Origin of the sequence: Flavobacterium sp. Root901, assembly GCF_001429765.1 — a bacterium.
Taxonomy (GTDB): domain Bacteria; phylum Bacteroidota; class Bacteroidia; order Flavobacteriales; family Flavobacteriaceae; genus Flavobacterium.
This window is the reverse complement of the sequence record NZ_LMJB01000006.1, coordinates 807399-865069: the sequence shown is the minus strand read 5'-3', so window position 1 is coordinate 865069 and position 57671 is coordinate 807399. Positions and strand designations below refer to the sequence as shown.

At 32.8% G+C, this 57671-nt stretch carries 54 protein-coding genes (2 of these 54 cut by a window edge); 21 read left to right on the top strand and 33 right to left on the bottom strand.

Annotation, left to right across the window (positions count from 1 at the left end):
• On the top strand, positions 1–456 hold the 3' portion of the coding sequence (locus ASE21_RS13275; protein ID WP_057123132.1) for a TetR/AcrR family transcriptional regulator. It extends 72 nt beyond the left edge of the window; the window shows 456 of its 528 coding nt (coding positions 73–528); its start codon lies beyond the left edge, outside the window; the stop codon is at positions 454–456.
• Entirely contained in the window at positions 456–869 is a 414-nt protein-coding gene (locus tag ASE21_RS13270; protein ID WP_057123131.1) for a nuclear transport factor 2 family protein, read from the top strand. Before ASE21_RS13275 ends, ASE21_RS13270 begins: the two co-directional genes overlap by 1 nt.
• Position 870: 1 nt before the next feature.
• Here the strand turns inward: ASE21_RS13270 and ASE21_RS13265 are convergent, their stop codons facing one another.
• The 12 genes from ASE21_RS13265 to ASE21_RS13210 all read right to left on the bottom strand — a co-directional run bounded on the left by ASE21_RS13265 (position 871) and on the right by ASE21_RS13210 (position 15257).
• Positions 871–1500, bottom strand: a complete 630-nt coding sequence (locus tag ASE21_RS13265) for an MCP four helix bundle domain-containing protein (RefSeq protein ID WP_057123130.1) — start codon at positions 1498–1500, stop codon at positions 871–873.
• Between the two features lie 140 nt (positions 1501–1640).
• Positions 1641–3365, bottom strand: coding sequence for a sodium:solute symporter (locus ASE21_RS13260; RefSeq protein WP_057123129.1), 1725 nt, complete (start codon positions 3363–3365; stop codon positions 1641–1643).
• 122 nt (positions 3366–3487) lie between these two features.
• Positions 3488–6019, bottom strand: coding sequence for a PIG-L family deacetylase (locus tag ASE21_RS13255; protein WP_057123128.1), 2532 nt, complete (start codon positions 6017–6019; stop codon positions 3488–3490).
• Positions 6020–6204: 185 nt separating this feature from the next.
• The gene (locus tag ASE21_RS13250; protein ID WP_057123127.1) at positions 6205–7830 is read right to left on the bottom strand and encodes a hypothetical protein; all 1626 of its coding nucleotides are present in this window, start codon (positions 7828–7830) and stop codon (positions 6205–6207) included.
• A gap of 205 nt (positions 7831–8035) precedes the next feature.
• Positions 8036–8554, bottom strand: coding sequence for a hypothetical protein (locus ASE21_RS13245; protein WP_057123126.1), 519 nt, complete (start codon positions 8552–8554; stop codon positions 8036–8038).
• A gap of 191 nt (positions 8555–8745) precedes the next feature.
• The gene (locus ASE21_RS13240) at positions 8746–10578 is read right to left on the bottom strand and encodes a hypothetical protein (protein WP_057123125.1); all 1833 of its coding nucleotides are present in this window, start codon (positions 10576–10578) and stop codon (positions 8746–8748) included.
• Between the two features lie 72 nt (positions 10579–10650).
• Positions 10651–11748, bottom strand: a complete 1098-nt coding sequence (locus ASE21_RS13235; protein WP_057123124.1) for an AI-2E family transporter — start codon at positions 11746–11748, stop codon at positions 10651–10653.
• Between the two features lie 111 nt (positions 11749–11859).
• Positions 11860–12390, bottom strand: a complete 531-nt coding sequence (locus ASE21_RS13230; RefSeq protein WP_057123123.1) for a mechanosensitive ion channel domain-containing protein — start codon at positions 12388–12390, stop codon at positions 11860–11862.
• Positions 12391–12400: 10 nt separating this feature from the next.
• Positions 12401–12985, bottom strand: coding sequence for a Maf-like protein (locus tag ASE21_RS13225; RefSeq protein ID WP_057123122.1), 585 nt, complete (start codon positions 12983–12985; stop codon positions 12401–12403).
• Positions 12978–13913, bottom strand: coding sequence for a geranylgeranylglycerol-phosphate geranylgeranyltransferase (locus ASE21_RS13220; protein ID WP_082603474.1), 936 nt, complete (start codon positions 13911–13913; stop codon positions 12978–12980). The genes ASE21_RS13225 and ASE21_RS13220 overlap by 8 nt, the downstream gene beginning before the upstream one ends.
• 71 nt (positions 13914–13984) lie before the next feature.
• Positions 13985–14512 (bottom strand): KdsC family phosphatase, encoded by a 528-nt coding sequence (locus tag ASE21_RS13215; RefSeq protein ID WP_057123121.1) that lies wholly within the window; start codon positions 14510–14512, stop codon positions 13985–13987.
• Complete coding sequence (locus tag ASE21_RS13210; protein ID WP_057123120.1) at positions 14496–15257, bottom strand: Rossmann-like and DUF2520 domain-containing protein; 762 nt, start codon at positions 15255–15257, stop codon at positions 14496–14498. Before ASE21_RS13210 ends, ASE21_RS13215 begins: the two co-directional genes overlap by 17 nt.
• Positions 15258–15536: 279 nt before the next feature.
• Here ASE21_RS13210 and ccsA point away from each other — a divergent pair, with 279 nt between their 5' ends.
• On the top strand, positions 15537–18737 hold the full coding sequence (ccsA, locus tag ASE21_RS13200; protein WP_057123118.1) for a cytochrome c biogenesis protein CcsA: 3201 nt from the start codon (positions 15537–15539) through the stop codon (positions 18735–18737).
• A 257-nt stretch (positions 18738–18994) separates the two neighbouring features.
• Here ccsA and ASE21_RS13195 read toward each other — a convergent pair whose 3' ends face one another.
• The gene (locus ASE21_RS13195) at positions 18995–19855 is read right to left on the bottom strand and encodes an alpha/beta fold hydrolase (protein WP_057123117.1); all 861 of its coding nucleotides are present in this window, start codon (positions 19853–19855) and stop codon (positions 18995–18997) included.
• A 280-nt stretch (positions 19856–20135) separates the two neighbouring features.
• On the opposite strand from ASE21_RS13195, the gene ASE21_RS13190 reads away from it, so the two are divergent.
• Positions 20136–21134, top strand: a complete 999-nt coding sequence (locus tag ASE21_RS13190) for a hypothetical protein (protein WP_057123116.1) — start codon at positions 20136–20138, stop codon at positions 21132–21134.
• A gap of 7 nt (positions 21135–21141) precedes the next feature.
• Here ASE21_RS13190 and ASE21_RS13185 read toward each other — a convergent pair whose 3' ends face one another.
• The 4 genes from ASE21_RS13185 to ASE21_RS13170 form a co-directional block, all read right to left on the bottom strand.
• On the bottom strand, positions 21142–21873 hold the full coding sequence (locus ASE21_RS13185) for a DUF3667 domain-containing protein (RefSeq protein ID WP_057123115.1): 732 nt from the start codon (positions 21871–21873) through the stop codon (positions 21142–21144).
• Between the two features lie 6 nt (positions 21874–21879).
• Positions 21880–22263, bottom strand: coding sequence for a DoxX family protein (locus tag ASE21_RS13180; RefSeq protein WP_057123114.1), 384 nt, complete (start codon positions 22261–22263; stop codon positions 21880–21882).
• Between the two features lie 87 nt (positions 22264–22350).
• Complete coding sequence (locus ASE21_RS13175) at positions 22351–23139, bottom strand: anti-sigma factor domain-containing protein (RefSeq protein WP_057123113.1); 789 nt, start codon at positions 23137–23139, stop codon at positions 22351–22353.
• Entirely contained in the window at positions 23139–23669 is a 531-nt protein-coding gene (locus tag ASE21_RS13170; protein WP_057123112.1) for an RNA polymerase sigma factor, read from the bottom strand. The genes ASE21_RS13175 and ASE21_RS13170 overlap by 1 nt, the downstream gene beginning before the upstream one ends.
• A 760-nt stretch (positions 23670–24429) precedes the next feature.
• On the opposite strand from ASE21_RS13170, the gene ASE21_RS13165 reads away from it, so the two are divergent.
• Complete coding sequence (locus tag ASE21_RS13165; protein WP_057123111.1) at positions 24430–25017, top strand: glutathione peroxidase; 588 nt, start codon at positions 24430–24432, stop codon at positions 25015–25017.
• Between the two features lie 177 nt (positions 25018–25194).
• Here the strand turns inward: ASE21_RS13165 and ASE21_RS13160 are convergent, their stop codons facing one another.
• Both ASE21_RS13160 and ASE21_RS13155 read right to left on the bottom strand, forming a co-directional pair.
• Positions 25195–25692 carry a GNAT family N-acetyltransferase gene (locus ASE21_RS13160; protein WP_057123110.1) on the bottom strand — a complete coding sequence of 166 codons (498 nt, stop codon included), beginning with the start codon at positions 25690–25692 and terminating at the stop codon, positions 25195–25197.
• 69 nt (positions 25693–25761) lie between these two features.
• Positions 25762–26937 carry a thioredoxin family protein gene (locus ASE21_RS13155; protein ID WP_057123109.1) on the bottom strand — a complete coding sequence of 392 codons (1176 nt, stop codon included), beginning with the start codon at positions 26935–26937 and terminating at the stop codon, positions 25762–25764.
• Between the two features lie 176 nt (positions 26938–27113).
• Here ASE21_RS13155 and menD point away from each other — a divergent pair, with 176 nt between their 5' ends.
• From menD to ASE21_RS13115, 8 genes are all read left to right on the top strand, one after another.
• Positions 27114–28778 carry a 2-succinyl-5-enolpyruvyl-6-hydroxy-3-cyclohexene-1-carboxylic-acid synthase gene (gene menD / locus ASE21_RS13150; protein WP_057123108.1) on the top strand — a complete coding sequence of 555 codons (1665 nt, stop codon included), beginning with the start codon at positions 27114–27116 and terminating at the stop codon, positions 28776–28778.
• Between the two features lie 96 nt (positions 28779–28874).
• The gene (locus ASE21_RS13145; RefSeq protein ID WP_057123107.1) at positions 28875–29216 is read left to right on the top strand and encodes a DUF2853 family protein; all 342 of its coding nucleotides are present in this window, start codon (positions 28875–28877) and stop codon (positions 29214–29216) included.
• 134 nt (positions 29217–29350) lie between these two features.
• Positions 29351–30214, top strand: a complete 864-nt coding sequence (locus ASE21_RS13140; protein WP_057123106.1) for a S1 RNA-binding domain-containing protein — start codon at positions 29351–29353, stop codon at positions 30212–30214.
• Between the two features lie 768 nt (positions 30215–30982).
• Entirely contained in the window at positions 30983–31816 is an 834-nt protein-coding gene (locus ASE21_RS13135) for a 1,4-dihydroxy-2-naphthoyl-CoA synthase (RefSeq protein WP_057123105.1), read from the top strand.
• 93 nt (positions 31817–31909) lie between these two features.
• The gene (gene menA, locus ASE21_RS13130; protein WP_057123104.1) at positions 31910–32872 is read left to right on the top strand and encodes a 1,4-dihydroxy-2-naphthoate octaprenyltransferase; all 963 of its coding nucleotides are present in this window, start codon (positions 31910–31912) and stop codon (positions 32870–32872) included.
• A 27-nt stretch (positions 32873–32899) separates the two neighbouring features.
• Positions 32900–33577 (top strand): metal-dependent hydrolase, encoded by a 678-nt coding sequence (locus ASE21_RS13125; protein ID WP_057123103.1) that lies wholly within the window; start codon positions 32900–32902, stop codon positions 33575–33577.
• A gap of 165 nt (positions 33578–33742) precedes the next feature.
• Entirely contained in the window at positions 33743–34945 is a 1203-nt protein-coding gene (locus ASE21_RS13120) for a tetratricopeptide repeat protein (protein ID WP_057123102.1), read from the top strand.
• A gap of 72 nt (positions 34946–35017) precedes the next feature.
• The gene (locus ASE21_RS13115) at positions 35018–36049 is read left to right on the top strand and encodes an o-succinylbenzoate synthase (protein ID WP_057123101.1); all 1032 of its coding nucleotides are present in this window, start codon (positions 35018–35020) and stop codon (positions 36047–36049) included.
• Positions 36050–36103: 54 nt separating this feature from the next.
• Here ASE21_RS13115 and ASE21_RS13110 read toward each other — a convergent pair whose 3' ends face one another.
• Entirely contained in the window at positions 36104–36655 is a 552-nt protein-coding gene (locus tag ASE21_RS13110) for a hypothetical protein (protein ID WP_057123100.1), read from the bottom strand.
• 255 nt (positions 36656–36910) lie between these two features.
• Here ASE21_RS13110 and ASE21_RS13105 point away from each other — a divergent pair, with 255 nt between their 5' ends.
• Both ASE21_RS13105 and ASE21_RS13100 read left to right on the top strand, forming a co-directional pair.
• Positions 36911–37384 (top strand): CYTH domain-containing protein, encoded by a 474-nt coding sequence (locus tag ASE21_RS13105; protein WP_057123099.1) that lies wholly within the window; start codon positions 36911–36913, stop codon positions 37382–37384.
• A gap of 6 nt (positions 37385–37390) precedes the next feature.
• Positions 37391–38359, top strand: coding sequence for a YpdA family putative bacillithiol disulfide reductase (locus ASE21_RS13100; RefSeq protein ID WP_057123098.1), 969 nt, complete (start codon positions 37391–37393; stop codon positions 38357–38359).
• A 71-nt stretch (positions 38360–38430) separates the two neighbouring features.
• On the opposite strand, the gene ASE21_RS13095 is transcribed toward ASE21_RS13100, so the two are convergent.
• Positions 38431–39999, bottom strand: a complete 1569-nt coding sequence (locus tag ASE21_RS13095) for a protein adenylyltransferase SelO (protein WP_057123097.1) — start codon at positions 39997–39999, stop codon at positions 38431–38433.
• A 113-nt stretch (positions 40000–40112) separates the two neighbouring features.
• A complete protein-coding gene (gene msrA, locus ASE21_RS13090; protein ID WP_057123096.1) occupies positions 40113–40646 on the bottom strand; it encodes a peptide-methionine (S)-S-oxide reductase MsrA in 534 nt (177 codons plus the stop codon).
• 181 nt (positions 40647–40827) lie between these two features.
• Between msrA and ASE21_RS13085 the strand changes: the two genes are divergently transcribed.
• Positions 40828–42315: an aminotransferase class V-fold PLP-dependent enzyme gene (locus ASE21_RS13085; RefSeq protein WP_057123095.1), complete on the top strand. Its 1488-nt coding sequence runs from the start codon at positions 40828–40830 to the stop codon at positions 42313–42315.
• Positions 42316–42570: 255 nt separating this feature from the next.
• Here the strand turns inward: ASE21_RS13085 and ASE21_RS13080 are convergent, their stop codons facing one another.
• Genes ASE21_RS13080 through ASE21_RS13055 form a run of 6 tightly spaced genes read right to left on the bottom strand, consistent with a single transcriptional unit; the run spans position 42571 to position 47266 of the window.
• A complete protein-coding gene (locus tag ASE21_RS13080) occupies positions 42571–44313 on the bottom strand; it encodes an APC family permease (RefSeq protein WP_057123094.1) in 1743 nt (580 codons plus the stop codon).
• Positions 44314–44369: 56 nt separating this feature from the next.
• On the bottom strand, positions 44370–44840 hold the full coding sequence (locus tag ASE21_RS13075; protein WP_057123093.1) for a nuclear transport factor 2 family protein: 471 nt from the start codon (positions 44838–44840) through the stop codon (positions 44370–44372).
• Positions 44841–44894: 54 nt separating this feature from the next.
• Positions 44895–45419: a hypothetical protein gene (locus tag ASE21_RS13070; RefSeq protein WP_057123092.1), complete on the bottom strand. Its 525-nt coding sequence runs from the start codon at positions 45417–45419 to the stop codon at positions 44895–44897.
• A 10-nt stretch (positions 45420–45429) separates the two neighbouring features.
• Positions 45430–45906 (bottom strand): hypothetical protein, encoded by a 477-nt coding sequence (locus ASE21_RS13065; RefSeq protein WP_057123205.1) that lies wholly within the window; start codon positions 45904–45906, stop codon positions 45430–45432.
• Between the two features lie 6 nt (positions 45907–45912).
• Positions 45913–46590, bottom strand: coding sequence for a peptidoglycan DD-metalloendopeptidase family protein (locus tag ASE21_RS13060; RefSeq protein WP_057123091.1), 678 nt, complete (start codon positions 46588–46590; stop codon positions 45913–45915).
• A 10-nt stretch (positions 46591–46600) separates the two neighbouring features.
• Complete coding sequence (locus ASE21_RS13055; protein ID WP_057123090.1) at positions 46601–47266, bottom strand: spermidine synthase; 666 nt, start codon at positions 47264–47266, stop codon at positions 46601–46603.
• A 66-nt stretch (positions 47267–47332) separates the two neighbouring features.
• Between ASE21_RS13055 and ASE21_RS13050 the strand changes: the two genes are divergently transcribed.
• Positions 47333–47884 (top strand): 1-acyl-sn-glycerol-3-phosphate acyltransferase, encoded by a 552-nt coding sequence (locus ASE21_RS13050; RefSeq protein WP_057123089.1) that lies wholly within the window; start codon positions 47333–47335, stop codon positions 47882–47884.
• A gap of 83 nt (positions 47885–47967) precedes the next feature.
• Here the strand turns inward: ASE21_RS13050 and ASE21_RS13045 are convergent, their stop codons facing one another.
• Positions 47968–48423, bottom strand: a complete 456-nt coding sequence (locus ASE21_RS13045) for a helix-turn-helix domain-containing protein (RefSeq protein ID WP_057123088.1) — start codon at positions 48421–48423, stop codon at positions 47968–47970.
• 312 nt (positions 48424–48735) lie between these two features.
• Here ASE21_RS13045 and ASE21_RS13040 point away from each other — a divergent pair, with 312 nt between their 5' ends.
• The 4 genes from ASE21_RS13040 to ASE21_RS13025 all read left to right on the top strand — a co-directional run bounded on the left by ASE21_RS13040 (position 48736) and on the right by ASE21_RS13025 (position 53673).
• Positions 48736–49890, top strand: a complete 1155-nt coding sequence (locus ASE21_RS13040; protein WP_057123087.1) for a M14 metallopeptidase family protein — start codon at positions 48736–48738, stop codon at positions 49888–49890.
• Between the two features lie 77 nt (positions 49891–49967).
• A complete protein-coding gene (locus ASE21_RS13035) occupies positions 49968–50447 on the top strand; it encodes an Lrp/AsnC family transcriptional regulator (RefSeq protein ID WP_008468989.1) in 480 nt (159 codons plus the stop codon).
• A gap of 92 nt (positions 50448–50539) precedes the next feature.
• On the top strand, positions 50540–53125 hold the full coding sequence (locus ASE21_RS13030) for a phosphoenolpyruvate carboxylase (protein ID WP_057123086.1): 2586 nt from the start codon (positions 50540–50542) through the stop codon (positions 53123–53125).
• A 32-nt stretch (positions 53126–53157) separates the two neighbouring features.
• Positions 53158–53673 carry a DinB family protein gene (locus ASE21_RS13025; RefSeq protein ID WP_057123085.1) on the top strand — a complete coding sequence of 172 codons (516 nt, stop codon included), beginning with the start codon at positions 53158–53160 and terminating at the stop codon, positions 53671–53673.
• 68 nt (positions 53674–53741) lie between these two features.
• Here ASE21_RS13025 and recQ read toward each other — a convergent pair whose 3' ends face one another.
• The 4 genes from recQ to ASE21_RS13005 form a co-directional block, all read right to left on the bottom strand.
• A complete protein-coding gene (gene recQ, locus ASE21_RS13020) occupies positions 53742–55871 on the bottom strand; it encodes a DNA helicase RecQ (RefSeq protein ID WP_057123084.1) in 2130 nt (709 codons plus the stop codon).
• 137 nt (positions 55872–56008) lie between these two features.
• A complete protein-coding gene (locus ASE21_RS13015; RefSeq protein ID WP_057123083.1) occupies positions 56009–56416 on the bottom strand; it encodes a hypothetical protein in 408 nt (135 codons plus the stop codon).
• A 9-nt stretch (positions 56417–56425) separates the two neighbouring features.
• Positions 56426–57394 (bottom strand): deoxyhypusine synthase family protein, encoded by a 969-nt coding sequence (locus ASE21_RS13010; RefSeq protein WP_057123082.1) that lies wholly within the window; start codon positions 57392–57394, stop codon positions 56426–56428.
• A 107-nt stretch (positions 57395–57501) separates the two neighbouring features.
• Positions 57502–57671 carry the final stretch of an arginine decarboxylase gene (locus tag ASE21_RS13005; protein WP_057123081.1) on the bottom strand. Its footprint extends 1234 nt past the window's final position, so the window shows 170 of its 1404 coding nt (coding positions 1235–1404); the start codon falls outside the window, past its right edge; the stop codon is at positions 57502–57504.

Sequence of the window (57671 nt, the reverse complement as noted above, 5' to 3'; positions counted from 1 at the left end):
ATTAATCAGATTATTGAGGAATCGAAAGTAGCAAAAGCCAGCTTTTATCAGCATTTTAAATCAAAAGAAGATCTGTGTGCTGCCTTTTTAAATCAGCGGCATTCTTTTTGGTTTAATGAACTCCAAAAATTTATCATAAATCAGGAAGTACCAAAAGCTAAAATTTTAGCGTCTTTTGATTTTTTAATTTTCATGAATGAAAAAGAAAATTTTAGGGGCTGTAGTTTCCTGAATATTCTTTCAGAAATTCCATCAGATAATGTTAAAATCCTCAGCGTAATTCAAAGTCATAAAAGAGATTTACGTGATTTTTTTAAAGCTATTTTAAAAGACGAAATTGTATCAGATCATGTGTATTTACTATTTGAAAGCTCTATAATTGAAAGTCAGTTATTTAAATCGAACCAATTAATTGAACAATCAAAAAAAATAATTCAAACTTTAATTTTAAAATAATGGAACAGAAATTACCATTGCCGCCTTTTACTTTAGAAACTGCGATGCAGAAAATTCAATTGGCAGAAGATGCCTGGAACAGTCAGGATCCGGTGCGAGTTTCAAAAGCGTATACGATTGACAGTGAATGGAGAAACAGAGATAAATTTGTAAACGGACGTGATGAAATTGTTCTTTTTTTAACGGAGAAATGGAAGAAGGAGAAAAATTACAAATTAAAAAAAGAATACTGGGCGCATACTGAAAATAGAATTGCCGTACGTTTTGAATATGAATATCAGGATCTTAGCGGAAATTGGTTCAGGGCATATGGAAATGAAAACTGGGAATTTGATGCAAATGGTTTAATGCAGAAAAGATTTGCCAGTATAAATGATCTTCAAATTAAGGAAGAAGACAGAAAGCTAAAATAAATTAATTCATACTTGGCGATTCCGGAATTTTCACCTTACTCTTGATTTTTTTAACAATTAAAAGATAAAAAGTAATTCCGCCCAAAATGATAAGCAAAGCAATTTGAAGCTGCCCCAAACTATTGTTTTTAGTGTACATGGCATTTGCATTTGCCAATTTTGCTTTTCCTTCCTTAATCTGAATTTGAGATAAGGATTCTAAAGTTTTTAAGGCTTGCGCGCTGGAATAAGTAATTTTATTCCAGTTTTTATTTTCTGCATGTCGGTTGATTTCTTTACAAGAAGCTAAAAAGGCATCAAAATGTTGTTTTTCATTATTGGTCAAGACTGTTTTAGCGTACAAATCATCAATAGTGTGAATGATATTTAAAGTATGAATGATTTCATCTTTTTTAATATTATCACTTAAATTCATTTTTTCGGCTTCTGCTTTTATAAAATGAAGTTCTTTTGAATATTGAAAAATGTAATGCGCCACAACCAATCTGTCTTTATAAATCGCATTGATATTTTCGTTTACATTTTTAGAATTTTGAAGCGTATTGAAATTTCCAAGCAGAATGATCAGCATCACAATCAGCAATACAAAAGCAGCTTTGGTTTTGTTGCTGTATTTTTTATGATCTTTCATAATGCTCTCTTTTAAGAAGTACTTCTCAAAGATAGAGATTTGTTTAGATTTTATATCGTTTTCGATTTGAAAAGTAAACGTTTCAATATCAATAAAAGGATTAAAAATTTGTCATTTCCAGCGAGGATTATAAGATTAGATTATTCTAAAATTAATTCGTCGTCATTTGTTTTTCCCTTAAAAAACAATAACTGCAATAACAATGACAAAACAATAGTCAAAATAGCGCCAATAAAATTCAGCCATAGATAGCCTAATTTTTCCTGACTGTAAATCATAAAATAATAAATTACAAAAATCGTAAGCTGACTGATTATCGCACTGACAAACATTGGCTTTGCCTGAACTTTTTTAAGGTAAAATCCAACCAGGAAGATTCCTAAAACAGTGCCATAGAATATTGAACCAATAATGTTGACAAGCTGAATCAGGTTTTCAAACAAAGTACCTACACAGGCAAAAAGAATGGCTATAACTCCCCAAAATAAAGTAAAAAATTTAGTAGCGTACAGATAATGTTTCTCTGACTTTTCTGTTTTAAGATTTCGTTTATAAATATCAATTGCAGTTGTTGAAGCCAAAGCATTTAATCCAGAAGCGGTTGATGACATTGCTGCAGAAAGAATAACCGCAAGCAGTAACCCAATTAAACCTTTTGGGAGGTAATGCAGAATAAAATGAAAAAACACATAATCTTTATCGTTAGTTTCGCTATTACTGTCGGCTCTTGAAATAATATCTTTGGCACGATCACGTAAATCTTTTTCTTTATTGGATAAATTGACTAATTCCTTGCGCAGAATCGGATTGTCATAATCCTGATTTAACTGATCAATATATAATAAATTGATTACTTTTTTATCTTCAGAAAGTTTACTTAATCTTTTTTCTAAAGCATGATATTCTTCCTTATAGGCTGATTTTTCTATTACAATTTTATTATTCGGATTAAAATTTAACGGAACGGGATTAAATTGAAAAAACACAAAAACCATAACTCCTGTTAATAGAATAAAAAACTGCATTGGCACTTTTAAAAGGCCATTCATGATTAATCCCATTTGACTTTCCTTCACAGACTTTCCGGATAAGTACCTTCCAACCTGAGATTGATCTGTACCAAAATAGGCGAGGGCTAAGAAAAATCCGCCGGTAATTCCGCTCCAAAAAGTATATTTTTCCTCCGGATCAAAAGAAAAATCCACGATATTCATTTTATCATTTGCTCCGGCAATATGAAGGGCACTTGTAAAAGTCATATCATTTGGCAGATAATGTAAAATCAGGAAAAAGGTGATGAACATTCCGGACATAATCACAAACATTTGCTGTTTCTGCGTTACGTTTACCGCTTTTGTTCCTCCAGAAAAGGTATAAATGATTACCATAACTCCAATTATGATATTCATAATAGTTAAGTTCCAGCCTAATAATGCCGATAAAATAATAGCGGGAGCATAAATGGTTAATCCTGTTCCGAGACCTCTTTGAACCAAAAATAAAATAGCGGCCAGCGAACGTGTTTTTACATCAAATCGTTTTTCGAGAAATTCATAAGCTGTAAAAACCTTGTTTTTATGATAAAGCGGAATAAAAGTCACACAAATTACAATCATGGCAATTGGAAGTCCAAAGTAAAATTGAACAAAACCCATTCCGTCGTGATATGCCTGTCCCGGAGTTGATAAAAATGTGATGGCGCTGGCCTGCGTTGCCATTACAGAAAGTCCAACAGTGTACCAGGGTGTTTCGTTGTTTCCTAAAATGAAATCTTCAACGTTCTTGCTGCCTTTGGTTTTCCACGAACCATATCCAACAATGAATAAAAGTGTTACAATAAGTACGATCCAGTCAAATAGCTGCATAGGTTATGAATATAATTGCATGATTAAGAAAAAAATCAGAATATAAATTGCATTAGCAACCAAAACGTAGGTATAGCTTTTTTTCCATTTTTTTGTTTTTTTAGCTTCCATATTTTTTCGTTTTATTGCTTTATATCTTGTTTAGGAGCTTCAATAGGCTGTTTTAACGAGATAATATTCGATAATAATCTATAAGCTCCGGAAACACCTTCGGGCAGTTCCCTAAAAAAGCTCAGGCCTGTGTAAATGTAATATCCTTTTCCGTATGGAGCCACTAATAAAGCACCTTTCTTGGCAGATTCTCCTTTGTCGTGAGATGATATAACAGGAGTGAAGGCGGTATCATATTCGTCTGGATAATATAATCCCTGTTCTTGTGTCCAGCCTTCAAAATCTTTGGAAGTTATTTTATTTGGTGTATTTAAAACAGGATGATTTGGTGCTAAAAAGGTAATTTTTGCATTTTCTTCTGTTACACGATCATTTGATAATTTTAGCGGATAAGGCGCAATTTTATCGGTTACTAATTTTCCGTTTGTATTGTATTGTACAATCATGTTTTTGCCGCCTTTTACAAAATTGAATAAGATATTTTGTTTATTAGCCAAAGCATTTACTGTATTGTAAGCACGGATTCCGGTAATAACTGTTGAGAACGAATCTAATTTTTCGGGAGTGATTTCCTCTGGTTTTAAAATCGAAACTTTGTAGCCCATTTGCGTCAGGCTTTCAGGAACTTCGTCACCGGCACCCATAATATAAGCAATTGCGTCGCCTGAAGTTTTAAGGTCAATTCGGATACATTTTGATTCTGCCGGTTTTAAAACCATTTGTTTTGTAATGTGGTTAAAATCAATAATAGTTTCGTCTTTGTCAAAACGTTTATTATCTGCAATAACAACACTTTTTGCCACAACTTCTTCCGGATTTACAGGCGGAGTCACTTCAAAGTAAAAAACCTGTTCTGTTCCTTTTTTATCTAATGCAAATGGAATTTGTTTTGGAGAAACATTCCAGCTTTTAGGCAATTCTAATTGTAAATTTCCTTTAATGTCGTCTTTTCCGGCACGAACTTTTACCGGAACCATTTTGCTTTTGGTATCCCTAAAAACTAAAACTTTTTCTAAAATAGAAGTAGTAACTTCCGGAACAATATCAAGGAAATTATACATTTCGCCTTTTACACCATCATTGTATTTGTAAACGACAGTACGCTCAAACGGAATTTCGACACCGTTTACTTTTACATTAAAAATTACTTTTACTTCTCTGATAATATCCGGAATTCCAATATTTTCCTGATTTGAAACCGTATACATTCCAACAGTCGCTTTCTCTTTTAGCCAATAAGGCTGTGTGTATTCGATGTTTTTCGGAAGCTGTAACTGCAGATTGATTTTTTGATCGTTATTGTCTTTTAAAATATTGTTTTGTGCAGTTGTTTTATTATCAGGTAATGTTGTTACACTTGTTAATTGCATTTCGACATTACATCTGTTAATTGCTTCTAAACTTAAATTAATAGTACTTCCGGGAGTTGCTTCTTGTTCATTTGCAACCGCTTCAAGATATAAACCGGAACATGAAGCAATTATATTTTTTACTGCATTCAGTTTTAGATTTTTCCAATGATCATCTTCTAAAGCGGTAATCATAGTATACGCTTTTATCAAATCTGGAATACTTGCTGACGGATTGCTGAAATTGTATTTTTCGATAATACCTGAAATCAAATCTCCAATTGGTTTTCCGTTTTTTACGCGGTTCCAGCTTGTGTCAATTCCGTCAAATAAATTATCACGGTCGGTTGGCGTTTCACCATTGATAAGCTCTAGATACTCGGTTTCTAAACCACGGACACCTGTGCTGCCAAAACCTTGTGACTGGTGGCGGCTTCGGCTTAAAGCAGCGATTTCCTGATTCGATTTCCCAATTCCGGTATAATAAACTCCGGTTTCTAATTTTGTAAATTTGGATTTATTGGCAGCATTAAATTTTTCCTGACTACCGTAAAACCACCACGATGGGTTAAAAAACTGGCGTTTAACCTGCCATGGAGTAACATATTTTAACTGCTCAGGATAAATTTTAGGATCATTAGTTAATTTAAAACTTTCTACGCTCAGCATTGCAGATGAAGTATGATGTCCGTGTGTGGTACCCGGCGAGCGATGATCAAATCTGTTTATAATAATATCCGGCTGGAATTTTCTAATTGTCCAGACTACATCGGCCAGGACTTTATCTTTATCCCAAATTTGCAGTGTTTCATCCGGGTTTTTAGAAAAGCCAAAATCATTTGCTCTGGAAAAAAATTGTTCACCGCCATCAATTTTTCTGGCTTCGATTAATTCCTGAGTCCTAATCACGCCAAGTAATTCCCGAAGCTGGGGTCCAATTAAATTTTGGCCTCCATCTCCACGTGTTAATGATAAATAACCAGTTCTTGCATTCATTTCGTTTGCCAAATAAGAAATCATTCGGGTGTTTTCGTCATCAGGATGCGCCGCAACATATAATACAGAACCTAAAAAGTTTAATTTTTTGATTTGATTGTAAATTTCAACTGAATTTGGTTTTTGAGGCTGTTGTGCAAATGTGTTTTGAAAACCTATAAAAAATAGAAGAAGTATTTGAACCTGTATTTTTCGCATGGTGTGGTTAGATGTTTTTGATCGTCCCAAAAATACTAATTTAATCTTGGAAGAATATTTAAATGAAATGTTAATGCACAATAATTGTACCTTATTTTTAACAATAAAATAAAAAAGCTGCCAGAAATAAATCTGACAGCTCTTTAATATTTGGATTATGATAAGCGTTAAAGCTCTTATAATCTTTATTTTAATTTATTTTCAGTGTCTTTGTAAGTTCCTGTAATTGTTACATTACTTCCTTTAGTAACTTTACCATAAATTGTTATAATAGAATCATTGCCAATAAAATTAATTTTAGCACCGCTGTTTAATCTTAAATCTCCCCAAATTACAACCGAACCTTCAATATTTAATATTGCTTTATCGTTAATGATAAGTTCTGTTGCATTTGACTGCTGGTATTTACCCTGAGATAAACTTCCTCTCATGTTAAAAGTACCATTGCTGTTTAAAGTTAAGTTGCTTAAAACAGAGATAGCACCGCAATGTGTTAGTGCTGCTCCAGAATTTACAATTGCAGAATTTATAGAAGTAGCACCCTGATATGATTTAGTTTCATTTGAATTTAAAATTAAATCTTTGCCCTGATTGTATAATCCGTATGTTAAACAGCTTGCAAACGTGGTATTTGGTTTTTCCATTTTAATGATTTTCAAACCTCCTGTACCGCTGGCAACATAAATATAATTACCGCTAGATTTTACATAGTTTGAAGAACCTGCAATTCCTACTGAACCTAATGTAGTAAGCTGCGTTGTTCCGGATTGGTAAACATTAAGTCCTAAAGCACCATTTGCCAAAAATGCGTAACCGTCGTTTATAGAAACTGCATTGGTAACATTGTCTTCTCCGGCTGCTGCAATTGCAATAGTTTGTAATTTAGATCCGCTGTTGATGTCGTAAACGCCAAGACCGGCAGGACCTTCAGAAACCAAAAGTTTTGTTCCGTCAATATCCATTGTTCTTTTTGCACCGCTCACATCTGCAGATGTTGCAAAGCTTTTTTGCAAAGCAAGTGTAGACTGATTGTAAACATTTACTCCTTTAGTACCGCTTAAAGTGACTACTTTATCACTGGTTAAAGCAATTGAACGCAAATCTGCCATTGCTGTTTTTCCTGTAATTGCTTTTGTTGAAGCACTTATTTTGAACAAACTTCCATTATCTCCGGTAACGGCAAAATAATTAGAAGTGCTGGCCGCAACATCTGTTGTAACTCTGCTTTCTAAATAATTGGTAGTGAGTTTATCAGTAAGTAACCCTGAACTTAAAGGCATATTAAAAACTACTGCAGGATTAGTGCCCAGTAATGGATCTTTGTCTACATCTTTTGCAGCACCAATAATCAGGTTTCCGTTAGAGTAGGTAAGTGATGTAATATCTGTATTAGGAATTAATGCAGATGTAACTAATTTTGGTTTATAAGGATTTGTAACATCAATAACATCGATAGCTCCGGAATAAACATCTCCTCTTGTGATATAAGAAACGTAAGCATAATTTCCGTTAACGGTAACATGACTGGCCTGCAATGTTTTTCCGTTTGCATCTACAGGAGGTTTTACTTCAGCAATTTGGACTAAAGGAAAACTAGTCACGGTATTTTCTGAAGTTTTACCTGTTAAAGAACCATTTTCAACAGAAATTACTCCGGCATTTGTGTAATCAAGCCTTTGGTTTAAAGTGTTTTGATCTGAAATAATGGTAATGCCGTTTAGCGATTGGTTGTCGTTTTTATCGTCACTATTGTCGCATGATATTAATAGTGATACTGCTAAAAATGAAAATAAATAGATATTCTTTTTCATAATTGTGTTTTTTGGATTTTCAAATTCGCTGCAAATGTAGATTATAATTCTAATAAACAATACAATAAATAACTCAAAATCATCACGTTAGGTTATTTATATGAATAACGTATCGTTTTAACTTAAAGTTAGAAAAAAAATAATAAAAAAAAGAGAGTATCGATAATTTCGATACTCTCTTGCAATGAAAATCAGTTATTTAATATTATCTTCTTCCGTGACCTCTGTGATCATCATCGTGATCATGGTCATGTCTGTCGTGATGTTTATCGTGTTTATCATGTCTATCATAATGTCTGTGATCTCTGTGATCATCACGACGATCATTATAACCATAAACAGGTCGTGGTTTGTAAGGTCTTTGTGGTGCACCGTGGTATCCTCTGTAATATTTCACTCTGTGACGATCAAAATAAGTGTAAGGAGTTCTTCCGTGGTAATCTGTCAGAACTACTTTATAACCTCCGTATAAATCGTAGTTTCTGTATTGTCTTGGCAAATAAGTTGTTCTAACCCATCTTCCTCCTCCAAAATAGATGAACTGAGATGCACGTACATCATAATAAGCTTCAATATCTGGAAGATAGTAATATTCCATTTCAGAATATCCTGCAGGTCCCCAAGCTGGAGGTGTCCCTATATTAACGTTAATTGATACCTGAGCTTGTGTGGCATTTGCAATCAGGAGAAATAATCCGGCGATTGCTATTTTAATTGTTTTCATCTTTTCTAGACTTTTAATGTTAATCTTACTTAGGGATTTTCATATACCGTGCCAAAAATATAAAAACAATTGTATTTCGTCGGATAAAATATGCATTTAAACGATTGAATAATGAAGCGCATTTTGTAAAATATTGATTTTTAATATTTTGTTGAGATTAAATAATCGAAAAAAAAATAACAATATTTTTATCACCTGTAATCAACAATTCGTGGTTTTGCAAGTTCAAAACTTTGTAAACCATAATCAGTGGTTTCAAAAGTATTAGTTTTGAAGACATTATCTCCCTGAAACGGAATACTTGGATAATAGGATATTGATAACTGAAAAGAACTGAAAACTAAGTAGTCGTTACTAATCAGTAAGCCCAAAGTAATTTTTGAATACGGTTTACTGTCAAACATCGCATTTTTGGGGTTTCCTAAAAATGCAATAGAATAATTAAAAAACGGATTTAAACGAAATCCCCAAAGTGCATAAGGCGAATAAGTTTGGGTTTGCAGTGACAAAAGACTTTTGCTTGTTCCGTACCATGCAGTGTTAAATCCGGCCAATCCATTTCTTTCATTTATATTGAGCTGATCTCCAATTATATCTTGTCTGTTTGCACCAATAACCACTCTTGGGTTTACAAATTGACGGAGTTTCCAGTTTCCAATTTTATAGAGTTTTGTGAAATAATTCGATTCAAATAAATAAGCAGTCTGATATGTTTTTGATTCATGGAAATAAGTTCCGGCCTCAAAATTCATACTCAGAAAACCAAACCGGTAATAATTTCCAAAAGAAAACTGTGCGCCCGCATACGGCCTCCAGATTTGATTTTTATATTGATATCCAAACGTAATTCCGTAAATACGGCCCACGGGAACGTCTTCTGTCTGGCCGTTTCTAAAAATGTAATTATCTTTGATAAATTTACGCCTGTTTAATCCAACGCCCATAAGGAGCAGTTTTTCGTCAGAATAAAAATCAGTCGGATCATATAATGAATCAGGAGATTCGCTGTAATTAACATTTAGAAATCTTGCCGCTGTAATTAAATTGGTAATTGCTTCCTCTGTATCTTCATATACTTTGGTTGCTTTACCCACCCAGAGATCCTGAAAATTATTTTTAAAAGGCTGAAAAGCATATGTCTGATCCGGTGCCTGAAGCGTATCCCGCCTAAAATTCTGACCGACAAAAACTCCTCCGGCCCATTTGGTCAAAGGGGAGTAGAAATCTCTTTCAACATCAATACTTTTAGTATAATTATTATCTAAATCCATATTGTAATGAAGAACAGTCGAGATGTACGTATTTTTAATATTAGGAACTGTATACGTTATATCGTTACCATTTGCCCCGTCATCAAAACGATTGGTAAAACGATATTCTAATTGCTGGCCTGAGCCAAAAAAATCTTTTTCTTTAAATCCAACTGAAACCCTGCTGCCTGATATTGAAAATCTCGGAATAGTACTCCACGAATCTAAAACCCTAATCGTTACGTCAACAGAATCTGATGCAGGACTTACCAGCTCATTCGAAATTCGGACCGCAGTAACATAACGCTGCGCACGAATCAAACGCTCAGATTCCTGAACTTTATAAGGGTCATACGGCGTATTTCTTCTAAATAAAAGCAAATTTAAGATGGCTATTCTTTTGGTCTTTAAATGCAGCCTGTTTCCTGTTCGTTCTCCCCAGTTTTTGGGCGCCACAGTTGTATCTGTTATAGAATATCCAAACGGATCTAAGGTTACGATATTGATCCTTCTGATAATTTTTCCTTCAAATCTCTGGCTGTCGCTTGGTTCAATAATCTGATCTTTCTTTTTAGGTTTTTTTGATCTGAAAAGAAGCTTATGAAGTGTTTGGGTAAATTTATTTTTTTTGGAATAATTTTTAATCTTGGTATAGATTTCCGTACTATCTTTTTTGGGCTGATTTTCTTTCTTTGATTTATCTGTCTGAGCGAAAATGCTTTGAAAACAAAAGCATAAGGAAATAAAAATAATTATTTTTTTATTTAGTAACATTCAGATAAGTTTAAACTTTAAAGTAGATTTTTCTATGAATTTAAGATAGATAAGACAATTTTATCAAAAAGATTATTCCGTTTTTGCTCTTCGGACTCTCCAGGTAAATTTTCTGGGAACATGATTTCCCATTAAGTATCCCCACGGCTCTAAGGAGTCGATTCTGTCAAAAATAATTTTTAAAATGGCTAAAAGCGGAATAGCCAAAAACATTCCGGCAATTCCTGCCGCCGCGCCTCCTACAATAATTCCCATAATGGAAACAAATGCATTGATTTCTACTTTTGAATTAATAATTAAAGGTACAAGAAGGTTATTGTCAATTAACTGAACGATTACATTTACAATTAAAATTCCTGATATAACAGAGATTTCTCCGGAACCTGTAAGCGAAGCCAAAACTGTAATAATCCCGGCGATTAAAATTCCGATGTACGGAACAAGATTTAAAATTCCTGTTATTAGTCCTAACAGGATAAAATATTTAATTCCTATAATCCAAAGTCCTAAACTTGTTAAAACAGAAACTACAATCATTTCTATTATTAAACTCACAATATAATTGTTGATTGAGACTTTTATCTGCGAAAGAATATCTTTTAAAACAGCGTGATTTTCTTTACTAATTAATTTGGCTAAAAACAGTTTGAAATGTTCTTTGTAAATTAAGAATAGAAACGTATAAATAACAATAATAGTACTATCTAAAAGTAAATCACTGATTGATATTATTGCCGAACCTAAAGTTGCATTTCCGTTTTTTACAGAATCTTTTGTAACCGTATCAAGATATTTTTTTTGTTCTCCAATGCTTACATGGAAATTCTCCCTGACAAACTTGTGAATTTCAATTAAAAACGTATTGGCATTTTTCTTTATAGTATCAAAATCGTTGGCCATATTTGTAACCTGATAGGAAATAAATATTAGTATTCCCGCAATTACAGAAAGGAAAATAGCCACGCAGATAATTGCCGCTAAATGTCTTGGGAACTTAAATTTTGTATTTAAAAATGTAAAAATGGGCAACAGTAAGACAGCAAATAAAAATGCTAATAAAACCGGCGTTAGTATGTCTTTAGTAATGCAAAAAATATAAGCAAAAGAAATTAAGCTAACTAATATACAAGCAAGCTTTGCATAAAACGGCAGTTTTAAAGGTTGAGTCATTTTGATGAAATTTAAATAGAATATATAATTGGTTAAGCAAATATTATAATATAATTAAATTATAACGTTCCAGCTTTTCTTATATACTTTATAAAATTCCCATTCAAAAAATTAGTCAAAAAATTCTTTCTCTTCGTATTGTGTTGGTATAATGGAAATTCCCTTTTGAAGAAGGAGATTATTGGGGAAAATTATCTTTTCGCCTTCCTTTGTCCGCAGGCTTACATGAAAGGTGTTAATGTCTTCAATCTCGGCCTCAATTGGAAAATCTTTATCATGAATTTTTATGGTATCTCCAATTCTGAAAGGAAACGAAAAGAACAAAATCATTCCGGAAGTTATGTTACTCAAAATAGACCATTGAGCAAACATTGCCACACCAATAACCGTTGCAATCGAAGAAACAGTAATGAATATATCTTTAGTATCAACACCCCAGATTACAATTAAACTTATTGTGATTAAAATGTTCATCAGGATATTAATATATTTAATTACCAAATTGGTACGATGCTCTAATAAGTGACTTGTAGCGGCAAAACGACGAATTAATCTGGCCACAATCATTCTTAAAGCAACTAAAACAATAAGAAGTATTAAGGTTGCAAATATTTCCTGAGTATATCCTTTAAAAGAAAACATAAATAAATTTTTAAACTAAAGTACTCAAATATTCATAAACTTTGGCTGTAGGAAGTCCCATAACATTGGTATAAGAGCCTTCTACTTTTGTAACTGCCATAAAACCAAACCATTCCTGAATACCGTAAGCACCGGCTTTATCGTAAGGCTTGTAGTTTTCGATATAATATAAAATACTTTCGTCTGATAAATCTTTGAAAGTGACTTTCGTAATATCGTGCAAAAGGGTAGAAGCAGAATTGGTCTGAAAACAAACTGATGTGATTACTTCATGAGTTGTATTTGACATTGATTTAATCATTTCAAAAGCTTCTTCGGCACTTTTAGGTTTGCCTAAAGCTTTTTTTTGATGCCATACAATCGTATCGCTTGTTACTAATATTTCATTTTCTTTTAATTCATCCTTAAAAGCATCTGCCTTTAATTGTGCCAGAAAATCGGTTATTTCGACTGCCTTTAGTTCTGGAGGATAAATTTCTTTAACATCTTTTAAACGGATTTCAAAATCAAGATCTAAATCCTTAAAAAACTGCTGTCTGCGAGGTGATCCCGATGCCAGGATTATTTTATATTTTTTGAGTTTTTCTTTAAGCATTGTTTTGAAGGTATTGATGGTTTAAACTGATTACTAAAATGGATAAAATTCCGAAGAACAAAATCAATTTTAAAACCGTACTTAAATGATGAAAATCTTTCTTCGTTTTGGCACTAAATATCTTCACAATAAAATACAATAAAGGCGCTAAAACAAAAACGAATGTATAAAATGTCACGATTAAAAGATTATTTTCAAAAAAGTATTTATTAATATAAAGCAGCGAAACAATAAATGGGATTACCGCAAGTCCCAATGCAATTTTTGTTGCTCTGCTTTTTCCAATAGCAATGGGTAAGGTGTTCATCCCCTGATTGTAATCGCCATCCATATCTTCAATATCTTTAACTATTTCGCGTACAAAATTGATCATAAAAGCAAATAATGCGTAATCTGTCAGAATAGAAAAAAAACTTGCCATTTGTGCTTTGTTTTCTATAGTTGTTGCCGGAAAAATATCAAAAACTCCAATTATCAAAACACTTACTGCCAGTAAAGCTGCAACAACAAAATTGCCTACTATCATGATAGATTTTAAAGTTGTCGCATAAAAATAGAGGACAGAAGCAATTAATATAAAAAGAGAAGCAAATGTAGGCCTTAAAATAATATTAGATAAAACAAATCCGAGCGCAACCCCGGCCACATTTAGTGCAATGTAAATATTAAATGCAGCGTTTTCTGAAATTCCTCTTCCCACTACAACATCCTGTGGTTTATTAATAGTGTCTGTTGCAACATCATAAATATTATTAATAACATAACCTGCAGCGGCCAATAAAACAGTGCTTAAAACTAAAAGTGCATATTGCCAGTCTGCCAATGCTAAAGGAATATTTTGCTGCTTTAAAAAAGCATAACGAAATAAAACCTGCATAAAAGCAAGCATAAGTAAATTTTTATATCGAATTAGTTTTAGGTATTTCATTCTTTTCTAAGTTACTAAGGTTCTGAGTTGCTAAGATTCTAATTTTTTAATTATCAATTAATATCTAATCATTAATCATGTTTTCCATTAAAATATTCCATCCATTTTCCCTGCACTTTCATTACCTGTTCAATAACATCGCGTGCAGCACCTCTTCCGCCTTTTACGTGCGAAATATAACGGCAGATATTTTTAATTTCGGGAACAGCGTCTTGCGGACTGGCAGGCAGTCCCACTAATTTCATTACATGATAATCCGGAATATCGTCTCCCATATATAAAACCTGTTCTGGTTTTATGTTGTTGGCAGTTATATATTCTTCAAATGTTTTAACCTTATCAGGGGTTCCTAAATGAATATCGGTAATGCCTAAATTACGAAGTCTTACGCGAACGCCTTCGTTGCTTCCGCCAGAAATAATGCAGACATGATAACCGCTTTCTACCGCCGCTTTCATAGCGTAACCGTCACGAATATTCATTGTACGAAGAATTTCGCCTTCTGTGGTTACAAAAACGGAACTGTCTGTAAGTACGCCATCAACATCAAAAATAAATGTTGTAATGTCGTTCATCATTTCTTTATAACTTTTTGCCATTCTGCTGTATCGATTGTGTTAGTATTTTATAAATATTTTTTTGATTTTCGTTTGTGATAAAATCCAGATGTGCGCCGGTAGTCAGGGAATCATGGCGTTTAGCCGGACCTGTCTGGGCATCTGACGGATTTAATGTTTGTATTTTTTCTGCGGTTTCCTGAATTAAAGGTTTTAATACCTCAAATGGTACATGATGTTCTTCGCAGATTTCCTGACCAATTTGATATAAATGATTGGTAAAGTTATTTACAAAAACAGCCGCAACATGCAAAGCTTTTCTCTGCTCAGAACTGATTGCAAATACTGCGTTTGAAATGCTTTTTGCTGTTTCTTCCAAAATTTTATAATCATCCTGGTTTTCAGTTTCTAAACAAACAGGAATTATAGAAAAATCAACTGCTTTATTTTTTGAAAAAGTTTGCAGCGGATAAAAAACACCTTTTCTGTTTTTAGAATCTAAAACATCAATTGAAGTTGTGCCGGAAGTGTGCACAACCAATCGATTATCAAAAGGCAATTGGCTTGAAACTTCGGCTATTGCATTGTCTGAAACCGAAATAATATATAAATCTGCTTCTTTCAAAACTGAAAAATCGGTTACAATTTTTTCAGGTTCAAGAAGAGAAGTCAAAGCTTCTTTTTTTCTCGAAAAAGCCTGCACAATTTCGACAAGTGAACTTGCAGAAAATGCTTTTATTAAATGCTGCGCGACGTTTCCGGAACCAATTATCGTAATTCGAATCATAATCGCAAAATTAACATTATTTTTTCTAAAGAAAATATCGAAGGAGAAAGTTTGACTATAGATTATAGTGATGCAACTGATTTATACGGATTTATGTTATTTAATTATCAAAAACAATAAAGATTTCAGAATCAAAAATAAAATAATCCGTTTAATTTGTGCAATCTGCAGCCCATTATGTAATCCTTTTATTTGGTTTTTATTAACAAATAACATTTACCTCAAATCAACATTTTTAAGTATTTTTGTGCCACTTTTATACAATGTAATTCCTTAAAAATGGATAAAAAAATATTCTCTTTTTTGTTTTCTACACGATTAATGGCCGTTCTTTTTTTAGCATTCGCAATTGCAATGGGTGCTGGAACTTTTATCGAAAGTAAATACAATACTGATACCGCCAGAATTTTAATTTATAATACCTGGTGGTTTGAGGCAATAATGTTTATTTTCATGATTAACTTCTTCGGAAACATTAAACGTTACCAATTGCTTAAAAAAGAAAAATGGGCTACATTTTTACTTCATATTGCTTTTGTTTTTATCATTTTAGGAGCTTTTATTACACGTTATATTAGTTATGAAGGAATGATGCCAATTCGCGAAGGAAAGGCAGAAAACCAGATTTATTCAGACAAAACATTCCTGACTGTTTTTGTTGATGGTGAATATAAAGGAGAAATGAAACGCAGGGTTTTCGAAAAAAGTCTTTTGCTTTCTCCGGTAACCAATAATGATTTTTCCATTTCAGGTAAATTTGACGAAACTCCGTTTGAAGTTTCTTATTCAAAATACATAATGGGAGCTAAGGAAGTGGTTAAACCAGATCCGAACGGAACTTTATATCTTAAGTTGGTAGAAGCAGGGGCTGGGGGCCGTGAAGAACATTTCCTGAAAGAAGGTGAAGTACAAAACATTCACAATGTATTATTTGCATTGAATAAACCAACGGAAGGTGCAATCAATATTAATACTACTGGCGAAAAATATACGATTCAGACTCCATTTGAGGGAGAATTTATGCGAATGGCAGATCAGTTAAAAGGAAAAGTTACAAAAGACAACGTTCAGCCTTTAATGATGCGTTCCTTATATAGTATTGGAGATATCAGAATCGTTTTTCCTGATCCCGCAATGAAAGGAAAAGTAGATTATGAATCCAGTAATGATTTTAAAGCAAAATCGCATACAGATGCTTTAGTAGTAAAAGTAAAAGCAGAAGGACAGGAAAAAGAAGTAATGGTTATGGGCTCTAAAGGAAGTGTTGGAGAACCAAAAACCGTGAAAATCGGCAATATAGAATATTCTGTTTTCTACGGAAGTAAAGCTTATATTTTGCCATTTAAAGTAAGACTGAACGACTTTATTGCAACAAAATATCCTGGAACAGAAAAAAGCTACTCTGCTTTTGAAAGCAAGGTTACCGTTCAGGATTCTGCAGAAACTTTTGATGCTGATATTTACATGAATCACGTTTTAGATCATAAAGGATACCGCTTCTTCCAATCTTCATTTGATCCGGATGAAAAAGGAACTGTTTTGTCTGTAAATCATGATTTTTGGGGAACTTCAATAACTTATTTAGGATATTTTATGTTGTTCTTTGGTTTAATGGCGATTATGTTTACGAAACATTCCCGTTTTGCCGATTTAAAACGCAAACTTGAAGGTGTCAAAAAGAAAAAAGAAAAGCTAATCACGATTTTGGTATTAATGATTGGTGTGAGTGGATTTGCACAGCAGAATCCGCATGTACATTCACACGATCACGATCACTCGGCAGATCCAAATGATCATGCCAATCACGTAACAGCTCCGCCAAGTAAAAAGCAATTAGATTCGTTATTGACAATTTATAAAGCTCCTGAAGCACACGCGGCAAAATTTGGACGTTTGATTATTCAGGATGCCGGAGGCCGAATGAAACCTATTAATACGTTTTCATCTGAGTTACTTCGAAAAGTAAGTCATGCCGACACGTATAACGGAATGAATTCTGATCAGGTATTTTTATCTATGACGCAGTACGCTCAGGTTTGGATCCAGATTCCGCTTATTTATATTAAATCAGGAAACGACAGTATTCGTAAAATTATTGGTATTGATAAAGAGGCCAAATTTGCTCCTTTTGTTAATTTCTTTGATGAAAACGGAAACTACAAACTTTCTCCATATCTGGATGCCGCTTACAAAGCCGGAAATCCAAATCAGTTTGAGAAAGATTTTATTGAAACAGATAAAAAGGTAAACTTAATGGAATCTGCTTTAAGCGGAAGTATCCTGAAAATTTTCCCTATTCCAAATGATCCTAATCATAAATGGGTTTCTTATCTGGAACGTGACAGTAATGGTTTTAAAGGAATGGATTCTACGTATGTAAAACAAATTCTGCCATTATATTTTAGTGCTTTAAATAACGGTTCTATTTCTAAAAACTGGGACACAGCAGATCAGTTGGTCGAAAGTATAAATGGTTTCCAAAAGAAATTTGGAGATAAAGTACGTCCAAGCGAACAAAAAATCGATGCTGAAATTGCTTATAATAAATACGATGTTTTTAAAGTATTGCCATATTGGTACATTACAGCTTCCATTTTAATGCTGATTTTTACGATTGTAAATATCTTTTTTGAAAAGAGATGGCTTCGTATCACAGTAAATGGTTTTCATATAATTGTAGGCCTTTTATTTGCACTTCATACATTAGGATTAATAGCGCGCTGGTACATTTCCGGGCACGCACCTTGGAGTAATGCTTACGAATCCATTGTGTATGTGGCCTGGGCAACAATGTTTTTTGGTCTGGCTTTCGACAGAAAATCAAAACTTACAGTGGCTTCGTCAGCCTTTGTTACGGCAATGATTTTAATGGCGGCTTACATGAACTGGATCGATCCGGAAATTGCAAATTTACAGCCTGTTCTTAATTCTTATTGGCTGATGATTCACGTTGCAGTAATTGTGGCAAGTTATGGACCTTTTGCTTTGGGAATGATTTTAGGATTTGTAGCCTTGATTTTGATTTTCTTTACCAATGAAAAAAACAAGGCTAAAATGAGCTTAAACGTAAAAGAGATTACGTACATCAACGAAATGGCTCTTACAATTGGTTTAATTATGCTTACAATTGGTAACTTCCTTGGAGGACAATGGGCAAACGAAAGCTGGGGTCGTTACTGGGGATGGGATCCAAAAGAAACCTGGGCATTAATTTCGATTATGGTTTATGCATTTGTAATTCATGCTCGTTTTGTGCCGGCTTTACGCGGAAAATGGTTCTTTAATTTAATGAGTATGTTTGCGTTTATTTCGATTTTGTTTACGTATTATGGAGTAAACTTTCATTTAGTTGGGCTCCATTCTTATGCAACCGGAGAAGCGCATTCCTTAAACTGGATTTATTACAGTCTGATAACCATTGCTGCAATTGGCGGAATAACTTATCCGAGTTATCGAAAATATTATAAAAGCAAAAAATAATTTTTAGATTAAATTAAAGAAGGGTTCAGCTTAATTGTTGAACCCTTCTTTATTTATGTGCTGTTTGCCTATCTTCTGGAGCTTCATAGCAATTAAACATTCCATAATCTTGCTGTTTATAAGATAATTTTGTTCGTGATTTTTTAGCGGAATAACTTCGAAAATTACAGCAATATCGTTTTATTTATTTTTGAAAGTATTTTGGCTGTCTTTTAAAAAGTTTAATGTTTCATTGTATAATTCATTCCTGCTTTTTTCTAAATGCATAACATGTGTTCCTTTTTCAATAACAATATATTTTTTGAAGCTGCATTTTCGAGGGAAATAAATAAATTTTCAGCATCATTATTATTTGGATATTGATCACATTCACCTCTTATAATCAATGTTTTTGCTGTAATTTTTTTCGGATCGTAATAAGTTTTGTTATGCAGTAAATCTTCAATATCAACTGAAGGACCGGATGGAAATCGAACGGCAGGATTTTTTGAATCTGCAATTAAAGGATCGCTTTTTTTCCAGATTTCTCCCCAGTTTTCAAATATTTCCGGTTCTAACTGACATTCTTTTCCTTGAGGTGTTAGGCTTATCATTGCATTAATACGCTGTATCGGAGTCATTTCTTCAAATGATCTGTTGATTTTTTCAGATTCAGAATTCTCATTTAGGACTGTAATTGCGGCAAACAAAATCAATTTTTCTACTTTATCCTGCAATTTAGAAGCAGACAAAGCAGCGACAGAACCGCCCCAAGAATGACCAATTAAATAAATCTTATTTTTTCCGGTTTCTTTTAGAATAAAATTTATTGCTTTTTCAACATCCAAAGAAACTTCTGCCGCTCGTCCAACAATTTTATCAGAAGGCTTTTTCATTTCCGGATATCTGTCAGAATTTCCATAACCAAGAAAATCAAGCGCATATACATCATATCCGTTTTCTGATAGATTTTTCATCCACGAAGTATTACTCATTTCAAATCCAAAAGAAAGTGAGGAAGGAAAAGACGAACCATGAAGAAAAAGCACGGGATAATCGCCGGAAATAACCTTTGGAGCTATATGATTAATGGCAATTTTAAGTTTAGGAATGTGGCTTTTGATTTTCAGGATTTCCATAGAAATTGTTGTTTTAGAATTTTAAATTGCAGTTTCTGTCTGAGCATTCATAATAGAAGTTAAAGTGAAAAACAACTTTAGAATTATTACTTTTTTCATTTGTATTTTTTTACAAAATTAAAATAGTGCCACTTTTAATACTTAAATGAAAACTTAACTATGCTTGCAAAATAGTATTAAGGCAAATATTTGATTTGAAATGAATTAAAAAGGCTAAAAAATAAGTTTTTTCTTATTATTTAGCCCTAAATTTGCTATTTTGAATTCAAATTAAATGTAAATGAATACTGAGAAACCTATTTTAGTAATTGTTATGCCAAATAAATACTTTGACTTTTATAAAAATGAAGTAGAAAAAATCTGGCCTTCATATTCTATCTACTTTCTGTTGAACTATTCAGGACGCGGCGTTGTATATGGATTTGATTATCCTCTGGACACAGATTCTTTGACATTTCCCTATATTAAAGAGCTTTCATGGAAAAAATGTAATGAAGATAGTGGATACGTATGGCATCTTGAAAACAAAGAAATTTTTAAAACTGATTATACTAATGCAAATATTCTTAAAGCAGCAGAAAAAATAGTTTTTATGTCTGCTGATTTGTGTATATCAGAAGCGATTACTTTTCAGGTACTTGTAGAACAAAACCTTGGAAAAAATATAAAAAAGTCCTATACATTATATATTGCTGAGTCTTTTGAAAGGGAAAAAGTGCTGTTTTCTTTAAGAAATCCAATAACAAATAATGATCCTATTTTTCAGGAAAGACTTAAAATGGATACCGCTAAACGTTATTTTGAATATAATTTTAATTTTAACTCTTGTGTTATATTCAAACCTGTTTTGCAAAAAGCAGGAGTTTTAAATGAAGATTTTGTCTTCACTAAATTTCTTTTGCCATTTTTCTATGCATTAAAAGATAAATCTGATTTTAGTTTGCATGAGATATACAATATGGTATATTATTGGAAAGGTTCAGGTTTGTACCCTGAATCCTCGAGTCCGTATGCTGGCAATATTATAGAAAAACTGAGCAAAGCAGGATTATTGAAAGATAATGGGAAAGGTTCAGAAGATAACGCACATTACGACTTTACTGATAAAGCCAGAAACTTAATTAAACTGATCCATCAGGATTGCGGCGATATTGATTTGCCTTGTAAACTATTACAATGGCAGAAGAGCTGGCCGGAATCAAAAAAAGAAATGGAAGAATATATAATCGCTTTTTTTAGAAAACAGATGGAGTTTATACCATTAAAATTGCAATCTTAGTTTGTAATTATAATTTTCCGGTCGCTTTAAAAAATATAAATACGATTATAATAAAGAAGATTAAAAAAATCAGATGACTTAAAATCGATAATACTATTGTTTTGATTCTGGAAATTCTATCAAAAAACTGAATGTTTGTCCAGAAAATCAAAAGGATATCAATTGCATACAAAATCTTAACGATTACAGTAATTGCAGGTGTTCCGTTAAAATAATACAAAAGCGGAAACGTAATAATATGTACAGACAATCTTTGGGCAGCTTTAAATGTGTTTAAAACAAAATACTCCACGAAATTATAATCCTGCTTTTTAAAACAAATATAGGTTCCAAGTGTATAAACTGGTATTGTAGCAATTGTAATCCATGAAAAGTGTGTAGATGTCCATTCGTTAAATTCATAATAATCAATTCCGGTTCCATCGTTATTATAAGGATATAAATCAATATGAAAGTAATGATACATAAAACCATATAATGTTGCCAGGACAACAACAAGTGAAAGCGGTTTAAAATGTCTGACGCGTTTTCCTTCAATAAATTCCCGAATCGAATGACCGGGCCTTGTTAAAAGCTGCCCGACAGAGTATAAAATCCCTTTGTCAAAATGCAATAATCCATGCTGAATATCGTGCCATAAAAAATGTACATTGATTTTATTCGTTTCGGTACTTTGCCCGCAATTGCTGCAGTAATTTCCAGTATAAATCTGCCGGCAGTTTTTACAGGTTATCTCCATAATAAATTATTTAGAATTCAACTTAAAACCATTCGGGTACATTATTGCCAATAAAACACAAATCAATAAAAAGTTATACTCAACGCCGTTTCTACCGCCGCCAACAACAAACCATCCTTCCTGAAAGTGAACCAAAATGATTCCCATTACCAAAATAAAAATAGTTATAAAACCTGCGGGCTTTACGTATTTATTGGCCAGTAACAACAAAGCGGCGACAACGTGGGATAATTTAATAGACCAGGCCAAAAAAATACCAAAAGGAGCAAAGCCAATTTGATTTAAATACAAATTTCCAAAATCATTTATGCCGTTATTAAACATTCCAAAAACAGAATGAGTAAGTAAAATTACTGCGACAGCAATTCTTAAAAGTACAATTCCTTTCATAGTTTTGATAATTTTGTCTGATGAAATAAAAAAAGCGCATATTAAAAGTAATTAATATGCGCTTAATATTTATAAATAGGTTTGTTTTTAAACTTTTCCTAAAGTATATAATTGTTCCATTGTTGGCGTTGGGCTTCCGCCGGCCGGCTCTAAAGTAATTCCAAATGCTTCAGCTGAATCTGTTTGACTTACAGCAAAGATTTTTTGTTTATTGCCTTCAAAGTTATCCAGCAAACCAATACTTGTTGGTGTAAGTACCGGACTTAATTTTAAAGACCAAACCTGATAAACCTTTCCTTTTGGAGGAGCTGGCAGACCTGCAGCATCTATATAAGTAGTTTTTGTCTGCTGGTTCCAGTAAACTTTTGCAAAAGATGTTGGAGAAACAGCCTGACCACCAAGTGTTACACCTGTATTTTTTATATCTCTAACGATACTTAAATTTTTCTCAGTTTGTTTTTTCTGCTGATCTAAGAAAGCGTATTCTCTCTCGATTTTGTTTTTCTCAGTTCCAACTGAAGAAATTGCTTCTTTTGTTTTTGTTAATTCTAATGTCTGGTATCCAAAGCCGAGCAATAATAAAACAGCTGCAGCCCAGCCCACATACTGTGTCCAGTTTGAGGTTGGTTTCAAATCAACTACTTTACCATGTTTAAGTTCTAAACGGGCTTTAATTTTTTCGAAATTTTCAACAGAATGAAAAGGAGAGAAGCTTGATGACAAAGCGACTATAGCTTTCTCAATTGCAATAATTTCCTCATCGACATTCTTATTGTTTTTTGCCAGATCGGCAATTTCCAGATTTTCCTTTTCTGTTAATAAACCATAAACATAAAGTTCTAGAATTCCTGATTCAATATATTCTTGTGCTTCCATTATATTTTTAGATAATTTCTTAAATCGTTAATACAGTTTCTGTTTTGTGTTTTGATAGTTCCCAGCGGCAGTGCCAATTCATCTGAAGCTTCTTGCTGGGTATATCCTTTAAAAAATAGCAAATCAATAATTTCAATACATTTAGGTTTTAGTTTTTTAACAAACTCCTGAATTCCAATTGTATCAATTCGATTAATCAATTTATTGCTATCATCTAACAGATTTACGAAATTATCTGAAGAAAGGTTTTTTTGGCTGTTATTAAAATTTTTGGATCTCAGCTTGTCAATCGATGTATTCCTTGCTATATTAAGGATCCAGGTGTAAAATCGACCTTTACTTTCGTTATAAGAATCAATGTTTTTCCAGATTTTTACAAAAACTTCCTGCAAAACGTCTTCTGCTTCTTCACGATTTTTGATTAAAACATTTATAACTGCAAACAAACTTTTAGAGTACATATCGTACAAATGGGTAAAAGCTCTTTCGTCTTTTTTGTAAATTAAAACTAACAATTCTTCTTGACTCATAGATTCGGATTTAAGCTTGAACAAAAATTAAGTATTACTATTTTTTATTATCTGAGATAAAGATAATTTATTTTTTTGTGAAAAATGCTATTTTTTTTTGTAGTCCAAACCTTAGAAAAATAAAGGCTTCAGAGAAAATTTAGAAAAAAAGTGCAATTTTTTTTACTTTTTTTAAATCCAAAAATAAACCCATATCGTATATAACATTATAAATGAAAAATGAAAGTAAGAAGCTTTTCAAAATTAATAAGCTGAAGTTCTTAAAGTTGAAAATTTTATGAATGGGATAGATAAATATAAAATATTAATTGTGGGTTTAACGACGGTATTGTCGCTGATCAATTTGACTAATAATGATTTTAAAAAAGCAGTCATTCACAATAAAACAGAACTAAATTTTAAAAACTGATAAAAATATTGAATAGTTGATGTCTCCGGACTTCCAAAAGAAAATCAAAATTAATAGTAATCAAGCATTTTAAACGAACTCCAATTTTCCACTTACTAAACGCCATAGATAATTGAATTAGTGCGATTGAGATTAAAAAGATTTTCGTTATAACCGGAGCATCAACTATAATTTAAACGATATTTAAAAGAAACAATTAATTCATGGTTTGATTTGTTTGTATGGGGGGAAGCCCGGCGTCTGATTAACGCCGGGCTTCAATTTTTTATTTAACTTATAATTAATAAAAATAAAAGTGATTTAAATATCCGGCAAAACAGATTTTAACTAATTTTATAAAAAAATTACACAATGAAAAAAATACTTTTTATAGCCTGCAGTGCTGTCTTTTTTTTAAGCACGCAGTCACAGGCTCAAACAAGCACAAACAAATTATCTAAATCAGATAAAGCTATGGCAAAAGAAACAATTTATCAATTTAAGGTAGAAGATTTATCAGGCGATACTTTTGATTTTGCTTCTTTAAAAGGCAAAAAAATCATGATCGTAAATACAGCATCAAAATGCGGATTAACGCCTCAATACAAAGATCTTGAAGCGATTTACAAAGAATACAAAGACAAAGGATTTGTAATAGTAGGTTTTCCGGCAAACAATTTTGCATCTCAGGAACCTGGAACAAACAAAGAAATCGAAACTTTCTGCCAGCAAAATTACGGCGTAACTTTTCCAATGATGAACAAGGTTTCGGTAAAAGGAAGTGATATGTGCGAAGTGTATAAATTCCTTACACAGAAATCTAAAAATGGTTTACAGGATTCTGAAGTGGAGTGGAATTTTCAAAAATACTTAATAAACGAAAAAGGCGAATTAGTTAAAGTAATTAAACCTAGAACTTTACCAACAGATCCTGAAGTAATTAATTGGATAAAAAGCTAAAAAAAAAAATCCCCAAATTTGAAATATCAAATTTGGGGATTTTTTTTTAGGTTCTAAGGTTCTGAGATGCTAAGATTCTAAGATTTTTTCTCAATTGTGTCTCCTTACGTCAAAATGATAAAAATCTGTATTAATCCGTGCTTTCGCAAAAGCGAATCCGCAAAATCCGTGTGCCATCTACACCAGTATTAACTGCATAAAAACCAGATCAAGCCAATGATCAAATTTATAACCAACTTCACGAATAGTTCCTGTTGCCACGAAACCAAATTTTTCATGAAAAGCAATACTTCCGGCATTATCGGCATCTATGGCTCCAATCATAACGTGATAACCTTGCTCTTTTGCTAAACGAATTAATTCTGTTAATAATTTTGATCCAATGCCTTTTCCAATCACATTATCTACGACATATACAGAATGTTCTACGGTATATTGGTAACCAATTTTTTCACGAAACTGTCCATAACTCCCAAAGCCTGCTACTTCACCGTCTAAATCGGCAACAACAATAGGTAAGTTTTTTGCTTTTTTGTCTTCAAACCATTTTGTTTGTACTTCAAGTGTTTGAATATCATAGCTGTAGTTTGCAGTGGTATGCAGAATAGAATGATTTACAATTTCAAGAATTTTTTCTAAATCATTCTTTGTGGCTGGTCTTAATGTAAGGTTCATGGTTTTATTTTTTGTTCAAAGAGTTCACTTCAATAGTTTGAATTTGCTTCGAATAATAAGTTTAAAATTTTATTTAGCATTTAATTCGGCAAGTAAAGTATCGGCATCTTTTGTGTTCCAGCCCATTTCTTTACCAATTGCTGCGGCATCTTTTGCATATTTCAACGCCGACTTTTTATCTCTAATTTTATTGTAAAGCCGCGCAGCAAGCAAATTCCCATCGTAAGAATCACTTAACTCCAGCGAATGTTTAACCCATAAAATAGATTTTTTCAAACTTTCGGTATCGTTAATGTGTTTGAAATAAGTCTGCCCGATATCTTTTAGGAAACTGGCGTCATTCCACACTAGTTTTTCAGTATCATTTAATGTTACTTTTTTGTAAAAATCCCATTTTTCAGTTCTTTCTGCCATAGTTAAGTCAAACTTAAAAACAAGAGAATCTGTTTTTTGTAACCGAATTGATTTGGCAACTTCTCTTTGTTTATAATAATTAACAGTAGCCATATTATCGACTAGCGGACGAAGCAGTTCAGTTACAATATTTTCTACTTTGCGGTCCACACGATTTTGAGAAGCAACGGCAGCAAATTCTTTTTGATGTTTTAAAACATATTGAAATTCCCTCGAATTAATATCCGTAACACCATTTGCAATCACACGCCAGTTTGTTTCACTGACCAATTGATCGTCTGATTGTGTCTGAAGATAAATATGAGTAGGAATTGATAATTCAGTTCTGTCTTTTCCTTTTTTTAAAGTATTCAAATAAGCAAAAAACTTAGTAGAATTAGCCGGATCAGCCAGGAATTCTTTCTCTAAATAAGGAAGCTGAAACTTAGGATTTAAAGCATAATTTGCTTCGGCTAAGAAATCAGGTTTTTTCATTTCGCCTTTTAAAGCGTATAAAAGTGTTTCATTCGAATCTAAAAATAAAAATGCAGGAAGAGAAGTTGTTTTAAATTTATTTTTAAGTGCAGTTCCTTCTTCTTTCTCAATATTTTTCCAGACACAGATATAATTTTTATTCAAAAAATCCATGACTTTAGCATCACTAAAAACTTCTTTTTTCATTAAATTACAATGCGGGCACCAGTCTGCATAAAGCATTACAAAAACGGGTTTACCTTCGGTTTTAGCATTCTCCAAAGCGGTTTTGTATGATATTCCGTCAACAGTAAACTGATTTTGAGACTGTAAATTCTGCATCCATACAAAAAGGAAAAACAAATATAAGAAACGCATAAAGTGCTTATTTTAGTAGAGAAAATTCTGTTTTACAAATATATTCCCTTTTTCTAAAAACAGTCATAATATCTTCCTAATATATAAGTTAAATCAAGTTCGAAGTTTGTAACTTTGTATTTATAAAAGAAAATTTTAAGCAAAAGATTTTCTTCAAAAATTATACACTATTTAGAATGATTTACCCCAAAATAGCGCTTGCACAAAGCATTATCGAGATTTGTTCAGCAAAAGGAATTCACAATATTATAATTTCTCCAGGCTCAAGAAATGCGCCTTTGACAATTGGTTTCGCACAAAATCCAAATTTTAAATGTTACAGTATTGCCGACGAGCGCTGCGCTGCTTTTTTTGCTTTGGGAATTGCCCAGCAGACAAAAAAACCAACAGCAGTTATATGCACATCCGGATCTGCACTCTTAAATTATTATCCGGCTGTAGCCGAAGCATTTTACAGTCAGATTCCTTTAATCGTAATTTCGGCAGACCGTCCTCAAAATAAAATCGATATTGGTGACGGACAAACGATTCGCCAGGAAAATGTCTTTTTAAATCATTCTGTTTTTAATGCAAATTTAACCGAAGAAGCATCAGTTGAAAATGACTTGAAAATTAATAAAGCAATAGAAACTGCTATTTCTCAAAAAGGGCCTGTTCATATTAATGCTCCGTTTGAAGAACCATTATATGAAACCGTTTCAGGACTTTCTGTTGAACCAAAAATTACAAATCCGGAAGAAATAATCCCAACAAAAATCATTGAAAACAGTGAAGAAATTGTTTCAATCTGGAATTCAGCAAAAAGAAAATTAATTCTTATTGGAGGAATAAATGAAGCCAATTCTATAGAAAAGGAAATTTTGGAAAACTTTGCCAATGATCCTTCCATTGTTGTGCTTACAGAAACGACTTCAAATCTGCATCATCCAAGTTTTATCAACAGTATTGATACTTTAATAACGCCATTTGATGATGCTGATTTTAAAGAATTAGAACCGGGAGTTTTAATCACTTTTGGCGGCATGATTGTATCAAAACGTATTAAAGCTTTTTTGCGAAAATACAAACCTGCACATCACTGGCACATAGATACTTTACGTGCCTATGATACATTCAATGCTTTAAGTAAACATTTTGTAATGGAACCCAACGATTTTTTTAAAGATCTGCTTCCAAAAACTACATTTACACAAAGCAAATATTTCTCTAAAATTGATAAAATTTACAGTTTAAGAAATATTAGAAAAGAAGAGTATTTAAAGAAAATTCCATTTTCAGACTTTAAAGTTTTTGAGAAAGTAATTGAAACACTTCCAAAAAATAGTCAGTTGCAGATTAGTAACAGTTCGGCAATTCGTTATGCTCAATTAATTGAGATTGATCCATCGATAGAAGTATACTGCAACAGAGGGACAAGCGGAATCGACGGAAGTACTTCTACAGCGATTGGCGCAGCTGTCGGAAGTGGCATTCAGACGGTTTTCATTACAGGTGATATCAGCTTTTTATACGACAGCAATGCTTTGTGGAATTCGTATATTCCTAAAAACTTTAAAATTATAATAATTAATAATGGAGGAGGTGGCATCTTCAGGATTTTGCCCGGACATGAAGAAAAACCAGTTTTTAATACTTATTTTGAAACCTCGCACCATTTAACAGCAGAGCATTTGGCAAAAATGTACGACTGCAGTTATTTTAAAGCCAGCGATTTAGTTTCATTAAATGAAAATCTGGAGTTATTATTTCAAGCAGACGAAAAACCGGCAATACTGGAAATTTTTACTCCAACTTTAGAAAATGATGCAATTTTAAAGCAATATTTCAAACAGCTTGTTTAATTTATTTTGTAAGTTAAATATTGTTAAATATTTGTTTTAACTTCTAATAATATTTAGATTTGGTTATTAAATAAATTATAACCAATTAAAATTATTATGAGCAAAAGAGAAGAATTAATTAAGAAGTATGCTGCTGATTTAAAAGAAAAATGTGGTGTTACTCCAAACATGGATTTACTGACTAAAGTTACCATAGGCTGCGGACCATCGATTTATAATAATGATGCATCAGTAGTAGCTGGAAATCAGGACTCGGAAATACATACTGTTAAAAATAATTTTCTAATTAAAAAATTGGGTTTAGCAGATGATCCGGCTTTAGACCAAGCCATTCATTCTGTTTTAGAAAAATATGGTAAATCAAATAAACACAAATACAGGGCTGTAGTTTATTATTTACTAACAGTACACTTTAAAAAAGAAAGTGTTTATAAATAAAAATTAAAAGCGTCATTTTTGACGCTTTTTGTTTTCTATGAGATTTAATCTAAAACATTCTATTTACCATTTTCAAACTTCGTACATTTGCAGCTTAGTAACTCAGCTTCTCAAAGCTTAGAACCTTAATAATAATGCTTGAAATAGGAAAATACAATACACTTACCATATTACGTGATACAAAAGTTGGTCTCTTTTTAGGAAATCCTGAAAAAGATCCGGACGGAATTCACGACGTTTTATTACCAAATAAATATGTTCCCAACGAATTTGAGATAGGCGAAGAGCTTGTTGTTTTTGTTTATTTAGACCACGAACAACGTCCTGTTGCCACTACTCTTGAGCCTTATATTTTACTAAATGAATTTGCTCTTTTAAGAGTAAACTATATCAATCAGGTTGGTGCTTTTATGGATTGGGGAATGGAAAAAGACATTCTTGTACCGTTTAAAGAACAGGCAAGGCCGATGGAAAAAGGCAAACGTTACCTGGTTTACCTTTATAAAGATGAAAAAACAAATCGTCTGGTGGCTTCCAGTAAAACAAATCAGTTTTTAAGCAACGATAATTTAACGGTTGAAAAAGGCGAAGAAGTAGATTTAATAGTTTCGCACATTACCGAAATAGGAATTAACGTCATCATCAATGAACAGCACAAAGGTCTTTTGTACAAAGATGAAGTGTATGACGACTCGATAAGAACCGGAGACAGAATGCGCGGTTATATTAAAAATATCCGCCCTGATAATAAAATAGATGTTGCTTTGCAAATTCAGGGTTATCAGAGTATTGAACCAAATGCTGAAAAGATTTTAGATGAATTAAGAGCCAATCGCGGTTTTTTACGCTTAAATGATAATTCGCATCCTGAAGATATTAAAACGGTTTTAAAAATGAGTAAAAAAACGTTTAAAAAGGCCGTAGGAGCTTTGTATAAGGAAAAACTCATCGAAATTAAAGAAGACGGAATTTATCTTGTAAAAGAAACTAATAGTTAAATCTCAATATTTAAATTCCAAATTCCAATTTATTCATACATTAGAATTTGGATTTTATTTTTGGAATTTAAAAAACAAGAAAGGCTGCTCATTACAAGCAGCCTTTCCCTTTTTATTCTAGTTTTAAAAAAAATTGTAATTAAAAAAAAACAGAAATAAAATAATTCGAATTTATCTTGAAAGTAAATAGCTTTACGAATTTTAGAAATTACCTTCTCGATAGTATGTCTTTAAACAATTAATGCGTTTATCTCAAAAGCAAAAATTTAATTTCACGGCTAGTCCATTTGGTTTAATAAAATAACTTTTAGAAAGTTTTGGTTAGCATTTTCCTCTTTTCGTAATCAATTAATATACTAATTACAAAACAATTCCAGCGTTTAACCTTAGGTGTTACTATCTCCTCTTTGAAGTTTTGACAAACGAATAAATCATTTGCTCGTTCTTAACAGGTTTATTGTTTAAAACCATAAAAAAATGAGCGACAAATTTTTTAAATTTTCTCAAAAAAATCATTTTTTAGGTTAATAAATCAGTGAAAGAAAATCAATCTTATATCAACAAAATACATCGTATCTCATTGATTTCTAGGGTGTAAAATTACTCATTATTTTTTAAAACTAATGTTAAAAAGTGTTATTTTTTGAACGCCTCTGCTAATTGTTAACATTGAAACAAAAAATAGCTGTGACTTATATAAAATTCAATACGGAAAAATGTAAAAAATGCTTTATTTTTACACTATAATTTTTAAATAAACAAACACAAATGGATTGGATTACAGCCAGAGAATTTGAAGATATAACCTATAAAAAATGTAACGGAGTTGCCAGAATTGCTTTTAACAGACCAAATGTTAGAAACGCTTTCAGACCAAAAACAACTTCAGAATTGTACCAGGCTTTTTATGACGCCCAGGAGGATACTTCAATTGGAGTAGTTTTACTTTCTGCAGAAGGACCATCAACAAAAGATGGTGTTTATTCCTTTTGCAGCGGAGGCGATCAAAATGCACGCGGACATCAGGGATATGTTGGAGATGACGGACAGCATCGTTTAAATATTCTGGAAGTACAGCGATTGATTCGTTTTATGCCAAAAGTTGTAATTGCTGTAGTTCCGGGCTGGGCTGTTGGCGGCGGACATAGTTTACATGTAGTCTGCGATATGACTCTGGCAAGTAAAGAACATGCTATATTTAAGCAAACAGATGCTGATGTTACCAGTTTTGACGGCGGTTACGGATCTGCTTATTTAGCTAAAATGGTTGGACAAAAAAAAGCGCGCGAAATTTTCTTTTTAGGAAGAAATTATTCTGCTCAGGAAGCTTTTGAAATGGGAATGGTAAATGCTGTAATTTCGCATGACGAATTAGAAGCAACTGCATACGAATGGGCTCAGGAAATCCTTCAAAAATCGCCAACTTCTATAAAAATGCTGAAATTTGCCATGAACTTAACTGATGACGGAATGGTTGGACAGCAGGTTTTTGCCGGAGAAGCGACACGTTTGGCCTACATGACAGAAGAAGCAAAAGAAGGAAGAAACGCTTTCCTTGAAAAAAGAAAACCGAATTTCGGTGAAAATAAATGGCTGCCATAAATAAAATAGTTTGAAAAATGTTTCAAGTTTCAGGTTTCAGGTTCTGGGCATGAAACTTGAAACCTGAACTTGAAACAAATTAAATAAAAACAAATGAAACATTGGATTGAAGCCGCGAGACTGCGCACACTGCCTTTATCAGTTTCCGGAATTATAGTAGGAAGTATATATGCATTAATACATCCAACAGAAACCATAGCTACACCGAGTGAAGTTTTCAGCTGGAAAATTTTTGGTTTTGCACTTTTAACAACACTTGGCTTACAGGTTTTGTCAAATTTTGCCAACGATTACGGAGATGGTGTAAAAGGTACAGATAATGCAGACAGAGTAGGGCCTCAGCGTGCGATTCAAAGCGGAATTATTACTCCGCAAGCCATGAAAAAAGCAATTATAATTACGGCATTACTAACTTTTCTTTCTGCAGTAACCTTGATTTATTTCGCCTTTGGAAAAGACAATTTCGGCTATTCTATCTTTTTCTTATTGCTTGGAATTGCTGCTATTGTATCGGCAATTCGCTACACAGTTGGAAATTCAGCATACGGATACAGAGGATTTGGGGATTTGTTTGTTTTTGTTTTCTTTGGACTTGTAAGTACATTGGGCGTTAACTTTTTATATTCCAAAGAAGTTGATCCGCTTTTAATCCTTCCGGCAGTATCAATCGGATTATTAAGCGTTGGTGTTTTAAACCTGAACAATATGCGCGATGAAGAATCAGACAGAAAATCCGGAAAAAATACAATCGTAGTGCAAATGGGCGGAGCAAAAGCAAAAAAATACCATTATTTTTTGATTGTTACCGCTATGCTTTTAGTAATAATATTTGCAGTTTTAAGTGATTATAATTTCGATCAGTATTTATTTTTACTGGCTTATATTCCTTTAACGAAACATTTAATTACGGTTTCTAAAAACCAAAACCCTAAGCTTTTAGATCCGGAATTAAAAAAATTGGCATTGAGCACATTTTTACTTTCCATATTATTAACGCTATGTATGACTTCGTTAATTTCAGACATTTTTGTTAATCTTTTCTTAGGCGGAAGATAATCGAAGTTAAACTTTAAATTTTAAAAAATGAAAATTACATTTTACGGACATGCTTCTTTAGCAATCGAAGTGGGAGGAAAACATATTATTGTTGATCCTTTTATTTCTGGAAATCCACAAGCGGCAGCCATCGATATAAATACATTAAAAGCCGATTATATTTTACTGACTCACGCACACAGTGACCACGTTTTAGACGTTGAGACTATTGCAAAAAATACAAATGCAGTAATTGTTTCAAACGCCGAAATTGCAAGTTACTATGCAAAAAAAGGTTTTAATTCGCACCCGATGAATCATGGCGGAAGCTGGAAATTTGATTTCGGAAAAGTAAAATATGTAAATGCGATTCACTCAAGTTCTTTCCCTGACGGAACTTACGGCGGAAATCCGGGAGGATTTGTTATCGAAGGCGAACACAAAAATATTTACATCGCTGGAGACACTGCATTGACTTACGATATGAAATTAATCCCGTTAAGAACGAAATTAGATTTAGCAATTCTTCCAATTGGAAATAATTTTACAATGGATGTAGAAGATGCTATCATTACTTCGGATTTTGTAGAATGCGATAAAATTTTAGGTTATCACTTTGATACTTTTGGTTATATCGAAATCAACCACGAAGAATCAATTCGTAAATTCTTTGATAAAGGAAAAGATTTAATGCTTTTAGGAGTAGGTGAATCTATAGAATTATAAATTAAGCCGAAGGAGCTAATCCCGCTATCCGTTTCAATCTTTTTCTGGCTAAAGAAGCCAGAAAAAGTATTTTCACTACTATCGGGGCTAGGGCATTCGGTTTCAAAAGAATATTTTTTGGCATAATTTTTTATGAGTCCATTTGAGTCAAAAAACAAATCAAATATGAATTTCAAAAGAATATTTCTACTTCTTTTACTTACTTCAACTTTTAGCACATTTGCCCAAAAAGACGGTTATTGGGACAAAGAACGCGCCACAACAAAAGAAGTTCTCGTTTCTGCGGGCGATCGTCTTGTTGTAAAAACTGAAGACTTACCGGTTGGAACTACTGAAATTGTCTACCGAATTACACTTCTCGACAAAAATCAGCAAATGGCCAATAGCTTGGTTTCGCTTTTAAAATCTATTCCGGATCCTTATGGAATTGGGCAGGGATCTGCGGGGGCGGTTTTTTTAATGTCTAAAATTTCCGGAGACGATCAGTGTACTTATTCGCTTTTTACATCAAATGAAGAGGCCAAAAAATATGCTTCTGATGGAAAAACAGATACTGCGTGCTACTCCCAGTCAGAGCCCGTTAGTAAAGATGCCAAGAGAATTTCATTAGACAAAAATTCCTGTTTAAAAGAAAACACAACGACAATATGGTTTGGTTTTGAAAGCAAAAACTGGTTTTTAACTCAAAAAATAGTTCTTGAAGTGGTGCCTTGGGTTGATATTAAACTGAACAGAGGCTGGAATCAGGACAATAAGAATGAAATTATCAGTCTTTGTAAAACCTCTACAATGGCACAAAAAATGGCCAATTCTGATGATTTTTGTGTCTGCATTTTAGACAAAATAATGAAACAGTATCGTTATTCAGAATTCCAAAAGCTGCTTGCAGTAGAAAAAACCAAAGTGTATAAAGACTTTGGAAATGCATGTTACAAAGACGCCGATATTTCAAAAAATATTTATAATGATTTAAGGAATCAGGCTTCATCTTTAACCAAACAGCAAAAATACAACGAAGCAATCCAAAAATTAAGCACCATCATTAATGATGGAAAAGCAACGGCTTTAGATTATAATTCAATTGGTTACTGTTACCTTTTGACCAGACAATACGCAAAAGCATTAAAGTTTTTGCAAGAAGGCGAAAAGCTGGATGATACTGAATTGTTGGTAAAACTAAATTTAGCACATGTTTATCTGGTCAGCAATAGATACAGCGATGCGAAAGCAATCTATAAAAAATATCAGGATCAAAATGTAACTGATAATATAAGCTGGAAAGACAAAACTAAAACAGATTTTGCGGTTTTTGAAAAAGCCGGTTTACCTTCAAAAGACTTCGAAAAAGTTTTAAAACTATATAATTAAAATTTGGCCACAGATTACACATTTTATAATCCATTAATCTTGTGTAATCTGTGGCTAAAAATTTAAAATATTTTGAAAGCAACATACTATAAATATATGCTCGAATTTAAACGCCCTTCGGGGACGTCTCGCGGCATTATGACTGAAAAAGAAACCTGGTTTATTGTTCTGGATGAAAATGGCAAAAAAGGAATAGGAGAGTGCGGTATTTTACGTGGTTTAAGTGCTGATGATCGAACTGATTATGAAGAAAAACTAAAATGGGCTTGTGAAAATATTCATTTGGGAGAAAAAGAACTTTGGGAATCTTTACTGGAATTTCCGTCGATTCAATTTGGAATTGAAATGGCTTTTTTATCATTAAAAAGTGAAGATCCATTTTTGCTTTTTCCCTCAGGTTTTACCAGTAATGCTGAATCAATCGAAATAAACGGTTTAGTCTGGATGGGCGAACCAGATTTTATGAAACAGCAGATTGAAGAAAAATTAGCAGAAGGTTTTAAGTGCATAAAGCTTAAAATTGGCGCCATTGATTTTCAGAAAGAATTAGAATTACTGGCGTTTATCCGCAGTCATTTTTCTGCTGAACAAATAGAGATCAGGGTAGATGCAAATGGAGCTTTTTCTTTAAACGAAGCTTTAGATAAACTTTCTCAATTAAATAAATTTCAATTACATAGCATTGAACAGCCCATTAAGCAAGGAAATATTCAGGCAATGGCAGATTTGTGCAAAGCAACCCCATTTCCCATTGCATTAGACGAAGAACTAATTGGTGTTTTTTCATGGAATGAAAAGGAAAAATTATTGCAGAAGATCCAGCCTCAATATATAATTTTAAAACCGAGTTTTATTGGAGGTTTCAGAGGAACGCAGGAATGGATCACATTGGCAGAAAAATATAATATTGGCTGGTGGATAACATCAGCATTAGAAAGTAATATTGGATTAAATGCTATTGCACAATGGACATTTCTCCAGAATTCAAAAATGCCGCAAGGACTGGGAACCGGAGCACTTTATACCAATAATTTTAATTGTCCCCTCGAAGTTTCAAAAGGTAAATTATGCTATAATACCTCTCAAAGTTGGGATTTCTTTTAAAGGCACAAAGGTTCAGATTTTTCAAAACATAAAGTGCAAACCTCTCAACCTAAATTATTCTTTTCCCCCAAGCAGATTTTCCTGTAATTCTTTTAGTTCCAGCCATTTGCTTTGGAAGGCAAATAAAGCTTGTTTAGGCCAGGTACTCGGATTATGGATAGCATAATTTTCGCCGCCCGCATCCAGAATGGATTGCAGTTCTTCTGTAGTAGATTGCGAAAGATCATACCAGGTTATAATTCCTCTGCCATTTAACAAAACCTCAATTTTAGGTCCAATTCCTTCGACTATTTTTAGATCATCCTGTTTGATTTTCTTTCCTAAAACATTTGATGCTGATTCGCTGTCAAACGGGAGTGTATCAACTTCGCCTAAAAATGATTTCGGAGCAGCTGTCTTAACTTTCGCATGATCCGCTAATTCTGCTTCAAGAGCGCCCAATTTTGTATTTAAATTCTTTGCATGTATCTGGCATACATCTAAATCGGCCTGAATTGAAGCAGCAAGTGTATCATATCTTTTCGTGTTCTTTTTACCAAGGATGTATCCTATAACCCCACAGACTAAGCCCACCATGGCCGGTATTAATATATATAATAAATCCATAATGTTACATTTTAATTATTTGATTCTGGCTATTATGTCAGTCGCTCTGCCTTTTCAGAAATAGGCCAGAAGTAATCGTTCTATCAAATTTACCAAAAATATAAAACATAAACTGTTATTAATCAGATAATTTGTCAGGATTTTCAACAGGCATGATTTAAAACTAAACCCATTCAAATTTTTAGAATTTGAAAATCCCGATTTCATGACTCAATTAAATTGAGTAACTTGCAGTAAAATAAATTTAGACTCAAAATGCTGGAAATAGAAAGAAAGTTTCTTGTAAAATCAGACGATTTTAAAGAACAGGCATTTGCAAAAAATAAAATTGCACAAGGTTATCTTAGTTCGATTCCCGAAAGGACAGTTCGTGTTAGAATTAAAGGTGAAAAAGCTTTTTTGACCATAAAAGGTATTGGACATCAGGGCGGAATGTCCCGTTTTGAATGGGAAAATCAAATACCGCTGGATGAAGCTGCTGAACTTCTTAAATTATGTGAAAAAGGAAAAATTGAGAAGACCAGATATGAAATTAAATTTGGAAATCATATTTATGAAGTTGATGAATTTTACGGTGAAAATGAAGGTTTAATAATGGCTGAAATTGAACTGCAGTCTGAAACTGAAAGCTTTGAAAAACCGGACTGGCTAGGAGAGGAAGTTACAAATGATGAAAGATATTACAACGCTTATTTGAGTAAAAATCCTTTTAAAAACTGGGAAAAATAATAATTTATGGCTCATCAATATGATTTAATTATTGTTGGAGGCGGCCCAATTGGACTTGCCTGCGCAATTGAAGCTCAAAAAAAGAATTTAAAATATTTAATTATAGAAAAAGGAGCAATTGTAAATAGTATTTTTAACTATCCTTTATATATGACTTTTTTCTCAACTGCCGAAAGACTTGAAATTGGTGATATTCCGTTTAATTGTTTGGCGCCAAAACCAGGCCGTCAGGAAGCTTTAGAATATTATCGAAATATTCACCGCTATTTTAATTTCAATATTCATTTATTTGAAAAAGTAACCGGAATCAATAAAATACAAAAATCTTTATTTGAAGTTTTTACAGATAAAAGTCAATACCAATCTAAAAATATAGTCATTGCTACTGGTTTTTATGATATTCCGATTCAGATGAATGTTAAAGGTGAGGAACTGCCAAAGGTGCGACACTATTATAAGGAAGCTCATGAATATGCATTTCGAAATGTTTTGGTTGTTGGAGCGAATAATTCATCTGTAGATGCAGCATTAGAGTGCTGGAGAAAAGGTGCAAATGTTACGATGGTAATTCGTAAAAACGAAATTAATAGCAGAGTAAAGTATTGGGTTAAACCCGATATTGAAAATCGAATTGCCGAAGGAAGCATCAAAGCGTATTTTGAATCGAATATTACGGAAATTCGAAATAACGAAGTTGAAATTGAAACTCCAAACGGAAAAGTTACAATCGAAAATGATTTTGTTTTAGCCTTAACAGGTTATAAACCAGACTTAAATTTTCTTGAAAATATCGGAATCGAACTTTCAAATGACGAATTAAAAATTCCGATTTACAATACCGAAACTATGGAAACCAATGTTAAAGGCTTGTTTTTGGCCGGCGTAGTCTGCGGTGGAATGCAGACACATAAATGGTTTATTGAAAACTCGAGAATCCACGCTAATATGATTGTGGATTATATTGTTTCACAATAGTTTTATTTGCCGTGAATTTTTAAATCGATTTTTTTTAGTTAAAAATTCATGAATTCACGGCAAAAAAATAATTAAGAACTGCAGGAAAGCATTGAACATCCTATTTTAGACTTTGCCCAATCCGGACGTTTAGCAAACCATTTTTCATATTCATTCTGCTCGTCATAAGGTTTTTGCAATACGGTATAAAGTTCATTTATCAATGAATAATCTTCTTTATCAGCAGCATCTATCGCTAATTGTGCCATATAATTACGAAGCACATATTTCGGATTAATTAAGTTCATTTTTTGTGAACGCTCTTCATCTGATAAAGTTTCTGCCACTAATCTTTTTAAATATACAATAAACCATTTTTTCCAGGCTTCTAAAATATCACCGGAAACTTCTTCGATATGATAAAATGAAAATTGAATTTTTTCGATTGCTTTTTCAACAGAATCAGATTTCGAAACAGAACTTAAATTTCTAAAAAAAATAGTCATATCCGTTTCTGTTAATTGCAATACAGCTTCCAGATTATCAATTAAATCATTGTCAGTTTCAGTTGAAGTAAATATTCCTAATTTACTTAAAAACATTTGATTATATTCAACAATAAAATTATCCATAAATGATTCTAAGATTTTTTCTAATCCTTCTGTTTCATTTATTAGAGGATAAATGGCATTTGCCAATTGGTACAAATTCCAATGTGCAGCCTGAGGCTGATTTCCAAAACGATATCTTCTGTTTTGGCTGTCTGTAGTATTTGGCGTCCAGTTGGGGTCATAATTTTCGAGCCATCCGTAAGGACCGTAATCTATTGTAATGCCATGAATCGACATATTATCTGTATTCATTACACCATGAACAAAACCAACACGCTGCCAATGTAAAATCATTTCACGGGTTGTATCAGCTGCTTTTTTAAAGAATTGTAAATATTGCTCTTTTGGTTCGCCTTTAATTTCAGGGAAATAATGCTTGATATTATAATCTACAAACTGTTTTAAATTTGTAAGTTCATTTCTGGCAGTCAGCATTTCAAAACTTCCAAAACGAATAAAAGACGGTGCTACACGACAGACGATCGCACCTTTTTCATAAGCCGGATTGCCGTTATACAAAACATCACGCAAAACCTGATCTCCGGAGAGAATTAAAGAAAGTGATCGGGTGGTAGGAACTCCTAAATGATACATGGCTTCGGCACATAAATATTCTCTTATTGACGAGCGTAAAACGGCCAGGCCATCGGCTGTTCTGGAGTAAGGCGTTTTTCCGGCACCTTTTAGCTGAAGCGTAAAAAACTCATTCTTATTTTCAACTTCAGTTAAATTGATAGCGCGTCCATCTCCCAGTTGTCCTGCCCAGTTTCCAAATTGATGGCCCGCATAACACATCGCATAAGGCTGTGTTTCAGGAAGAATTTCTTTTCCTGAAAAAACATTCAGAAACTCCTCAGACTGAATTTCATCTTTTGAAATCCCAACCATTTCGGCAACTTCTTCTGAAGCATGAATTAATTTTGGGTTAGAAGGTTTTGTTGGATTTACATAAGAAAACGAGGTATTCTTAACTTGACGAATTTCGTTGGTCAAGTCAGGATCTGCAGGTAATTCGGCAGTAAATCGATTGTTTATTTTTAAATTTTTCATTTGAGATATTGTTTTTGCCACAGATTACAAGGATTAAAGAATTTTTTAATTTATTTACATTTCAAAAAAAAGAAATCCTTTCAATCCGTGTAATCTGTGGCATAAAAAACTATTTAGCCAATTAATTTATCAGCATACATTTTTTTTAGTTTTTGAACTTTTGGATCAATTACAAACTGACAGTAACCGGCTTCCTGATTATTGTTATAATAATTTTGATGATAATCTTCTGCTTCGTAAAAAACTTCAAAAGGTTTTAACTGTGTTACAATTGGATCAGCATAAACCGGCTGGACTTCTTCAAATACTTTTTCTGCAATTTCTTTTTGTGTATCATCATGATATAAAATGATCGAACGATATTGCGTTCCGCTGTCTCCGCCCTGACGATTTAAAGTTGTTGGGTCATGGCTTGTCATAAATACCACCAATAAATCATGATATGAAATTATGTCAGAATCAAAAGTAACCTGAATAACTTCTGCGTGACCTGTTCTTCCGGTACACACTTCACGATATGCCGGATTTTTTATAAAACCATCTGAATAACCGGATTTTATTGTTTCAACACCCTTTAAACGCTGAATTACAGCTTCTACACACCAAAAACATCCACCACCAAAAGTGGCTGTTGATAAATTTTTCATAAATGCAATTGTTTAAGTTTACATGCCCTATTAATCCGATAGAATATTGTGATAATTTATTTAAAAAACCTTCTTATAATTAAAGATACCAAAAGTTTATTCAGTATTTAAAGTTTATAATTGATAAATTCTCAATATTATAAAAAAGCAATATATTTGCAGTCAAACACAGGCACAACAAATGAATACCAAAAATAATACCATCAGTCTGGAAACTTATTTTCAGGATTTTAGGCAGCATATTGTTGGCATAGATCAGGAATTTATGTCACCTTTTGGCAAAAAAAATATTGTTTATACCGATTGGACTGCCAGTGGAAGGCTTTACAGACCAATTGAAGAGAGACTTTTGAATCAATTTGGACCATTTGTAGCTAATACGCATACAGAAACTACTGTGTCAGGTACTGCCATGACAAAAGCTTATCATCATGCCAGACACATTATCAAACGTCATACAAATGCAAATGAAGATGATGTTTTGATTACAGACGGAACCGGAATGACTGGCGTTATTAATAAATTTCAGCGTATTTTAGGTTTAAAAATCCCTGAAAACCTTAAAAATTTCACGACTGTTCCTGCAGAAAAAAAACCGATTGTTTTTATCTCCCATATGGAGCATCATTCTAATCAGACATCCTGGTTAGAGACCATTGCAGATGTTGAGATTATTCCGTCTTGCGAAAAAGGCCTTTTTTGTCTGGATAATTTAGAATTACTTTTACAGAAATACAGCGACAGAACTATAAAAATTGCCTCTATAACTTCGTGTTCAAATGTTACAGGCATTAAAACTCCTTTTCATGAAGCTGCTAAATTGATGCATCAATATAATGGAGTTTGTTTTGTAGATTTTGCCTGCTCTGGACCGTATGTTGAAATTGATATGCATCCTGCTGATTCAGAAGCTTATCTGGACGCGATTTTCTTTTCGCCTCATAAATTTCTTGGAGGTCCGGGAACATCCGGAGTTTTAATTTTCAATAAAAAATTATACAATAATATGATTCCTGATTGTCCTGGCGGAGGAACTGTAAGCTGGACAAATCCTTGGGGAGAACATAAATATATTGATAATATTGAGGACAGGGAAGATGGCGGAACTCCGGGATTTCTTCAGGTCATTAAAACAGCTTTGGCAATTGAGCTCAAAGAGGAAATGGGAATCGAAAACATTTTGCAGCGTGAGCACGAAATTGTCGATTTTGTTTTTGATCAGTTGGAGCCTGTTAAGAATATTAAAATTTTAGCCGGACAGCATAAAAATCGTTTGGGGGTTATTTCTTTTTTTATTGAAGATCTGCATTTTAATTTAGGCGTGAAATTACTAAATGATAAATTCGGAATCCAGACCCGCGGCGGATGCAGCTGTGCCGGAACTTACGGACATTATTTATTACATGTGGATCAGGAAACTTCTAATAAACTGGTTAATGAAATTACAATTGGTGATTTAATTAAAAAACCGGGATGGATTAGAATGTCTATTCATCCAACTACTACCGACGAAGAAATTGCTTTTGTTTGTGAAAGTATTAAAAACTTAGCTAAAAATCATCAAACATGGGCTTTAGACTATTCTTATAATAAAAATACAAATGAATTTATTCATAAAAATGCGACTTCATTTGAAGATGAACTGGTAAAAAACTGGTTTAAATCATAAGAATTTTTGATTTAACCGTCAAGCCTGAGAGCTATCACGAACTTGGTTTTTACAACGGCGCATACTGCATTAAATATATTTAACCCGACAATTTTTAAAGTTGTCGGGTTTGTTGTTTCTAATGAAATTTTATATTTCCGGTTTAGCCCCGATAGAAGTGGAAATCTTTTTATGCCGGGGTTTGGCATAAAAAAATGCAACGGATAGCGGGACTGTAGTTTCTGAAAGAACTAATAATTTCTGCTTCAAAAAAAATTACATAATCAAACGGACGCCGCCAAGGTCTGAAACCCTGTAAGAAAATTTATTTCCGGGCGAACCAATAAACATGAAATTCTTTGGGATTTTCCATTTTTTGGATAGTTCATCAATAATTTCGGGACCAAAAACACCTTGAATTTCGAGATATTCAATATCAATATTGTCGTATGCACGATCCAGAACTTCTAAGTCTTTTATTAAAGCATCGTTGGTTTGTTCTTCCTTTTTTACGTAGACAATTTTTAGTTTTTTTGTTGTTTCATTTCCTTCAACATATTGAAGTACTTTATTTAAAATGGCAATATTATCTCCTTTCGTAAAAAAGACAAATTCCTGTGAATTAATTTCGGTGCTTAAATTTTGCAGATATCGGTTGCTTACAATTACAAATCTTCGAAGCGGCTGATAGAAATATTCTAAAATTTCGATCAAAATTTTGATCAGCATGACTCTGTTGAGCATAATGCCAACAAAAATAAGCGCCGGAACCATGTATTGCAGAAAAGTATAGAAGGCATTTATGTTCAATTTCATATTGCCGACAAAAGCTGCAATAATAAACAAAACAGCAATTATAACCGCAAGTCCGTTTGCACGTTCAGGTCTTGGCAGTTTTCGCCTTTTAAATTTGAGAAGTAAATTTCCAATTCCAAATAAAGCCATCACAGCCAAAAATGAAAAAGTATAGACTCCTGCAAGCGATTCTAAATGTCCGCTTGTGGCAAAAAGTACCGATATACAAAGAATTAAAAAACTAAGTACGATTCGGTAATATGAACCTCTTTTGTTTTTTTTCAAAAAATAGTTTGGCAGAATTCTGTCTAAAGTCATTCGGTTTAATAAGCCGGATACACCTACAAACGAAGTCAGAACAGCACCGCATAAAACTAAAACCGCATCAATAGAAATAAGCCATGCCAGCCATGAACCGCCTGTTGTTTCTCCTAAATGTGCCAAAAGCGATTCTTTATTTTCTCCAACCTGCGCCAGCGGAATTACACTGATTAATAAAATTGCGATTACAGGATTAAAAAAACTGACCAGGGCCCACATATTGCGAAGTGTTTTTGGGAAAACGCCCGGCTGCTGTTCTTCAACAAAATTAGCAGAACTCTCAAAACCGGAAATTCCGAGCATTGCTGCAGAAAAACCAAGAAAAAGTGCGGTTTTCAGGCTTCCAAAGACAATAGGAGTTTTCCAATTGACATGAAAAACATCTAAACCGTTATTTAAAATAAACCAAACGGAAGCTAAAACCAATAAACTCAAAGTCGCAATATGTGTAATAAGTATAATTACAGCCACAAATGCTGATTCTCCAATTCCGAGTATGGCCAGAAAAGTAAATAAAATTAAAACGATGATAGTGGCGACCGTGACATTTAAACTTTCAAAGATTCCGTGGAGATAATGCATCCCTTCTGATGCTGAAATTACTGCGGTTGCCATATAAGACAAAACCGTTAAAGTTGCGGCCAGTGACGCCAGACGCTTTGTTGACGTGTTTAGTAATACATTGTAAGCTCCTCCGTTTAAAGGAATTGCACCAACCACTTCGCCATAAATTTTTCGGAATAAAAATAAAACAACTGCAACAATTAAAAGTGAAATCCAGGCATATTGTCCTGCGTATAAAATTGTTAGTGCCGAAACATACAAACAGGAAGAGCTAATGTCGTTTCCGCAAATTGCCGTTGCCTGTAATTGATTTAATTTTTTGTGCAGCACTTCTTTCATATTTTTAGAGATTACAGCACTATTTACAAAACAATAACAGAAATGGACTATTGCAATTATTTATTTTCCTGAAATTTTTTGAGTGATAATAATGCCTGTTGTTGAATTTTTTTATGGAAAAAACCAGTCCAGCCCAATAAATATCCGGTTATGCCAAAAGCTTGTTTTGACCATTTCCAAACATCAAAATTATCTGTATGTTTAATAATTAAGCCATCCTGAAAAACAAATTCGGCTGAAATTCTGTTTAGTACATGACGATTTGTTTTGCTAAAATTGTAAGCAGCAACCCATTTTGCAGAACCCGTAAATTCATCTGCTTTTACATCAAAAAACTCAATTTTTAAGTTTCCTTTACTTCTTGATAAAAGCATTTCCCACATTTTTGAAACTTGTTCTTCTTTTAACAAACCAAAAGCCGGATCAACAAAATGAATTTTAGGATGGTAACATTCTGCCATTGTTTTGGCATCAGAATTGGCAAAAGCAGTATAGAACTTTGTAATTAAAGCTTCGTTAGGAGTCATAATTAATTTGAAATTAGATTATAAATATAAGGTTTATTTTATAAAATCTTTTATTTATAAAACACTAATTTCTTTTGCAGTATCATAACTTTTCTTTGAATTATCATAAGCCGTCGAAAAATAATTCTTTTTATTATATGCAGTAAAATAGCCTGTTTGGTTTCCAAAAGTGTTTGTGCCGCCGTTTATAATAAACCGAACAGCATAAATATCTGTTTTTTTAAGTTTGGCAAATTCAGCAGGAGTAAAGTAATAATAAGAAGTTGTTTTTCCGTCAGCGGATTCTTTTACATTTTTATCCATGCATGCGATTACGTCAGCGTTGGCAAGATCGACATAAAGTCCGCCTGCAATTCTGGCCTGATCGTTTGATGTAGCAATAGAAATTTTTAAAATGCCGCCTTTATCCGTTTTTGCAATCTGAATATTAGTTTCACCCGTAAAAGCATATTTTTCGCAGATGAAAGTATAGTTCTGTGTCGCCGGAAATGGCTGAGAACCTTTTACACTCATTTTTTCCTGAGCATTTGTAAAAGTCGAAATAAACAGTAATAAAAGAAGAGGCATTTTAAATTTCATATGTTTTACTTTATTGTTCGGCTAATTTTGCATCAAACTTTTCATCCCAATCCATTGATTTAATGGCAGATATTAAATTTTCTTCATTTACAAAAACACGAAGTTCCTTATTGGCTACTTTTTTACTGTATAAAGCATGATAACGATAAATTACTTCCTGCTTTGTTTTGTAAACTCCATCTAATTTTAAATCAATAAAATTTCCATAATATTGTCTAAATCTGGTGCAGGTTTTAGTCAATCGTTCTTCTGTAGTATTTTCTCTCACAGACTGCGTTACTTCGGTTTCATCAAAAGGCTTAAACTTTGATGTGTTACAGGTTTCCAAAACTCTCTTGCCTAATTCATAAGCTTTTTTCTGCTGTTCTGAATTAACTTCGGCATTAGAAACTTTCTTTATTTTTAAATCTTCAGTATCACGGCTAACCGTTTTTGATTTACATCCAATTAGTAACAACAAACATATAATCAATCCAGCTTTCTTCATAATCATTTAAGTTATTTTTAATAATAAGTTTGGATCGGGGCAGTTTTCAATATAAAAATTCAAATCATTGGTGTTGCAGACTCCCGGATAATCGCCCCATTTATCTTCCATATTTTTTATAATCTGAAAGTGAACATGTGGTGCATAATCTCCGTTAACAGTTGAATTTCCTAAGGTGGCAATCTGCTCACCTTTCCTGAAAATTGTTCCGATGCTAAGGTTTTCTATACTTTCTAACGATAAATGTCCATATAAAGTATAAAATTTTTCATTTTCTACTTCATGCTCCAATATTATAGTCGGGCCATAATCTCCTAAACCTTTATTATTCTGAAAACTATGAATTTTCCCGTCAAGCGGAGCCAGAACCGGAGTACCAACTTTTGCCCACAGATCAAGGCCAATGTGGATATTTCGTTCTAAAATGGAATCATTTTTAAAAATAGAACTCCTTTTATATATGGTACGGCCTTCAATATAACCGCCATAAGCAACTTTTGCATTGTTATTTTCTAAATAGCCAAAAATAAAACGCTCAAAATCTTCAGAAGTTTCCGGTTTGCTTTCGACTAATTCCGCGTTTGTTACAGATAAATCTAGAGGAAGGTATTTTGAAAAATCAATAGAGGCATCGATAATTTTAGTAGGAGGTAAGGCTTTTAATATGGATACAAGAGATTTCATAAATTATAATTTAGGCTACTTTTTCGATTATTATTAACTCATTATGGACTTCTATACGAGGAAGCATTTTTGAAGTATATAATTTCGAATTTATTTCGGTAATATATTTTCGGTTTCTGACATTGTGGGCTTCATCCAGAATCATGGTATTAAAAAGAATAAAGCCACGATCTTTTAGAAGAAAACAAACTCGTTCGCTGAAAAATTTCTCAAACAAAAAGTTTGGCATATTGGTATCTTCAAAAATATCAATAATAATCAGGTCGTATTTGTCTTTTGTTTTTAAAACAAATTCAAATGCATCATCTGTAACAATTTTAAGCTGTTTAATTTTATTTAAGTTAAAATATTGATTGGCAATTTCAATCATATCCGGATCAATTTCAACACCGGTAATTTTACCTTTATATTCAATTTCGTCAACCAGAGTTTTTATAACGCTTCCGCCGGCAACTCCCAAAACCAGAATATGATCCATTTTAAGCACTTTGTCATATCCAATATTTCGCAGGCCATACCTTAATATACGCTGTAAACTTCCGTATGAATAATTTGTATTTTCAGAATCTAAAACCAACTCTCCATTTGCCCACGTCACTTCGATTATTTTGCTTCTGGCAGATTTTTTTTTATAGATTTTAATTGGATAAAGATAACTGAACAACTTTTGAATCATTTTGTAGTGCTTTTACTCAAAAATACCATTTTAAATCTTTTATTTTGCAAGAAATATTAAATTTTAATGAAGAAAATATTGTACAAATTCATCTTTTTTAGGCTAATGGGCTGGAAAATAGTGGGATTGGAAAATGCCGAAGTGAAAAAATGTATATTAATGGTAATGCCGCATACCAGTAATCATGATTTTTATATCGGATTATTAACTCGCGGTATTTCGGGTCTCCAAATGAATTGGGTTGGGAAAAAAGAGTTGTTTAAATTCCCGTTTGGATATTATTTTAAAAATGTGGGAGGCGAGCCAATTGACCGCTCCGGCGGATTAAATAAGGTAGATTCTATCGCAGCTATTTTTGATCGTAAAGAAGTTTTTCGTTTAGCCGTTGCACCGGAAGGAACAAGAAAAGGCGTAACCGAAATTAAAAGCGGATTTTATTATATTGCGCTTAAAGCAAATGTGCCAATTGTTCCTGTGGCTTTTGACTGGGGAAAGAAGGAAGTTAATTTAGGAAAACCATTTTTCCCGACAGGAAATTACGAAGCCGATTGGGAAATTTTAAAACAGCATTATAAAGGTGTTTTAGGAAAAATTCCCGAAAACGGAATTCAGATCTAATTTTTTAATATTTTTTCAAATGCGTGAGAATCGCCTATTTGAAAATTTTCTGTACTAATTCTCAAATATGCGAAAATTTTGAATCACGGGATATAGAGTTTAAAAGTTCCATTTTTATAGAAAAATACAATTTTATCGATTTCGTCATTTTCAACACTCAAATTTGGCTTTTTATTTTCTGATAAATTTTTGCTGATTGATTTTTCTTCTTCCTCAATATTTAATTTAGAAAATAAATTTTCTTCAGAATAATTTTCATTAGATGGAGCAGGAGCGTTTAGATTTTGAAATTTAGATGTGTCTTCGTTTTCTGATTTAGGAAAATTTCCTTTACCAATTAAAATCCAGTATAAATCAACTTCCGGAAATACATCTAAAATTTTCATGACAAAATCAAGACTTGGTTTGTTTCTTCCGGAAAGTAAGTGGGACATACTCGAGCGCTGCACACCAATTTTATCTGCAAAAGAAGAAGCATTTAATCCATAATAATCGAGTATTATTTCTAACCTTTTTACAAAATCATCTATGTTTACCATTGTAAATTTTAATTTAAATCAGACCTGTTTACAAATGTAATTAAAAAGTATCAATAAAGCAATTTTGAGAGGATTTATAACTTATATATCCGTTTAATTGTAAGATTAATGCTTTATATAACACGATTTAAATACTTGAAAATATGATATTTATATTTATACATATAAAGTAATTACAGATGTTAATCAGATTTAAGTTAAAAACTAAAAAACTATCCAAAATCGTGTTTACAATTATCAATTACGGACTATTTTTAAAGTTTACAATTGTAAAAATAAAGATGTTTACTTTTGTAAACTAATCAAAACACAATGAATTTAGAAGAATTATTTAACCAATACAAAGAGCATTCAATAGAAGGCCGTTATTTGACTTTAGATCATATTAAGCCTTTATTAGACAAAATAAATACCAATGGTCAGGTTCAGATTATTGGAGAATCTGTTTTGGGAGAACCTATCTATATTTACCAAATTGGGACAGGTAATACCCGTATATATTTATGGTCTCAAATGCACGGAAATGAAAGTACGACTACAAAAGCCCTTTTTGATTTTATAAATGTATTAAACAGCCAATCAGATTTTGCAAAGGAAATGCTTAATGCTTTTACCTTTTATATGATACCAATTCTAAATCCTGATGGTGCCAGACTTTATACACGAGAAAATGCCGTCAAAATTGACCTGAACAGAGATTCTCAGAACCTGACACAGCCGGAAAGTAAAGTATTAAGAGCAGTTTTTGACAGTTTTAAACCTCATTTTTGCTTTAATCTTCACGATCAGCGCACAATTTTTGGTGCCGGCGATACGGGAAAGCCTGCAACGGTTTCTTTTCTGGCTCCTTCCTATAATGAAGAGAGAGAAATAAATGAAAACAGACAGAAAGCGATCAATTTAATTGCCGGAATTAACGATGAATTGCAAAAATATATTCCGGGTCAGGTAGGCCGATTTGATGATTCATTCAATATAAACTGCATAGGAGATACTTTTCAGTTTTTGGGAGTACCAACTATACTCTTTGAAGCAGGACATTTTCCTAATGATTACGAGAGGGAGATTACACGAAAATACATATTTTTCTCACTAATTTCGGCCTTTAAACTCATAAACGAAAACGATTTAGTTGACAATAGAAATTCTGATTATTTGAATATTTCACAAAATAAAGTGGTTTTTTATGATTTTATGTATAAAAATATCAAAATAAATTATGATGGTATCGAAATTATTACGAATTTTGTCGCACAATACAAAGAAGAATTGATTGAAAATAAGATTCATTTTAATGCTTATATAGTAGAAGCAGGCGAATTGGAAAATTATTTTGGTCATTTTGAATATGACGGAGAAGGTGCTGTTTATTCTGATGATTATCTTAATATTCCGAAAATGAACCAAAAAGCAGATTTTTATTTAGATAAAAATATTAAATTTGTTAACGGGTTGATAAAAAGTTAATTTTTATGTGAATTTGTTGTTTTTTATATATATTTTTATACTTTGTAATAGCAATTAGTAATATTAATTAAAGAATTATGAGTAAATTTCGTTTAGATGAAGTAGATCACCAGATTTTAGATATGTTAATAGACAATACGAGAGTTCCGTTTACTGACATTGCAAAAAAACTATTGATTTCTGCTGGTACAGTACATGTTAGAGTAAAAAAGATGGAGGATGCCGGTATCATCATGGGGTCTTCGTTAGCCTTAGATTACGATAAATTAGGTTATTCATTTATTGCTTATGTGGGAGTATTTCTTAATAATACATCACAAACTAAATTTGTATTAGAACGTATCAATCAAATTCCATTCGTAACAGTAGCTTCTGTAACGACAGGAAAATTTAATATTTTTTGCAAAATCAGAGCAAAAGATACTAAACATGCAAAAGAAGTTATCTTTATGATTGATGATATCGATGGTGTTTACAGAACCGAAACTATGATTTCATTAGAGGAAAGTATTAACGATAAGAAGCGTTTGATGCATACTATTTTCAAAAATATGTAAGAATTTCTCTTGAATGCTATATTAAAATATACCTCAAGTTTATTCTTGGGGTTTTTTTATGACCAATTAACCAACCAACTATAAAAGAATTTATGTACACGTTGCCCAAAATAGAGCGTTTCAACAAAGATGTTCTCTCTAAATATCACATTTACAATAGTGTTTTCATAACATTACCATTCGATTCGATTGATAATACGGGAGTTTTACTTCCATTATTTACCGAAACCTGCGAAACGGGATTTAAAAAACAGGAAACTCCAAAAGAAATTTTTGATTTTTTTTCGAATAAATTCCTAAACAATGCATCCGAAACAGAAAAAATTGATCTTATGTTTCGATTTATTCAATATATAGAACGCCAAATTGTATTATTTGACGCTATTGAAGATGCTGCTTTTCCTGAAGTTAATAATATGGAAGGAAGAGGATCTTTAAGAGATATTAAAGAGAAATCTGATGCCAAAGAAAAAGATGACGAACTGGTTAATTTCTTAGAAAATTTCAATGTTCGTACCGTTTTAACTGCGCATCCAACACAATTTTATCCGGGGCCGGTTTTAGGAATTATAAACGATTTGACAGAAGCAATTCGTCAAAATGATTTATTACAGATCAAACAATTACTGGCTCAGCTTGGAAAAACTCCTTTTATTCAGCATGAAAAACCAAATCCTTACGATGAAGCCGTAAGTTTAATATGGTATCTTGAAAATGTATTTTATGCTACTGCAGGAGAAATTGTGCATTATCTTCAAAAAAACATTAATAACGGAAATCAAATTCAGAATCAATTAATCAAACTTGGTTTCTGGCCTGGCGGTGACCGCGATGGGAATCCGTTTGTAACAACTGAAATTACACTTAAAGTTGCAGATCGTTTACGAACTTCAATTCTGAAGTGTTATTATGTTGAAATGAGGAATTTAAAAAGAAAGCTAACTTTCTCAGGCGTAGATACTTTGGTATCCGATCTTGAACATAAACTTTACCGTTCTGTTTTTTATTCTAAAGGTGAAATTTTCATCACTTTAGATGAATTATTAGAACAGCTGAATACCATCAGGACTATTATTATTGAAAAACATCAATCTTTATACCTTGACGAGTTAGAAGCTCTTTTAGTAAAAATTAATTTATTCGGATTTCATTTTGCTACTTTAGATATTCGTCAGAATAGTAAAATTCACAATGCCGTATTTAAAGATGTGGTAAATTATTATCTGAATTCTGGTTCTGATATTTTTCCAAAAAATTATTTTGAACTGACGGAAGATCAAAAAATAGATGTTTTATCTAAAATAAAAGGAAATTTAAATCCTGCTGATTTTGAAAATGAAATCACAAGGTTGACTTTAGAATCGATTCAGGCAATTAAAACTATCCAGAAAAATAACGGTGAAGAAGGTGCTAATCGTTATATTATCAGCAATAATGAAAGCGCATTGAATGTGATGGAAACTTTTGCCATGATTCGTTTAAATAATTGGGAAGATCCGACGGTTGATATTATTCCGCTTTTTGAATCAGTTGACGATTTGCAAAATGCTCATCAAATTATGGAGCAATTGTATACAAATCCTGAATATGCCAAGCATTTGCAATCAAGAGGAAATGAGCAGACTATCATGCTTGGTTTCTCTGATGGTACAAAAGACGGTGGTTATTTAATGGCTAACTGGAGTATTTATCAGGCAAAAATTTCATTAACAGAAATTTCAAGAAAGTACGGAATTAAAGCTATTTTCTTTGACGGACGCGGCGGACCTCCTGCGCGCGGCGGTGGAAAAACACATAAATTCTACGCTTCTTTAGGTCCGAAAATCGAAAACAAAGAGATTCAGATAACAGTTCAGGGTCAGACCATTAGTTCTAATTTTGGGACTTTGGATTCTTGTCGTTACAATATCGAAAACTTATTAAGTGCGGGAGTTACAAATCAGGTTTTTGCAAAAGATAAAAATGAGTTAACTGAAGAAGAAACCCAAATTTTGAATCAGTTAGCCGATCTTGGGTATGAAAAATATCTGAGTTTTAAAAATCACCCGAAATTTATTCCTTATCTGGAAAAGATGAGTACGCTGAAATATTATTCAAAAACTAACATTGGAAGCCGTCCTTCTAAGAGAAGCAAATCTGAATCATTAGATTTTGCAGATTTAAGAGCAATTCCGTTTGTGGGTTCATGGAGCCAGCTAAAACAAAACGTACCAGGATTTTTTGGAGTAGGAACAGCTTTAAAACATTTTGAAGAAAGCGGTCAGTGGGATAGAGTACAGGATCTGTATCATAATTCTTTATTCTTTAAAACATTATTGGAGAACAGTATGATGTCATTGGCGAAATCATTTTTACCATTAACAGCATATATGAGTAAAGATCCTGAGTTTGGAGAATTTTGGCAGATTATCTACAACGAATTTTCTGAAACAAAACGTCTTTTGTTAAAAATTGCAGGTCATCAAACCTTAATGGAAAATTATCCTGATGGTATAGCATCTATTCAAATAAGAGAGCGTATTGTACTGCCTTTGTTGACCATACAACAATATGCATTGTTAAAAATAAATGAGTTGAACAAAGAAAATTCTAATAACGAGGATCTTATTAAAGTTTATGAAAAAATCGTAACAAGATCTCTTTTTGGAAATACAAATGCAAGTAGAAACTCAGCTTAAACCTGATCTATAAAACTTAAAAGTATAAAAAAATGATTGCAAGCCAGTTATTAGAAAATGAATATTCCGGCCATTTTGGTACTTATATCAAAAAAGCAGGAGACGGAAAATTGATTGAAGAATTAGAAATTTCTCTGCACGAATTTATTCGGTTTGTTCAGGATATTCCCATGGATAAATTTGATTATCGTTATGCAGAAGGAAAGTGGACAATTAAAGATATTATTCAGCATCTAATAGATTCTGAACGTATTTTTGCTTATCGCGCTTTGAGATTTTCAAGATTTGACAAAACACCATTACCCGGTTTTGAAGAAAATGATTATGCAGCAAATACAAATGCGGGAAGCAGAAGTATTCAGGATTTACTAACTGAATTTTCGGCATTAAGACATTCTACTTTATTATTTTACAAAAGCTTATCAGATGAACAGCTTAAAAGTATTGGGACAGCTTCTAATAATCAAATTTCTGCCCGTGCTTTAGGTTTTGTTATAATTGGACATCAAAAACATCATCAACAGGTTTTTGAAGAGAGGTATTTATAAAGTTTGAAAATTTATAAAAAAATCCTGTGAAAATTTATTTCACAGGATTTTTATTTTCTGTAACCTTTTTAAGAGGATAAAACAGACTTGTTGTATTTTCTTTCAATAGCTGCTAAACCAAAGCGAATTTTGTCGTAAGACATTTTTTCTTCAAAATAATCAAAATATGGTTTTAGAGCATTTGGATTTTCCAGTTCAATTTGAGCTTTTTCTATTTGGGCAATCTCAGCCTGAGAAACAAACTGACTTAAATCTAAATCGTGACCATCGACATACAATTTTGCCAAATGAGAAATAATTGTAGTTTCTCCTAAATTTCTTTTTCCTGCAATTTCTTCAATAGAAAGTCCGTTTTGGAATAATGCTAACGTTTTGGCATACGTGCTTTCTTTTTTCTCCTTTTTAACTACAGATTTATTTCGCTCAAATTCAATAATGGCATTTATAAAATCTGTTCCGTATTTTTCAAGTTTAGCTTTTCCAACACCTTCTACAGCAAGAAATTCCTCATCACTCATTGGTCTCAATATTTCCATCTGCCTTAGAGCTGCATCACTAAAAATTACATAAGCCGGAACTTCTTCTTCCCTGGCAATTTCATAGCGTAATTTTTTTAAAGTTTCAAATAGAGAATTTTTGGCTGCTGCTTTTGCTTTTTCTTGTTTTATTTCATTTTTATCAATTACTTTTTTAACAACTGTTGTCAGTTTTACTTTTTCACCTTCAAACAGTACTTTTTTAGCAAAAGGTGTTAATAAAATTTTATTATGCTGATGAAATGCAATTTCACAATATCCCAAATTAATTAACTGAATCAGGTATTGATTCCAGTCATACCAGGAAATATCAGCACCGATTCCATACGTTTTTAACTCCTGATAATTTTTTTCGTAGATATAAGCATTTCTCGAACCTCTTAAAAAATCAACAATTACAGCCAAAGGTTCAGATTCCTGCAATCTCGTTATGGCTGAAAGCGCTTTTTGTGCGAGGATTGTACCATCAAAAAAAGTGGGTGGATTTTTGCAAATATCACAATTACCGCAATTTTCTTTAACGAGCTCTCCAAAATAAGAAAGCAGAATTTTTCGCCTGCAGCTTACGGCATCAGCATATTGTTTCATTCTTTCTAATTTTGCCAGTTGTACGTCAGAATTTAATCCTTCCGAAGCAAATTTCTGAAGCTGAATTACATCGGCATAACTTTCAAACAAAACTGTTTCGGCCGGTAAACCATCACGTCCTGCACGGCCAATTTCCTGATAATATCCTTCAATATTTTTTGGAAGATTGTAATGAATGACCCAGCGGACGTTTGATTTGTCAATTCCCATTCCAAATGCAATTGTAGCACAAACAACCTGACAATCATCGTTTATAAACTCATCCTGCGTTTTTGCACGCGTTGTATTGTCCAAACCTGCATGATAAGCTTTGGCTGAGATGCCGTTTTTAGATAATTTTTCAGCAAGTTCTTCTGTAGTTTTTCGGCTTAAACAATAAATAATTCCGGATTCATTTGGCTTATTGTCAACAAAATCAATTATCTGCTTAACACGATCTAATGCCGGGCGGACTTCAAGACTCAAATTTTTTCTGTCAAAAGAAGCTACAAAAGTTTTTGGATTTTTTAAATTTAGCTGTTTTGTAATATCTGCACGTGTTGCTTTATCTGCCGTCGCCGTAAGTGCAAGGACTGGAGTAGAAGGGAAGCGGTTTTTTAAATATCCTAAATTAGTATACGCTGGTCTAAAATCATGTCCCCATGATGAAATACAATGTGCTTCGTCAATAGCAATTAAGCTGATAGTCAGTTCATTAAAAATATTATCCAGATAAGATAAACTTTCAGGAGCGATATAAACCAGTTTAAAAGTATTTGATTTTAAATTATCTATATAAAACTGCTGTTCTTCAGAAGATTGACTACTGTTAATAAAGCAGGCAGAGATTCCGTTTGTTTTTAAGCTGTCAACCTGATCTTTCATTAAAGCTATTAAAGGCGAAATTACAATCGTGATTCCCGGCAATACCAGAGCAGGCAGCTGAAAACAAATGGATTTTCCCCCACCGGTTGGCATAATGGCTAATGTATCTTGTCCGGATAATATAGTCGTAATAATAGTTTCCTGATTTGGCCTGAATTTTTCAAATCCGAAATTTTCCTTCAATTTCGCGTGCAGTAATTCTGATTTCATATTGGCAGATAGTATATGTTTTTATAAAACAGCATAAAAACAATAAATATAGTACTTTTCTTATAATTTATAGTGATGATAATAACAAAAAAGGAACTCAAAATAGAGTTCCTTTGTCTTTATTTTAAAAGAAATGATTAATCTTCGTCATCATCATCATCATCTTCATCTGCAATATCATCTCTGTCTTCATCATCATCTTCGTCGTCACCGCCGTCAGTATCTGGTTTGTCTTCGTTATCATCGTCATCGTCATCATCAGCATCATCATCAAGATCAAGCCCTTTTACTGGTTCTATAGTATCAACATCAAGATCGATATCATCATCTTCATCATAATTTTCAATTCTGTCTGCAAGTTTAGTACTAATTTTTACTAAATAAATAGTGTCTTCAGTACGAACTTCAACAGCTTCTACTAATTCGTTTTTAGCGTTTCTAAAACGGATTACATCCGAATCATCATAACCATCAGGAAATTTTTCAACCAAAAGGTTTAAAATTTCATTCGTCAGTTTGGCGTAGTCTACTATAACTCTTTTCATAAAAATATCCTATAAATCTAATAAATATGCAAAAATTAACGGTGCAACAATTGTAGCATCCGACTCGATAATAAATTTAGGGGTTTTAATGTCTAATTTACCCCAGGTGATTTTCTCATTTGGAACTGCTCCGGAATAAGAACCATAACTGGTTGTTGAATCAGAAATTTGGCAGAAATAACTCCAGAAAGGAACATCGTGCATTTCCATATCCTGATATAACATTGGTACAACACATATTGGGAAATCTCCCGCAATACCACCGCCAATTTGGAAAAATCCAATACCATTCTGACTGTTTTTTGTGTACCAGTCAGCAAGGAAAGTCATGTATTCAATACCAGATTTCATTGTTGATGCTTTCAACTCGCCTTTAATTACATAAGATGCAAAAATATTACCCATAGTACTATCTTCCCATCCCGGAACAATGATTGGCAGATTTTTTTCAGCAGCAGCATACATCCAGCTGTCTTTTAAGTCAATCTCGTAATATTCTTCTAAAACACCTGATAAAAGCATTTTATACATGAATTCATGTGGGAAATAGCGTTCTCCTTTATCATCAGCATCTTTCCAGATTTTATAGATGTGTTTTTGTAAACGTCTAAAAGCTTCGTGTTCAGGGATACAAGTATCTGTAACACGATTAAGTCCTCTTTCAAGTAAAGCCCATTCGTCTTCTGGTGTCAAATCACGGTAGTTAGGAACTCTTTCATAGTGAGAGTGAGCTACTAAATTCATGATGTCTTCTTCTAGATTGGCTCCAGTACATGAAATAATTTGTACTTTATCTTGTCTAATTATCTCCGCAAAAATTTTACCTATTTCTGCTGTACTCATTGCTCCAGCCATACTTACCAACATTTTAGATCCATTTGCTAATTGTTGTTCGTATTCTTTGGCTGCATCTACTAATGAAGCAGAATTAAAGTGCAAATAATGTTTTTCAATAAACTGACTGATTGGTCCTTTCATTTTGTTTTTTGTTTTTTATTTTTTTTTGAATTAAAAGTTTTTAACCTTTTATGATATATGCAAATTAACAATTTTATAGCTATTAACTTATTAATTTGCGGTTTTTTTTACATTTTTTTCTTGTAACCTAAAATCTTTAATACATCATCTGAAGTCTGCTGCTCAGAGAAAACCTCTGTTGCCAGAATTCCGTTTTCGTCACGATCTATTAAAATATGTTTTGGCTGCGGAATCAAACAGTGGTGTAAACCTCCATATCCTCCAATTGTTTCCTGAT

Coding starts and splice junctions, on each gene's coding strand:
- ASE21_RS13270 (WP_057123131.1), top strand. CDS start 456: ATGGAACAGAAATTACCATTGCCGCCTTTTACTTTAGAAACTGCGATG.
- ASE21_RS13265 (WP_057123130.1), bottom strand. CDS start 1,500: ATGAAAGATCATAAAAAATACAGCAACAAAACCAAAGCTGCTTTTGTA.
- ASE21_RS13260 (WP_057123129.1), bottom strand. CDS start 3,365: ATGCAGCTATTTGACTGGATCGTACTTATTGTAACACTTTTATTCATT.
- ASE21_RS13255 (WP_057123128.1), bottom strand. CDS start 6,019: ATGCGAAAAATACAGGTTCAAATACTTCTTCTATTTTTTATAGGTTTT.
- ASE21_RS13250 (WP_057123127.1), bottom strand. CDS start 7,830: ATGAAAAAGAATATCTATTTATTTTCATTTTTAGCAGTATCACTATTA.
- ASE21_RS13245 (WP_057123126.1), bottom strand. CDS start 8,554: ATGAAAACAATTAAAATAGCAATCGCCGGATTATTTCTCCTGATTGCA.
- ASE21_RS13240 (WP_057123125.1), bottom strand. CDS start 10,578: ATGTTACTAAATAAAAAAATAATTATTTTTATTTCCTTATGCTTTTGT.
- ASE21_RS13235 (WP_057123124.1), bottom strand. CDS start 11,748: ATGACTCAACCTTTAAAACTGCCGTTTTATGCAAAGCTTGCTTGTATA.
- ASE21_RS13230 (WP_057123123.1), bottom strand. CDS start 12,390: ATGTTTTCTTTTAAAGGATATACTCAGGAAATATTTGCAACCTTAATA.
- ASE21_RS13225 (WP_057123122.1), bottom strand. CDS start 12,985: ATGCTTAAAGAAAAACTCAAAAAATATAAAATAATCCTGGCATCGGGA.
- ASE21_RS13220 (WP_082603474.1), bottom strand. CDS start 13,913: ATGAAATACCTAAAACTAATTCGATATAAAAATTTACTTATGCTTGCT.
- ASE21_RS13215 (WP_057123121.1), bottom strand. CDS start 14,512: ATGGCAAAAAGTTATAAAGAAATGATGAACGACATTACAACATTTATT.
- ASE21_RS13210 (WP_057123120.1), bottom strand. CDS start 15,257: ATGATTCGAATTACGATAATTGGTTCCGGAAACGTCGCGCAGCATTTA.
- ccsA (WP_057123118.1), top strand. CDS start 15,537: ATGGATAAAAAAATATTCTCTTTTTTGTTTTCTACACGATTAATGGCC.
- ASE21_RS13195 (WP_057123117.1), bottom strand. CDS start 19,855: ATGGAAATCCTGAAAATCAAAAGCCACATTCCTAAACTTAAAATTGCC.
- ASE21_RS13190 (WP_057123116.1), top strand. CDS start 20,136: ATGAATACTGAGAAACCTATTTTAGTAATTGTTATGCCAAATAAATAC.
- ASE21_RS13185 (WP_057123115.1), bottom strand. CDS start 21,873: ATGGAGATAACCTGTAAAAACTGCCGGCAGATTTATACTGGAAATTAC.
- ASE21_RS13180 (WP_057123114.1), bottom strand. CDS start 22,263: ATGAAAGGAATTGTACTTTTAAGAATTGCTGTCGCAGTAATTTTACTT.
- ASE21_RS13175 (WP_057123113.1), bottom strand. CDS start 23,139: ATGGAAGCACAAGAATATATTGAATCAGGAATTCTAGAACTTTATGTT.
- ASE21_RS13170 (WP_057123112.1), bottom strand. CDS start 23,669: ATGAGTCAAGAAGAATTGTTAGTTTTAATTTACAAAAAAGACGAAAGA.
- ASE21_RS13165 (WP_057123111.1), top strand. CDS start 24,430: ATGAAAAAAATACTTTTTATAGCCTGCAGTGCTGTCTTTTTTTTAAGC.
- ASE21_RS13160 (WP_057123110.1), bottom strand. CDS start 25,692: ATGAACCTTACATTAAGACCAGCCACAAAGAATGATTTAGAAAAAATT.
- ASE21_RS13155 (WP_057123109.1), bottom strand. CDS start 26,937: ATGCGTTTCTTATATTTGTTTTTCCTTTTTGTATGGATGCAGAATTTA.
- menD (WP_057123108.1), top strand. CDS start 27,114: ATGATTTACCCCAAAATAGCGCTTGCACAAAGCATTATCGAGATTTGT.
- ASE21_RS13145 (WP_057123107.1), top strand. CDS start 28,875: ATGAGCAAAAGAGAAGAATTAATTAAGAAGTATGCTGCTGATTTAAAA.
- ASE21_RS13140 (WP_057123106.1), top strand. CDS start 29,351: ATGCTTGAAATAGGAAAATACAATACACTTACCATATTACGTGATACA.
- ASE21_RS13135 (WP_057123105.1), top strand. CDS start 30,983: ATGGATTGGATTACAGCCAGAGAATTTGAAGATATAACCTATAAAAAA.
- menA (WP_057123104.1), top strand. CDS start 31,910: ATGAAACATTGGATTGAAGCCGCGAGACTGCGCACACTGCCTTTATCA.
- ASE21_RS13125 (WP_057123103.1), top strand. CDS start 32,900: ATGAAAATTACATTTTACGGACATGCTTCTTTAGCAATCGAAGTGGGA.
- ASE21_RS13120 (WP_057123102.1), top strand. CDS start 33,743: ATGAATTTCAAAAGAATATTTCTACTTCTTTTACTTACTTCAACTTTT.
- ASE21_RS13110 (WP_057123100.1), bottom strand. CDS start 36,655: ATGGATTTATTATATATATTAATACCGGCCATGGTGGGCTTAGTCTGT.
- ASE21_RS13105 (WP_057123099.1), top strand. CDS start 36,911: ATGCTGGAAATAGAAAGAAAGTTTCTTGTAAAATCAGACGATTTTAAA.
- ASE21_RS13100 (WP_057123098.1), top strand. CDS start 37,391: ATGGCTCATCAATATGATTTAATTATTGTTGGAGGCGGCCCAATTGGA.
- ASE21_RS13095 (WP_057123097.1), bottom strand. CDS start 39,999: ATGAAAAATTTAAAAATAAACAATCGATTTACTGCCGAATTACCTGCA.
- msrA (WP_057123096.1), bottom strand. CDS start 40,646: ATGAAAAATTTATCAACAGCCACTTTTGGTGGTGGATGTTTTTGGTGT.
- ASE21_RS13085 (WP_057123095.1), top strand. CDS start 40,828: ATGAATACCAAAAATAATACCATCAGTCTGGAAACTTATTTTCAGGAT.
- ASE21_RS13080 (WP_057123094.1), bottom strand. CDS start 44,313: ATGAAAGAAGTGCTGCACAAAAAATTAAATCAATTACAGGCAACGGCA.
- ASE21_RS13075 (WP_057123093.1), bottom strand. CDS start 44,840: ATGACTCCTAACGAAGCTTTAATTACAAAGTTCTATACTGCTTTTGCC.
- ASE21_RS13070 (WP_057123092.1), bottom strand. CDS start 45,419: ATGAAATTTAAAATGCCTCTTCTTTTATTACTGTTTATTTCGACTTTT.
- ASE21_RS13065 (WP_057123205.1), bottom strand. CDS start 45,906: ATGAAGAAAGCTGGATTGATTATATGTTTGTTGTTACTAATTGGATGT.
- ASE21_RS13060 (WP_057123091.1), bottom strand. CDS start 46,590: ATGAAATCTCTTGTATCCATATTAAAAGCCTTACCTCCTACTAAAATT.
- ASE21_RS13055 (WP_057123090.1), bottom strand. CDS start 47,266: ATGATTCAAAAGTTGTTCAGTTATCTTTATCCAATTAAAATCTATAAA.
- ASE21_RS13050 (WP_057123089.1), top strand. CDS start 47,333: ATGAAGAAAATATTGTACAAATTCATCTTTTTTAGGCTAATGGGCTGG.
- ASE21_RS13045 (WP_057123088.1), bottom strand. CDS start 48,423: ATGGTAAACATAGATGATTTTGTAAAAAGGTTAGAAATAATACTCGAT.
- ASE21_RS13040 (WP_057123087.1), top strand. CDS start 48,736: ATGAATTTAGAAGAATTATTTAACCAATACAAAGAGCATTCAATAGAA.
- ASE21_RS13035 (WP_008468989.1), top strand. CDS start 49,968: ATGAGTAAATTTCGTTTAGATGAAGTAGATCACCAGATTTTAGATATG.
- ASE21_RS13030 (WP_057123086.1), top strand. CDS start 50,540: ATGTACACGTTGCCCAAAATAGAGCGTTTCAACAAAGATGTTCTCTCT.
- ASE21_RS13025 (WP_057123085.1), top strand. CDS start 53,158: ATGATTGCAAGCCAGTTATTAGAAAATGAATATTCCGGCCATTTTGGT.
- recQ (WP_057123084.1), bottom strand. CDS start 55,871: ATGAAATCAGAATTACTGCACGCGAAATTGAAGGAAAATTTCGGATTT.
- ASE21_RS13015 (WP_057123083.1), bottom strand. CDS start 56,416: ATGAAAAGAGTTATAGTAGACTACGCCAAACTGACGAATGAAATTTTA.
- ASE21_RS13010 (WP_057123082.1), bottom strand. CDS start 57,394: ATGAAAGGACCAATCAGTCAGTTTATTGAAAAACATTATTTGCACTTT.